The following is a 56,516-nucleotide window of genomic DNA, read 5'->3' as shown; positions in this document are numbered from 1 at the left end:
CGCAGGAGTAGTCGAACTCGATGCCCTGGCCGATGCGGTTGGGGCCCGAGCCGAGGATGATCACGGCAGGCTTCCCGCGGGGCGCGACCTCGGTCTCCTCGTCGTACGAGGAGTAGAAGTACGGGGTGTTGGCGGCGAATTCGGCGGCGCAGGTGTCGACCGTCTTGTAGACCGGGCGGACGCCGAGCGCGTGCCGGACCTCGCGGACGACGTCCTCGCGCAGTCCGCGGATGCCGGCGATCTGGGTGTCGGAGAAGCCGTTGCGCTTGGCCTCGGCCAGCAGTTCGGGAGCGAGGCGGTCGGCGGCGGCGAGCTCGTCCGCGGTCTCCTTGATGAGGAAGAGCTGGTCGACGAACCACGGGTCGATCTTGGTGGCGTCGAAGACCTCCTCCTGGGTGGCCCCGGCGCGGATGGCCTCCATGACGGTGTTGATCCGGCCGTCGGTGGGGATCCGGGAGGTGGCCAGCAGCTCCGCCTTGTCGGCGGGCTCGCCGGTGAAGGAGAACTGCGAGCCCTTCTTCTCCAGCGAGCGCAGCGCCTTCTGCAGCGCCTCGGGGAAGTTGCGGCCGATGGCCATGGCCTCGCCGACCGACTTCATGGTGGTGGTGAGGGTCGCGTCGGCGGCCGGGAACTTCTCGAAGGCGAAGCGCGGCACCTTGACGACGACGTAGTCGAGAGTCGGCTCGAAGGAGGCCGGGGTCTTCTCGGTGATGTCGTTGGGGATCTCGTCGAGGGTGTAGCCGACGGCGAGCCGGGCGGCGATCTTGGCGATCGGGAAGCCGGTGGCCTTGGACGCCAGCGCCGAGGAGCGGGAGACGCGGGGGTTCATCTCGATGACGATGACCCGGCCGTCCTCGGGATTGACCGCGAACTGGATGTTGCAGCCGCCAGTGTCGACGCCGACCTCGCGGATCACGGCGATGCCGATGTCGCGGAGGATCTGGTACTCGCGGTCGGTGAGGGTCATCGCCGGGGCGACGGTGATGGAGTCGCCGGTGTGCACACCCATGGGGTCGAAGTTCTCGATGGAGCACACGACCACGACGTTGTCGTGTCTGTCGCGCATCAGCTCCAGCTCGTACTCCTTCCAGCCGAGGATGGACTCCTCCAGAAGCACCTCGGTGGTCGGCGAGAGGGTCAGGCCCTGGCCGGCGATGCGGCGCAGCTCGTCCTCGTCGTGGGCGAAGCCGGAGCCGGCGCCGCCCATGGTGAAGGAGGGGCGGACGACGACCGGGTAGCCGCCAAGTTCGTCGACGCCCGCCAGGACGTCGTCCATGGAGTGGCAGATGACGGAGCGGGCGGACTCGCCGTGGCCGATCTTGGCCTTGACGGCCCGGACGACCTCCTTGAACAGGTCGCGGTCCTCGCCCTTGTTGATCGCCTCGACGTTGGCGCCGATCAGCTCGACGCCGTACTTGTCAAGGGTGCCGTTGCTGTGGAGGGAGATCGCGGTGTTGAGCGCGGTCTGGCCGCCCAGGGTGGGGAGGAGGGCGTCGGGACGCTCCTTGGCGATGATCTTCTCGACGTACTCCGGGGTGATCGGCTCGACGTACGTGGCGTCGGCGATCTCCGGGTCGGTCATGATCGTGGCCGGGTTGGAGTTGACCAGGATGACCCGCAGGCCCTCGGACCTGAGGACGCGGCAGGCCTGGGTGCCGGAGTAGTCGAACTCGGCGGCCTGGCCGATGACGATCGGGCCGGAGCCGATGACCAGGACGGACTGGATATCGGTGCGCTTAGGCACGCTGGCCCTCCATGAGCTCTACGCCGTGCTTGTCTTGTTCGTCTCGCATGAGCTCGACGAAACGGTCGAACAGGTAGGCCGCGTCGTGCGGGCCGGCTGCGGCTTCGGGGTGGTACTGGACGCTGAAGGCGGGGGTGTCGAGCAGCCGCAGACCCTCGACCACGTTGTCGTTGAGGCAGACGTGGGAGACCTCGACCCGGCCGTAGGGCGTGTCGGAGACGGCGTCGAGCGGCGCGTCGACCGCGAAGCCGTGGTTGTGCGCGGTGACCTCGACCTTGCCGGTGGTGCGGTCCTGCACCGGCTGGTTGATGCCGCGGTGGCCGTACTTCAGCTTGTACGTGCCGAAGCCGACGGCCCGGCCGAGCAGCTGGTTGCCGAAGCAGATCCCGAACAGCGGGGTGCGGCGCTCCAGGACGCCCTGGATGACGGTGAGGTCGGCGGTGGCCGGGTCGCCGGGGCCGTTGGAGAGGAACACGCCGTCCGGCTGGACCGCGTAGACGTCGTCGAGGGTGGCCGTGGCGGGCAGGACGTGGACCTCGATGCCGCGCTCGGCCATGCGGTGCGGGGTCATGCCCTTGATGCCCAGGTCGAGGGCGGCGACGGTGAACTTCTTCTCGCCGATCGCCGGGACGACGTACGTCTCGCTCGTGGCGACCTCGGCGGAGAGGTTCGCGCCCTTCATCTGGGGGCTGGCCTGCACCTTGGCGAGCAGTGTCGCCTCGTCGGCGATCGCCTCGCCGGAGAAGATGCCGACGCGCATGGCGCCGCGCTCACGCAGGTGGCGGGTGAGGGCGCGGGTGTCGATGCCGCTGATCCCGACGATCCCCTGCTTGACCAGCTCCTCGTCCAGGGTGCGGACGGAGCGCCAGTTGGACGGGACACGGGCGGGGTCGCGGACGACGTAGCCGGCGACCCAGATCCGGGAGGACTCGGGGTCCTCGTCGTTGACGCCGGTGTTGCCGATGTGCGGGGCGGTCATGACAACCACTTGGCGGTGGTAGGAGGGGTCGGTCAGGGTCTCCTGGTAGCCGCTCATGCCGGTGGAGAACACGGCCTCGCCGAAGGTCTCCCCCACGGCCCCGTAGGCGCGGCCGCGGAAGCTGCGGCCGTCCTCCAGGACGAGTACGGCGGAGACCCTGCGGGCCCGCTGGGTGGAGGTGGTCATCGTGCGCCTTCCTGGTCGTGCGAAATCGTGTTGATGGCCTCGACCCAGGCGTCGTGCTCGGCTGCCTGGTCGGAGCGGAATCCGGAGTCGATCAGCTTGTCCCCGTGCGCCCAGGTGACCACCAGCAGGCCGCCCTCGGTGAGGACCTTGCCGGCGATGCCCTTGTCGAGCCGGGCCTCGCGCAGCTGCGCCGCCGGTACGAAGAAGTCGGTGGCCCCGGGGCGTACGACGGTCAGTCCCGCGTCCGTGAGCGTCAGCTCGGCACGGCTGCGGGTGCCCAGGCCGTGGGCGACGATCCGGTCGAGCCACTGCCCGGCGGTGGTCGAGCCGTGGTAGCGGCCGGACATGGTGAGCTTCGGCTCTCCCCCAGCCTGGCGGCTGGGAGGTGCCGCCAGGGCGTCGGGCGCGGTGGGCAGCTCGGGCAGGTCGCTCTGCAGGGTGGCGCGCCACTTCCAGCCCTCACGCATCAGCCAGTAGACCAGCGCGACGAAGAGCAGCAGTCCGACCACCCAGCCGGCGCGGTCGGCCCAGTCGGTGACCTGCGCGGACTGCTTCGGGTCGGCGATGAGTACCAGAGGTGTCACGTGAGCTTCCCGTCCATGACCGTCGCCTTGCCCCGCAGGAAGGTGGCGATCACCTGGCCCGGCAGCTCGATGCCCTCGTACGGGGTGTTGCGGCTGCGGGAGGCGAAGCCCGCGGGATTCACCACACCACGGTATGCCGGATCGACCAGCGTGAGGTTGGCGGGCTCACCAGCCGAGACGGGCCGTCCGTGGCTCCCCCTGGCTCCGCCGGGGGCACCCCCAGCGAGGCGGCCGATGACCGCCGGGCGGAAGGACATCCGGTCGGCGACGCCGGCCCAGTCCAGCAGCCCGGTCTCGACCATCGTGTGCTGGACGACGGCCAGCGCGGTCTCCAGGCCCACCATGCCCATCGCCGCGGCCGCCCACTCGCAGTCCTTGTCCTCGTGCGGGTGCGGGGCGTGGTCGGTGGCGACGCAGTCGATGGTGCCGTCGGCCAGGGCCTCGCGCAGGGCCATGACGTCGGCCTCGGTGCGCAGCGGCGGGTTGACCTTGTAGACGGGGTTGTACGAGCGGACCAGTTCGTCGGTGAGAAGCAGGTGGTGCGGGGTGACCTCGGCGGTGACGTCCCAGCCCTTGGACTTGGCCCACCGTACGATCTCGACCGAGCCGGCGGTGGAGAGGTGGCAGATGTGCACCCGGGAGCCGACGTGGGCGGCCAGCAGCACATCGCGGGCGATGATCGACTCCTCCGCGACGGCCGGCCAGCCGGTGAGGCCCAGCTCCCCGGAGACGGTGCCCTCGTTCATCTGGGCGCCCTCGGTCAGCCGCGGCTCCTGGGCGTGCTGGGCGACGACACCGTCGAAGGCCTTCACGTACTCCAGCGCCCGGCGCATGATCACGGCGTCGTCCACGCACTTGCCGTCGTCCGAGAAGACCCGCACACCCGCCGCCGAGTCGGCCATGGCGCCCAGCTCGGCGAGCTGCTTGCCCTCCAGGCCGACCGTGACCGCGCCGACCGGCTGCACGTCGCAGTAGCCGTGCTCCTTGCCGAGCCGCCAGACCTGCTCCACGACGCCGGCGGTGTCGGCGACGGGGAAGGTGTTGGCCATGGCGTGCACGGCCGTGTAGCCGCCGACGGCGGCCGCGCGGGTGCCGGTGAGGACGGTCTCGGAGTCCTCGCGGCCGGGCTCGCGCAGGTGGGTGTGGAGGTCGACCAGGCCGGGGAGCAGGATCTTGCCGTCCGCCTCGACGACGGTGGCGTCACCGGCTTCGAGCCCTGTGCCCACGGCGGCGATGGTCCCGCCGTCGATCAGTACGTCCTGAGGCTCGCCGCCGAGGATCCTCGCGCCGCGAATAAGGGTCTTGCTCATGCTTACTGGTTCTCCTCGGTGCGGGCGTGCGTGACGGCAGGGCCGGTGACGGCAGGGGCAGCGCCGCCGAGCAGCAGGTACAGGACGGCCATACGGATGCTGACACCGTTCTTGACCTGCTCGACGGCGGTGCAGCGCGGCGAGTCGGCGACCTCGGCGGTGATCTCCATGCCCCGGTTCATCGGCCCGGGGTGCATGACGATGGCGTGCTCCGGCAGGCAGGCCATGCGCGTGCCGTCCAGGCCGTAGCGGCGGGCGTATTCGCGCTCGGTGGGGAAGAAGGCGGCGTTCATGCGCTCGCGCTGGACGCGGAGCATCATCACGGCGTCGGACTTGGCCAGCACCGCGTTCAGGTCGTACGAGATCTCGCAGGGCCAGTTCTCGACGCCGATCGGCAGCAGGGTGGGCGGGGCCACGAGGGTCACCTCGGCGCCCAGCGTGTTGAGCAGCAGCACGTTGGAGCGGGCGACCCGGCTGTGCAGGATGTCGCCGACGACCGTGATCCGGCGGCCGGCCAGGTCGCGGCCGGTACCGGACAGGTGGCGGCGCATGGTGAAGGCGTCCAGCAGGGCCTGGGTGGGGTGTTCGTGGGTGCCATCGCCCGCGTTGACGACCGAGCCGTTGATCCAGCCGGAGTTGGCCAGGCGGTGCGGGGCGCCGGAGGTGTGGTGGCGGATGACGACGGCGTCGGCGCCCATCGCCTCCAGGGTCAGGGCGGTGTCCTTCAAGGATTCGCCCTTGGAGACCGAGGAGCCCTTGGCGGAGAAGTTGATGACGTCGGCGGACAGCCGCTTGGCGGCCGCCTCGAAGGAGATGCGGGTTCGGGTCGAGTCCTCGAAGAAGAGGTTGACGACCGTGCGGCCGCGCAGCGTCGGCAGTTTCTTGATGGGCCGGTCGGCGACGCGGGCCATTTCCTCGGCGGTGTCGAGGACCAGGATGGCGTCGTCGCGGGTGAGGTCCGCGGCCGAGATGAGGTGGCGCTTCATCGGGTTCGCTCCGTGGAAGGGATGTACAGGAAGCGGAGGGCACGCGGGAAGCCCGGAACAGTCCCCGGGCTCCCGCGAACGGCGCTACTGGTCGCGGGTGCCCAGCAGGACGGTGTCGCGGCCGTCCTCCTCGGTCAGCTGGACCTTCACGGTCTCGCGCAGCGAGGTGGGGATGTTCTTGCCGACGTAGTCGGCGCGGATGGGCAGCTCGCGGTGGCCGCGGTCGACCAGGACCGCCAGCTGTACGGCGCGCGGCCGCCCGATGTCGTTGAGAGCGTCCAGGGCGGCCCGGATCGTACGGCCCGAGAAGAGCACGTCGTCGACGAGGACGACCAGCCGGCCGTCCACCCCGTCGCCCGGAATGTCGGTGCGGGCGAGGGCGCGCGCCGGGCCGAGCCGCAGGTCGTCGCGGTACATGGTGATATCGAGGGAGCCGACCAGCACCTTGCGGCCGGTGATCTCGGCGAGCTTGTCGGCGAGCCGGCGGGCGAGGAAGACGCCACGCGTCGGGATACCGAGGAGCACCACGTCGTCGGCGCCCTTGGCGCGTTCGACGATCTCGTGGGCGATGCGGGTCAGGACCCGCTCGATGTCCGGTGCCTCCAGGACGGGGCGAGCCGGAGCTGAGCTGTTTTCGCTGTTTTCGGCCATCAGAAATGGACCTCCTTCCCCGCCTCACGGGACGGGCCTTAAAGGACGCCAGAGTTACGATGTCACCGTAGCAGGTGGCCGGGCATGATCTCGCAGAGTCGGTCCACAGGGTACGCGAAACGCCGTAATCACGTCATATCGAACGCCAAGGTGGTACCGGTGTGGCCCATTCGGCTTGACGGATTCCAATTACGCTGCGTAACCTCACAGTGAGTTACTGAGTTTTCGTCCGGGGAGCCTTATGTCCAGCGATTACGCCAAACAGCTCGGAGCCAAGCTCCGTGCCATCCGCACGCAGCAGGGACTCTCCCTCCACGGCGTCGAGGAGAAGTCCCAGGGCCGCTGGAAGGCCGTGGTCGTCGGCTCGTACGAGCGCGGCGACCGTGCGGTGACCGTGCAGCGCCTTGCCGAGCTCGCCGATTTCTACGGCGTGCCGGTGCAGGAGCTGCTGCCCGGGTCCGCGCCCGGCGGGGCTGCCGAGCCGCCGCCGAAGCTTGTGCTCGACCTTGAGCGGCTCTCCCAGGTGCCGTCCGACAAGGCCGGCCCGCTCCAGCGCTACGCCGCCACCATCCAGAGCCAGCGTGGTGACTACAACGGCAAGGTGCTCTCGATCCGCCAGGACGACCTCCGCACCCTCGCCGTCATCTACGACCAGTCCCCTTCGGTCCTCACCGACCAGCTCATCAGCTGGGGCGTCCTGGACGCGGACGCGCGCCGCGCCGTCCAGCAGGAGGAGGGCTGACGCCCTCGGTTCAGCAGAAACGTTCGCCCGGGTGTGCGGCGTCCAAACGGACGCCGGACACCCGGGCGCCTTTTTGGCCAGAAGGCGTCCGCAGGGCGAGCGGGCCCGCGGCGGAAAAAGGCCGAGGCCCGGAACGCGATGCGTTCCGGGCCTCGGTGCCGCGGCGAAGCCGTAAGCGCTAGTCGCGCCGCAGGCCGGGCTTGAGGTCCTTGAGCCGAGCCAGCAGGCCGTTCACGAAGGCCGGCGACTCCTCCGTGGAGAACTCCTTGGCGAGCTGCACGGCCTCGTCCAGGACGACAGCGTCGGGGACGTCGTCCTCCCAGATCAGCTCGTACGCGCCGAGGCGCAGGACGTTGCGGTCAACGACCGGCATGCGGTCGAGGGTCCAGCCGACGGCATACGTGGCAAGCAGCTCGTCGATGCGCTCGGCGTGAGCCGCGTAGCCCTCGATGAGCTGCATGGTGTACTCGCTGACCGGCGGTTGCCGGTCGTCGGTCCGGGCGAGCCGTATCCAGTCCGCCATGGCGATCTTGGGGCCGACACCCCGCTGCTCCGCCTCGAAGAGGATCTGGAAGGCCCGCTTGCGGGCCTTGTTGCGGGCAGCCACGGTTAGTTGTTCACCCGGCCGAGGTAGTCACCCGTGCGGGTGTCGACCTTGATCTTCTCACCCGTGGTGATGAAGAGCGGCACGCCGACCTCGTAACCGGTCTCCAGGCGCGCGGGCTTGGTGCCGCCAGTGGAGCGGTCGCCCTGGACGCCGGGCTCGGTGTACTCGATGACGAGTTCGACAGCGGCCGGGAGTTCGATGTAGAGCGGCGAGCCCTCGTACATCGCGACGACGGCCTCGAAGCCCTCGAGGAGGTAGTTGGCGGCGTCGCCGACCACCTCGGGAGAGACGTAGATCTGGTCGTACGTGTCCATGTCCATGAACACGAAGCTCTCGCCGTCCTTGTAGGAGAACTGCATGCCGCGCTTGTCGACGTTGGCCGTCTCGACCTTCACACCGGCGTTGAAGGTCTTGTCGACGACCTTGCCGGAGAGCACGTTCTTGAGCTTCGTACGGACGAAGGCGGGGCCCTTGCCGGGCTTGACGTGCTGGAACTCGACTACGGACCAGAGCTGGCCTCCGTCGAGCTTGAGCACGAGGCCGTTCTTGAGGTCGTTCGTGGATGCCACGGTTGCGGAATCTCCTGGACTGCTGCTGCGGAGACCAAATGTGCGCGCCCACTAAAGGGCGAGCAGCTCCTTGGTCGTGATGGTGAGTAGCTCGGGCCCGCCGTCCGCCTGAGGACGTACGACGAGTGTGTCGTCGATGCGGACACCGCCTCGGCCCGGAAGGTGGACCCCCGGTTCGACGGTGACCGGCACGCAAGCGTCCAGTTTACCCATGGCCGCGGGCGACAGCCGAGGGTCCTCGCCGATCTCCAGGCCGACGCCGTGCCCGGTGCTCTCCCCCAGCGCTTCCGCGTACCCGGCGGAGGCCACCAGTTGGCGGGCGGCACGGTCGACATCGCGGCAGGCCACACCCGGTGCGAGGGCCTCGCGGCCGGCTCGCTGGGCGGCGAAGACCAGCTCGTACAGGTCGATCTGCCAGTCGGCGGGAGTCGTCCCGATGACGAAGGTACGGCCGACCTCGCACCGGTATCCGCGGTAGTTGGCGCCCAGACAGACGGTGAGGAAGTCGCCCTCCTCGACCCGCCGGTCGGTCGGGAGGTGGTTCGCGGCGCCGGAGTGGGGCCCGGTCCCGACGTACGTGGGGAAGGCGGGGCCGTCGGCGCCGTGGTCGACCAGGCGGCGCTCCAGTTCCAGGGCGAGGTGCCGTTCGGTGCGGCCGACCAGGATGGATTCCAGCAGTTCGCCGAGGGCCTGGTCGGCGATCTCGGCGGAGATCCGCAGGGCCGAGATCTCCTGCTCGTCCTTGACCAGGCGCAGCTGCTCCACAGCCCCGCCCAGGTCGGCCAGCCGGATGCCGGGCACGACGGAGGCGATGGCGCGGTGCCGGGCGACCGTCAGGTGGTGCTCCTCGACGGCCAGCGCCTCGGCCTTGCGCTCCTGGGCGAGACCGGCTGCGGCCACGACCGGGTCGCCGTCCGGCGCGGGCAGCACCACGGCCCGTACGTCCTCCGGCACCTGGCCCTCGGCGAGGTCGCCGGACGGCCGGCGGCGGTGGACCAGGACGTCCTGCGAGCCGGGACCGACCAGCAGGACGGCGTCGGCGGGGGCGCAGCCGGTCAGGTAACGGACGTTGGCCGGGCGCGAGACCAGGGCCGCTTCCGCCCCGGCCGCGGCGCAGCGGTCACGAAGACGTTCCCGGCGGACAGCGTGCACCTCGGACATGTGGCGAGCGTACGTCGGGGCCCGGCGGACGGCCTCTTGAGAGGGTCCGGCAGTGCGCTCGCCGGGCCCCACGTGCGCCTACCAGGCCGGGGGCCCCTGGAGGCTGCGGGCCACGACGCTGTCGAGCGCGGTCGCGGCAGCGGGGACGTCGAGCTGGGAGTTGTCGATGATGGGCAGCCCGGAGCCGTACCAGCCGGCCATGCGGCCGTGGATGCGGGCGACCTCGTCATCGGACAGGCGGCGGTTGCCCGAGCGCTGCGCGTTGCGGGCCAGGACCACGTCCAGGCCGGGGAGGAGGACGACGGGCAGCAGCCCGGGGCCCACGTGCCGCTTCCAGCCGCCGAGGCCGACCACGGGCCGGTCGGGGAAGACGGCGTCGTCGATGATGCAGGAGATGCCGTTGGCCAGGAAATTGCGGGCCGAGAACCCGCAGGTGCGGCGGGCGAGTCGATACTGCGCCTCGGAGTGCTCGTTCCAGCCCGACTGGGGGTCCGCGAACCCCGACCGCACCCATTCACGTACGTCGTCCAGGCTGATGTGCGCCGTCGGTACGCCGCGGTGGTCCGCCCAGTGGCGGGCGATGGTCGTCTTGCCCGCGCCCGCCGCGCCGATCAGCAGGACCGCCACGGGTGCGTGTGGCTGCGCCTGCGGCTGTGCCTGCGGCAGCTGGACCGCGGCACCTGGCGGCAGGGGGAAGTGCCCGGTGGTGCCGGAGGGCTGCGGCGGCCCCACAGCGTGCTGCATGTCGGCCCACTCCGTCTCGTACGGCTTTGCTTACACGACCGGCGGATTCAGCGCCGTTCGCTACCGAACGGTACCGTCCCGGGGCCCAGTTGTGTGAACGGCCCGGCCCGCCCGCCCCTCCCCGCTAGGCTTCCGGGGTTCCGCCCCGGGCCCCGGCCCGGGGCCCACCGGGTTGTGGGAGCACGTTCCGCAAGGCGAGCGGAGCGAGATGGGGGCACTCCCCCAGCCTTCGGCCGGGGGTACCCCCACCCAGCGTCTAGCTGGGGGAGCTGGCACAACCCGGCCACGGACCCGCGCCCAACAATGCACCTGTCCGGGGTCCAGGGGCAGCGCCCCTGGTTTCGGGAAGGGGCGGGGTGGGGGAACCAGCCCCCCGGGCCGGCCTCAGGGCGCCGAGCCGGCCCCGCCCACCCACCGTCGTGGTGCGTACCCGTTGCCGGGTGCGGCCGGGTTGGGCCAGCCTCCCCCAAAGCTTCCTTTGAGTGGGGGAGGACGGCCTACCCCCAACCCAGCTACTTGGCGACCTCGGCGTAAGCCGCAATCAGCACGGCCGGGTCCGGGCCTTCCAGGACCGTGGGCTTGGCGAGGCCGTCGAGGACGATGAAGCGGAGGCGGTCGCCGCGGGACTTCTTGTCGACCTTCATGGTTTCGAGGAGCTTGGGCCACTGGTCGTAGCGGTAGCTGAGGGGGAGGCCGACGGACTCGAGGACGGCGCGGTGGCGGTCGGCGGTGGCGTCGTCCAAGCGGCCGGCGAGGCGGCCGAGTTCGGCGGCGAAGACCATGCCGATGGAGACGGCGGCGCCGTGGCGCCAGTTGTAGCGCTCGTTCTTCTCGATGGCGTGGGCCAGCGTGTGACCGTAGTTGAGGATCTCGCGGAGCCCCGACTCCTTGAGGTCGGAGGAGACCACCTCGGCCTTGACCCGGATCGCGCGCTCCAGCAGTTCCTGGGTGTGGGCACCTTCGGGGCTGCGGGCGGCGACGGGGTCGGACTCGATGAGGTCGAGGATCGTCGGGTCGGCGATGAAGCCGGCCTTGATGATCTCGGCGAGACCGCTGACGTAGTCATTGACCGGCAGCGAGTCGAGCGCGGCCAGGTCGCACAGCACGCCGGCGGGCGGGTGGAAGGCGCCGACGAGGTTCTTGCCCTCGGCGGTGTTGATGCCGGTCTTGCCGCCGACCGCCGCGTCGACCATGCCGAGCACGGTGGTCGGTACGGCGATCCAGCGCACACCGCGCAGCCAGGTCGCGGCGACGAAGCCGGCCAGGTCCGTGGTCGCGCCGCCGCCGACGCCGACGATGATGTCGGTGCGGGTGAAGCCCGTCTGGCCGAGGGCCTTCCAGCAGTAGGCGGCGACCTCGACGGTCTTGGACTCCTCGGCGTTCGGGAGCTGGATCGCGATGGCCTCGTAGCCCTGCTCCGCGAGGTCCTCGCGCAGTGCCTCGCCGGTAGCGGCCAGCGCCTCGGGGTGCAGCACGGCGACCCTTTGAATACCACCGCGGCGCGCAGCGCCTCCGTTGAGGGTGGTGGTGGGCAACGGGCGGGCGTCGGTGCCGATCAGGCCGGGCAGTTCGCCGAGCAACTGCCGGCCGACGAGCACCTCGTACGGTGCGGTGCCCGCGCTGCCGGCGACCTGGATGCGGGTGGGGGCGGCGGTCATACGGGCTTCAACTCCAGGGCGTCCAGGACGACTTCGGCGACTTCCTCGGCGGTGCGGCCTTCGGTGCTGACGACGGCGCGGGCCACCTCGGTGTAGAGCGGGCGACGGGCCTCCATCAACTCGCGCCATTTCTGGCGGGGGTTGACGGCCAGCAGCGGGCGGGCGGTGTCCAGGCCGACGCGCTTGACCGCCTCGGCGACGCCCATGTCGAGGAAGACCACCGGCAGCCCGGTGAGCAGCTTGCGGGTGTCGTCGCTGAGGATGGCGCCGCCGCCGAGCGCCAGGACGCCGTCGTGCTCGGCCAGAGCCGCGCGCACCGCCTCGGCCTCGAGGGCGCGGAAGTGCGTCTCACCCTCGTCGACGAAGATCTCGGCGATGGGCCGGCCCTGGGCGGCGACGATGTCGGCGTCGGTGTCCCGGCAGACCATGCCGAGGTGGGCAGCCACCAGCTCACCGACCGTGGTCTTGCCGACGCCCATGGGTCCGACCAGGACCACCGCGGGCGCGCTCATCGGATGACCAGATTGTCGAGGTAGCCCTGGACGTTGCGGCGGGTCTCGGGGACGCTGTCGCCGCCGAACTTCTCGGCCACCGCGTCGGCCAGCACCAGCGCGACCATCGCCTCGGCGACGATCCCGGCGGCCGGCACCGCGCACACGTCCGAGCGCTGGTGGTGGGCCTGGGCCACCTCGCCGGTGGTCACGTCGATCGTGGCCAGCGCGCGCGGCACGGTCGCGATCGGCTTCATGGCGGCCCGTACACGCAGCAGCTCGCCGGTGGTCAGGCCACCCTCGGTGCCGCCTGAGCGGCCGGTGGTGCGGCGGATGCCGTCGGCGGTCGGGACGATCTCGTCATGTGCCTTGGAGCCCGGCACCCGGGCGAGGCCGAAGCCGTCGCCGACCTCAACGCCCTTGATGGCCTGGATGCCCATCAGCGCGGCGGCCAGTCGTGCGTCCAGCCGGCGGTCCCAGTGCACGTGCGAGCCGAGGCCCACCGGCACGCCGTACGCGAGCACCTCCACCACGCCGCCGAGGGTGTCGCCGTCCTTGTGGGCCTGGTCGATCTCGGCGACCATCCGCTTGCCGGCGTCGGCGTCCAGGCAGCGCACCGGGTCGGCGTCGAGCTGCTCGACGTCCGCCGGGGTCGGGTAAACGCCGTACGGGGCCTTGGCCGCCGCCAGCTCCACGACATGGGAGACGATCTCGATGCCGGTGGTCTCCTTGAGGTACGAGCGGGCCACCGCGCCCAGCGCGACGCGGGCGGCGGTCTCACGGGCGCTGGCGCGCTCCAGGATCGGCCGGGCCTCGTCGAAGCCGTACTTCTGCATGCCCGCCAGGTCGGCGTGGCCGGGGCGGGGCCGGGTCAGCGGGGCGTTGCGGGCCAGGCCGGCGAGGATCTCGGGGTCGACGGGGTCGGCCGCCATGACCTGCTCCCACTTGGGCCACTCGGTGTTGCCGACCATGACCGCGACCGGGCTGCCGAGCGACAGGCCGTGCCGTACACCCCCCAGGAAGGTGACCTCGTCCCGCTCGAACTTCATCCGGGCACCGCGGCCATAGCCCAGCCGCCGCCGCGCCAGCGCGTCCGCCACCATGTCCGTGGTGATCGGCACGCCGGCGGGAAGTCCCTCCAGCGTCGCCACGAGTGCGGGGCCGTGCGACTCCCCCGCGGTCAGCCAGCGCAACCTGCTCAACGGTGCTCCTCAAGTACTGCGCGTACGAAAGTGCGGCCAGCGCCCCTCTTCGTACGACTGCGGCTCGGGGCGAAAGCTGCCATTCGATCCTCCCACGTTTCCCAACGTAGTTTGCGCCGGTCCACGGTGCGGACGCACTCAGCGGCCGCGCAGCGCTGCCTCACCCGCCGCGCGCATCGCGGCGAGCGGGGCGGGCTTGAGCCCGGTCATCTGCTCGACCTGCAGCATCGCCTGGTGCACCAGGAGGTCGAGCCCGCCGACGACCGCGCCGCCGCGCGCTGACCAGGCGGCGGCAAGCGGCGTGGGCCACGGGTTGTAGAGCACGTCGAAGAGCGTGCCCGGGGCCTCGGGCACGGCGCCGGCCAGCGCGTCGGCAGCCCCCGCAGGGGTCGTGGCGATCACCAGCGGAGCGTGGAGCGCCTCGGCGGCGTCCTCCCAGGCGGCGGTGCGGACTGCGACGCCCAGCCGCTCACCCCACTGGCGCATCTCGGCGGCACGGTCGGGGCTGCGTACGTACGCGGTGACCTCGCCGGTGCAGATGGCCGAGAGGGCGGCCAGGGCGGAGGATGCGGTGGCGCCGGCGCCGAGGACGGCGGCCGATTCGACGCGGTCGACGCCGCGCTCGCGCAGGGCGGCGACCATGCCGGGGATGTCGGTGTTGTCGCCGAGGCGGCGGCCGTCGTCGGTGAGGACCACCGTGTTGACGGCCTCGACGGAGGCCGCCGTTTCGGTGATCTCGTCGAGGAGTGGGATCACCGCGCGCTTCAGCGGCATGGTGAGCGAGAGACCGGCCCACCGCTGCCGTTCGGCCTCCAGCTCCTTGAGGAAACCCGGCAAGGCCTCCTCATCCACCTCGAAGCGGTCGTACGACCAGCCGGTCAGGCCCAGCTCGGCATAGGCGGCGCGGTGCAGCACCGGGGAGAGCGAGTGGCCGATGGGCGAGCCGAGCACTGCTGCTCTGCGGGCGCTGGGCATACGGGTTCAGGGCTCCTGCGGCGGTCTGGTTACTGGCACGATCCGGAGGTCGAGTTCAGGGTCTGGCCATGGTATTCGCAGTACACCTTGACGTTCTTGAGGTGGTCGGCCCAGGTCACGGCGAAGCGGGTGTCGCCGGGCTTGACCGTCACCCAGTACACCCAGTCGCCCTTGGTCGGGTTCAGGACGGCCTCTATGGCGTCGGCGCCCGGGTTGGCGATGGGCGTCGGAGGCAGGCCGGTGTTGGTGTAGGTGTTGAAGCCACCGGCGTTCGAGGCGAGTTCGGCGCTGGTCAGATTGGTCTTGTCCAGGTGGTACTGCAGCGTCGAGTCGAGCTCCAGCTTGTGGTTGGTGCGGGTGGTGTTGAGCCGGTTGTAAAGGGCGCGGGCGGCCTTGCCCATGTCCGCCTTCTGGTCGACCTCGGCCTGCAGGATGCTCGCCTCGATTATCACGTCGTAGGCGCTGGTGAGGTTGACGTTCTTGCCCGCGGCGGCGAGGTCGAGCTTGGTGTACTCGGTCTTGGCGTTCTGGACCATCTGCTTGAGCAGGGCGACGGGCGTGATCTTGCTGCCGATCGAGTAGCGCGCCGGGTAGAGGAAGCCCTCGGGGTTGTCGCCGGCGTACGAGGGCAGGCCGAGCGAGCCGACGTTGTCCTGGGCGGCCTTCTCGGTGGTGCCGGAGCTGACCTTGAGCTTGGCGTCGATCAGCCCGTAGATCTTGGTGGCGCGCAGGCCCTCGGGGATGATCAGCACGTTCTGGGAGCTGGGGTCGAGCATCATCGTGACGGCCGACTTGGCGGACATCTGCCCGCGTAGCACGTAGACGCCGGCCTGGATGAGCTGGCCCTTGGGGTCGGCGCTGACCGCCGTTGTGAAGGCCTCGACGCTCTTGACCACGTCGGCCTTCTTGAGGATGTTGCCGATCGCGACCCCGTTCGCTCCCTTGGGGATCTCGACCTGGACCTCGCCCTTGCCGGAGCCGGAGTAGTCCGGGGCCGGGCCGAAGTGCTGCTGGTAGTACTGGTAGCCGTACCAGGTCGCGCCCGCGCCACCGCCGCCGAGGACGAGCAGCACGACGAGGCACGCGCAGCCGCTGCGGCGCTTCTTGCCGCCCTTGGTCTTGCCCTTGCCGCCGCGTGTGCGACGGCCGTCGCGCGGGTCGTCGTCCTCGTCGTCATCGTCGCCGCCGGTGAAGAAGGCGTGGGTCTCCTCGGCGGGGATCGCCTCGGGGTCCCAGTCCGCGGGCGGCGGGGGGCTGGTGCGCAGCGGCTGCTGCTGGGGCTGCGGCTGCTGCTGTTGTTGGGGCTGCTGTTGCTGGTCGTACTGCTGCTGCCCGTAGTGCTGCTGCTGTTGGGGCTGCTGGGGGTGTTGCGGCTGCTGCCCCTGGTACTGCGGGGGCTGGGGCGGCGGGTAGCCGCCCTGGCCGTAGTAGTCGGCCTGCTGGCCGCCGTTGGCGTAGGGGTCGCCGTATGGGTCGCCCGGGTTCCCGCCGTACGCGGCCGGGGCGCCGCCCCAAGTGTCGTACTGCTGCTGCGGCTGCTGGTGCTGCTGCGGCTGCTGGTGCTGCTGCGGCTGCTGGTAGCCCTGCTGGTCGTACTGGGGCTGCTGGCCCGTCGCGTATGGGTCCCAGCCGCCCTGCTGCTGCCGGTACTGGGGCTGCTGCTGGTGCTGCTGGTTGCTGTCCCACTGGTCACCGAAGAGAGGATCTTCGGGGTGCCACGGTTCGGAGCCGGGGCTCCGGCCATAGTCAGTCATCGATCCCCTAGCCTCGCGTGGTGGCAGCCGGTCGGCAGCCCCGCTTGTGGAAGGGCTGTGCAGCGCGGAACGTTACCGTACCGCGATCAGATAAACGGTTCGACGCTCTCGCCCGGAGCTTTACCAGACACCCGTTCGGTCTCAAGTGCGCTCTGCAGGATGACGACGGCAGCCGCTTGATCCACCACGGCCCGGCCCTTCTTGGCCTTGACGCCCGAAGCGCGCAGTCCATGGGTGGCGGTGACGGTGGTCATCCGCTCGTCGACCAGCCGCACCGGGACCGGTGTGATGATTTTCGCCACATCCTGCGCGAAGGCCCTGACCTTGGCCGCGGCGGGTCCCTCGCTACCGCTGAGGGAGCGAGGGAGCCCGACGACGACCTCGATCGGCTCGTACTCGGCGACGATCTCGCTGAGCCGGCGCTTGGCCGCCGGGACGTCGCGCCCCGGCACGGTCTCGACCGGGGTGGCGAGGACCCCGTCGGGGTCGCACGAGGCGACCCCGATCCGGGCGTCCCCGACGTCGATCGCGAGGCGCCGGCCCCTGCGCATCAGGCCTTCTCAGCGACGAGACGCTGGACGGCGCCGATGGCCTCCCCGACGGCGGCCGGGTTCTGGCCACCGCCCTGGGCCACGTCGTCCTTGCCGCCACCGCCGCCGCCGAGGGTCTTGGCGGCGGTACGGACCAGCTCGCCGGCCTTGATGCCGCGTTCGCGGGCGGCCTCGTTGGTGGCGACGACGGTCAGCGGGCGGCCGTTCGTCACGGTGAACAGGGCCACGACGGCCGGGCGGCCGCCGGTGATGCGCTGCCGTACGTCCAGGACCAGCTTGCGCAGGTCGTCGCCGCCGGTGCCCTCCGGGACCGTACCGGTCACCAGGGCGACGCCCTTGACGTCCTGGGCGCCGGCGGCGAGCCCGGCGGCGGCCTGGAGCACCTTGTCGGCGCGGAAGCGCTCGATCTCCTTCTCGGCGTCCTTGAGCTTGGCCAGGACGCCGGAGATCTTGTCGGGCAGCTCCTCGGGGCGGCCCTTCACCAGGTCCGTGAGCTGGGAGACGATCGTGTGCTCGCGGGCCAGGAAGTTGTAGGCGTCCACCCCGACCAGGGCCTCGACGCGGCGCACGCCGGAGCCGATCGAGGACTCGCCAAGCAGCTTGACCAGGCCGAGCTGGGCGGTGTTGCCGACGTGCGTGCCGCCGCACAGCTCCTTGGAGTAGTCGCCGATGGTGACGACGCGCACCCGGTCGCCGTACTTCTCGCCGAACTCGGCGATGGCGCCCTGCTTCTTGGCCTCGGCGATCGGCAGGACCTCGGCGGTCACGTCGAGTTCGCGGGCGAGCACCTCGTTGATCTTCTGCTCGACGTCGGTGAGCACCGTGCCGGGGACGGCGGTCGGCGAGCCGAAGTCGAAGCGGAAGCGGCCCGGGGAGTTCTCCGAACCGGCCTGGGCGGCGGTCGGGCCGAGGGCGTCGCGCAGCGCCTGGTGGGTGAGGTGGGTGGCGCTGTGGGCGCGGGCGATGGACCGGCGGCGTACGAGGTCGATCTGGGCCAGGGCGCCCGAGCCGACGGTGACCTCGCCGACCTGGACGACGCCCTTGTGCACGGTGACACCCGGCACCGGCTGCTGGACGTCGCGGACCTCGATGACGGCGCCGGTGTCGATCCGGATCCGGCCGGTGTCGGCGAGCTGGCCGCCGCCCTCGGCGTAGAAGGGGGTGCGGTCGAGGATGACCTCGACCTCGTCGCCCTCGTTGGCGGCCGGGGACGGCACGCCGTCGACCAGCAGGCCGACGACGGTGGCCTCGCCCTCATTGTGGGTGTAGCCGGTGAACTCGGTGGTGCCGGCGGCGTCGGCGACGGCCCGGTAGGCGGAGAGGTCGGCGTGGCCGCTCTTCTTGACCATGGCGTCGGCCTTGGCGCGGTCCCGCTGCTCCTTCATGAGCCGGCGGAAGCCCTCCTCGTCCACCGACAGGCCCTGCTCGAAGGCCATTTCGAGGGTGAGGTCGATCGGGAAGCCCCAGGTGTCGTGGAGCAGGAAGGCCTTGTCACCGGGAAGCACCTTGCCGCCGGAGGCCTTGGTCTCGCTGACGGCGGTGTCGAGGATGTTGGTGCCGGCCTTGAGCGTCTTGAGGAAGGCGGCCTCCTCGGCCAGGGCGACGGTCTCGATGCGCTTGCGGTCCTCGATCAGCTCCGGGTACTGCTGGCCCATCGAGTTGATGACGACGTCCACCAGGTCGGCGACGACCGGCTGGTTGGCGCCGAGCAGACGCATGTTGCGGATGGCACGGCGCATGATGCGACGCAGCACGTAGCCGCGGCCCTCGTTGCCGGGGCTGACGCCGTCGCCGATGAGCATGACGGACGTACGCATGTGGTCCGCGACCACGCGCAGCGACACGTCGGAGGCGTGGGCGGCGCCGTAGGCGACCCCACTCAGCTCGGTCGCCTTGTCGATGACGACGCGCAGGTTGTCGGTCTCGTACATGTTCTGTACGCCCTGCAGGATCATGGCGAGGCGTTCGAGACCGAGGCCGGTGTCGATGTTCTTGGCGGGCAGGTCGCCGAGGATCGGGAAGTCCTCCTTGCCGGTGCCCTCGCCGCGCTCGTACTGCATGAAGACCAGGTTCCAGATCTCCACGTACCGCTCGTCGTTGACCGCCGGCCCGCCCTCTTCGCCGAACTCGGGGCCGCGGTCGTAGTTGATCTCGGAGCACGGGCCGCAGGGGCCGGGGACGCCCATGGACCAGAAGTTGGGGCCCATGCCGAGGCGCTGGATGCGCTCGGCGGGGACGCCGATCTTCTCGCGCCAGATCTGCTCGGCCTCGTCGTCGTCCTCGTAGACGGTGATCCAGAGCTTCTCGGGTTCAAGGCCGAAGCCGCCGTCCGCCACGGAGCTGGTGAGCAGCTCCCAGGCGTAGGTGATGGCGCCTTCCTTGAAGTAGTCGCCGAAGGAGAAGTTGCCGCACATCTGGAAGAACGTGCCGTGCCGGGTGGTCTTGCCGACCTCTTCGATGTCGGGGGTGCGCACGCACTTCTGCACGCTCGTGGCGCGCTTGAAGGGGGGTTTGACCTCACCGAGGAAGTACGGCTTGAAGGGGACCATGCCCGCCGGGACCAGCAGCAGCGTGGGGTCGTCGGCGATGAGGGACGCCGAAGGCACAACGGTGTGCCCGCGCTCCTCGAAGAAGCGCAGCCAGCGGCGGCGGATTTCAGCCGACTCCATCAGTGATCGTCCTTCCGGTTGTACGCGATCGCCGGGCGCTGCCCGGGGAGATCGAGATCAGGGGCCGTACGGCCCAGTGCGTCGTTGAGCTGGTCCTCGCGCTCGGCCATGCCGGCGCGTACGTCCTGCGCGAAGGTGCGCAGCCGGTCCCCCGCTTCGAGCGCCTTGTCGGCCGCCTTGGCGGCCAGGCTCTCGGGGCTGAGGCTGCGGATCTTGCGGTGGACCTTGGTGGTGGCCCAGACACCGGTTGCAGCGCCGGCGGTGAACCAGAAAGCGCGGCGGAACATGCAGGTCAGCCCCTCGACTTACGGTCACGGGCGGACGGCAGGGTCCGGCCGACGACCACGGTGTGCTTCTTCGCCGCGCCCTTGGCCCCGCCGGCCTGGAGGCCGAACGCGCGCCTGACGGCGTAGCCGAAGGCGGCCACCTTGACCAGCGGGCCGCCGAAGGTGGAGGCGACGGTGGTGGAGAGCGCGGACGCGTTGGCGGTGACTTCGGCGACGTCCGACGTGATGGTGTCCACCCGGTCCAGCTGGGTGTGCGCGGAGCGCACCGCGGCCGACGCCTCGCCGAGCAGCGGCACGGCCTGCTCGGTGACGTCCGCGACGAGCCGCGTCGCCTGCCGCAGCGTCTGCGCCAGCCTGACCAGGACCACGGCCAGGAAGGACACCAGGATCGCCCAGAAGACGGCCACGATGAGGCCGGCCACCTCTCCACCGGACACGAAGCTGCTCCTTGGAAGTTGCACGGCGGTTGATTCCGCATCGGTACTCGGGAATCGACAATGGAGAACCGATAACAGATACCGACCTTATCGCGCCGGACCCCGGCCCCCGTACCGCATTACCGGCGGGGCGGACGGCCGGATCGACGACGGGGGTTGACGCCCTGGCTGTACGTTCCGCACACCCGTCAGTACGCTCCGTGACCAATGCGGCCCCATCCGACCCCAGGCAACCTCCCCGCGGAGCTGAACCACTTCGTGGGGCGCCGGCGTGACCTGTCGGAGGTCGCCGCCCTGCTGGGCCGGGCCAGACTGGTCACGCTGAGCGGGGTCGGCGGGGTCGGCAAGAGCCGGCTCGCGGTGCGGGCGGCCGTGGAGGCCGCCTCGGGCGACCGATTCCCCGACGGGGCCTGGCTGGTGAAGCTGGCGCGCGTACGGGACCCCGGGCTGGTGGAGCACTCGGTGGCCGAGGCGCTGGGGCTGACCGACCACACCACCCGGCTGCCGCTGGCCGCGCTGGCCGCCCACCTGGCCGACCGGGAGCTGCGGCTGGTGCTGGACTGCTGCGAGCGACAGGTGGAGGCCACCGCCCGGCTGACCGAGGCGCTGCTGCGGCGGGCGCCGGGGTTGCGGGTGCTGGCTACCTCCCGGCAGCCGCTGGGCGTGGCGGGGGAACACGTACTGCCCCTCGATCCGCTGGCGGATGGCGCGGTGGAGCTCTTCGCGGACCGGGCGGCGGCCGCGCTGCCCGGCTTCGCGGTGGACGAGGCCAACCGGTCCGAGGTGGCGGAGCCGTGCCGCCGTCTGGACGGCCTCCCGCTGGCCCTGGAGCTGGCGGCGGGCCGGATGCGGGCGCTGCCGCTGGAGCAGATCCTGGAGCGGCTCGACGACCGCTTCGCGCTGCTGACCCGGACCCGGGTGCTGCGCGGCCCGGTACGCGAGACGGCCCGCCGTCTCCGGGGAGACGGCGGGCCGGTCGTACGCGCTGAATCGACCGGAGCGGCCGAAACGCTGGATCAGCGGGCGTAGTACTCGACGACGAGCTGCTCGTCGCAGATCACGGGGACCTCGCGACGGTTCGGCAGACGGTCCAGGCGGAAGGCCAGCGCCTGCAGGTTGACCTGCAGGTACTTGGCGACCTCGCCCTCGCCGGCCCAGCCACCCTCACGGGCGACCTGGAACGGCGTCTTGTTGCGGGAGCGCTCGCGGACCTGGACGACGTCGTCCGGCTTCACGCGGAAGGACGGCTTGTCGACCTTCTGGCCGTTGACCTCGATGTGGCCGTGCACGACCTGCTGGCGGGCCTGGTAGATGGTGCGGGCCAGCCCGGCGCGCAGGACGAGGGCGTCCAGGCGGCGCTCCAGCTCGACGACCAGGGCCTCACCGGTCTTGCCTTCGGCCTTCTTGGCGCGGTCGTAGGCGCGGGCCATCTGGCGCTCGGAGATGTCGTACTGAGCGCGGAGGCGCTGCTTCTCGAGCAGACGGACCTTGTAGTCGCTGTTCTGCTTGCGGCCGCGACCGTGCTCGCCCGGCGGGTAGGGGCGGGCCTCGAAGTACTTGACAGCCTTCGGGGTGAGCGCGATACCGAGCGCCCTGGACTTCTTGACCTTGGGACGCGACTGGTTAGGCACGTTCTCCAGACCTCCGTGTAAGTTAGGTTAGGGTTACCTTAACTGAGGAGATCGCATGTCTCGCCCTGGGAACACCAAGCGCATCACAGACAACGCCAACGCTCTTTCCAACAGCGTTGGACCCGACGCCGTTGGTGAAACCCAAGGCGAAGGGATGACGGAGGTCCGATCAGCCCATGGTCAGCCGCGTCCCAGCGGGCATGAAACCGCTCGACTGCCGTCAGCAGCCGAACGCACACGAACTCTCGTACAGAGTACAGCGTCGGCGGTACTGGTCATTCCCGGCCTCGACGGGGTGCGGCAGGACGAGATCACCCCTGGTGAGCGGACCACCGGCACCGACGGCGACGTCTTCCTGCTGTTTCCGGCGGATTCGCCCGCGGTTCGGGCCGCCACACACGCCGAGGCCGACGAGCTGCCCGCTGTGCTGGAGATCACCGACGTCGCCCCGGTGGCGGTGCCGAACCGGATCCGGGGCCGCGCCCGGGTCGCCGGGTGGCTCACCTGCGCGCGGGAGCTGCCCGCCAGGCCCGGCAGCGTATGGCTGCGCCTGGAGATCGGCGAGGTGTCGGTGGACGACCTGTGGGGCGCGGAGCCGGTCGCCCCGGAGGACTTCGTCGCGGCGGCGGCCGACCCGCTGGTCGACCACGAGGCCGAGCTTCTGCAGCACCTGGCGTCCTCGCACGCCGACCAGCTCGACTGGCTGTGCGCATTGGCGAGCGGCGCCTGCGAGATCGTGCCGGAGCGCGCGGTGCCGCTGGCGCTCGACCGCTTCGGGCTGCGGGTGCGCTTCACCGGGAACGGCGGTGCCTTCGACGCCCGCTTCGAATTCCGGTCGCCGGTGCGAGGCCCGAGGAGCTGCACCGGGCGATGCGCTCCCTCTTCGAGGCGGCGTACGGCGTGGCGCGCCCGGAGCCGTCCTAGTCGCTTGCGAGCCGCTCGCGGACCCGCTCGACCACGTCGGCGTACCGCGCCTCGGCGCCGTGCCTGGTTGGCTCGTAGTACCGCGCGCCGTGGATGGCGTCCGGGGCGTACTGCTGCGCGGCGATGCCGCCCGGCACGTCGTGCGGATAGACGTAGCCCTGGGCGTGGCCCAGCTTGGCGGCGCCCTTGTAGTGCCCGTCGCGCAGATGGGGCGGTACGGGGCCGGCCTTGCCCGCCCGGACGTCAGCGAGGGCGGCGCCGATGGCCAGGGTCGCGGCGTTGGACTTGGGTGCCAGGGCGAGCGCGATGGTGGCGTGGCTGAGGGTGAGGGCGGCCTCGGGGAAGCCGATGAGCGCGACGGCCTGGGCGGCGGCGACGGCGGTGGGCAGCGCGGTGGGGTCGGCCAGGCCGATGTCCTCGCTGGCGGAGATCATCAGGCGCCGGGCGATGAAGCGCGGGTCCTCGCCGGCCTCGATCATGCGGGCCAGGTAGTGCAGGGCGGCGTCCACGTCAGAGCCTCGGATCGACTTGATCAGGGCGCTGGCCACGTCGTAGTGCTGGTCGCCGTCGCGGTCGTACTTCACGGCGGCCCGGTCGACGGTCTCCTCCAGCGTGGCGAGGCTGACCGAGTCCTCGCCCTTCGCCATAGCAGCGCCCGCGCCTGCCTCCAGCGCGGTGAGCGCCCGCCGCGCGTCGCCGCCCGCTATCCGCAGCAGATGCGCCTCGGCGTCCTCGGCCAGTGTGACCGCGCCGCCGAGACCACGCTCGTCGGTGAGCGCGCGGCGCAGCAGACCCCGCAGGTCCTCGTCGGTGAGCGGCTCAAGGGTAAGCAGCAGCGAGCGGGACAGCAGCGGCGAGATCACCGAGAAGTACGGATTCTCGGTGGTGGCGGCGATGAGGGTGACCCAGCGGTTCTCCACGGCGGGCAGCAACGTGTCCTGCTGCGCCTTGCTGAAGCGGTGGATCTCGTCGAGGAACAGCACGGTGTCGCGGCCGTACATCCCGGACTGCTGCTTGGCGCTCTCGATGACCGCGCGGACCTCCTTGACGCCCGCGGTGATCGCCGACAGCTCCACGAAGCGCTTCTCGGTGGCCTGGCTGACGACATACGCCAGCGTGGTCTTCCCCGTCCCCGGCGGGCCCCACAGGATCACCGACGACGGGCCCGCCGGTCCCCCGGCGCCCTCGCCCACGAGCCGGCGCAGCGGCGATCCCGGCCGCAACAGGTGTCCCTGCCCGACCACCTCGTCCAGGGTGCGCGGGCGCATACGTACGGCCAGGGGACTGCCGCCCGGCTCACGAGCCTGGCGGTCCTCGGCGGCTGCGGTGAACAGGTCGGGCTCCACGACATCGAAGCCTATGTCACCGCACTGACAACGCCGTCCCGGCTCAGAGGAGCGTGCTCCAGTACGACCACCAGCGGGTCAGGATCAGCATGATGATGATCCCGTACCAGAGCACCGGGATCACCCAGTGGAACTCCAGCACCATCGACCGCGCCCCGGCGGGGACCTTGATCACGCCGTGCTTGATGTTGTGTACGGCGGTGTACCAGAACAGGGCGATGGTGACGGCCCAGGCCAGCGAGCACCAGAGGCACAGGGAGCCGATGCTGTACAGCGACTGGTACTGCAGCCAGGTCACGAAGCCGACACCGAACACGGTGCCGGCCTGCAGGCCGAGCCAGTACCAGCGGCGGTAGCGGGCGCCGGCGAACAGGCCCATGCCGATGGCGACGACGATCGGGTAGGCGACCATGCCGATCATCGGGTTGGGGAACCCGAAGACGTGCGACTGCTCGCTCTTCATGATGTTGCCGCACGAGATGATCGGGTTCAGGCTGCAGCCGGGCACGAAGTTCGGGTCCTCGAGCAGCTTGAACTTGTCGATCACGATGACCCACGAGGCCAGCAGGCCGAGCGCCCCGCAAACCACGAGCAGCCAGCTGAAGGCCTTGCCCGCACCGATCCGCCCGTCCGGTTCCTGCCGCTCGTCGCCGGTACGAGCCTCATCAAGCGCTGGTGCCACCATGTCGCCGTTTCCCTAGGTCCGTCGTGTGCCGCTCGGGCCGATCCGCACTGCCCAACGCTAGCGGCCCGGCGGAAGTGCCGGGCGCATCGCGCTGTTTTTTGAGGCGGGCTTTCAGGCCCTTTTCTCCAGCAGAGTCGTGACGACCTCGGCCAGAGGGACCGGGTTCTGCTCGCCGCTCTCCAGATCCTTGAGCTGGACGACGCCCTCGGCGAGGTCCCGCTCACCGGCGACGATCGCGTACCGGGCGCCGGAGCGGTTGGCGGACTTCATGGCGTTCTTCAGGCCCTTGCCGCCGTACGCGAAGTCGGTGGCGACCCCGGCCCTGCGCAGCTCGGTGACCGTGGTGAACAGCACCTGGCGCGCCTCCTCGCCGAGCGGCACGGCGAACACCTCGGTGGTCGGGGGCAGTTCGAGCTCGATGCCCTCGGCCTCCAGCGCCAGCACCGTACGGTCCACGCCGAGCGCCCAGCCGACGGACGGCAGGGCGGGGCCGCCGATCATCTCGGACAGGCCGTCGTAGCGGCCGCCGCCCCCGACCGCGGACTGCGAACCGAGGCCGTCGTGGACGAACTCGAAGGTGGTGCGGGTGTAGTAGTCCAGGCCGCGCACCAGCTTCACGTCGTCCTCGAAGGCGACCCCGGCCGCCGTCAGCAGCTCCCGCACTTCCTCGTGGTACGCCTTGCAGGCGTCGCAGAGGTAGTCGCGCAGCACGGGCGCGCCGGTCAGCTGCTTCTGGACGTCGGGGCGCTTGTCGTCGAGGACCCGCAGGGGGTTGATGTCGACGCGGCGGCGCGTGTCCTCGTCCAGGTCAAGGCCGCGCAGGAAGTCCTGGAGCGCGGTCCGGTAGACGGGGCGGCATTCCTTGTCGCCCAGCGAGTTCAGCAGGATGCGGAATTCGCGCAGGCCGAGGGAGCGGTAGGCCTGGTCGGCGAGGATGATCAGCTCGGCGTCCAGTAGCGGGTCCTCGGCGCCGATCGCCTCGGCGCCCACCTGTGAGAAGTGCCGGTAGCGGCCCTTCTGCGGGCGCTCGTAGCGGTAGTACGAGCCGGAGTACCAGAGCTTGACCGGCAGGTTTCCCGTCTTGTGCAGGTTGGCCTCCAGCGCGGCGCGCAGGACGGAGGCCGTGCCCTCGGGACGCAGGGCGAGCTCGTCGCCGCCCTTGGTGGTGAGGGTGTACATCTCCTTGGTCACGATGTCGGTGGACTCACCGACGCCGCGCGCGAAGAGCTCGACGTTCTCGAAGCCGGGTGTCTCGACGTAGCCGTAGCCGGAGTTCCGCAGCGGCGCGGCGATGGCCTCGCGCACCGCCAGGAACTTCGCGGAGTCGGGCGGAAGCAGGTCGTACGTGCCCTTGGGTGCGTTGAAAGTGCTCACGGAAGGTCTCTCGTCACAATCCTCGTCGCGGAGCCTCGCCGGCCACGTCCCGCAGGTACGGGTTGGCGGCGCGCTCGCGGCCGATGGTGGTCTGGGGGCCGTGGCCGGACAGCACCACGGTCGAGTCGTCGAGCGGCAGGCACACGCGGGCCAGCGATTCGAGCAGCTCGGCCGTGTCGCCGCCGGGCAGGTCGGTACGTCCGACGGAGCCGGCGAACAGCAGGTCGCCCGAGAAGAACACCGACGGGATGTCGACGGTCTGCGGCAGCCTGAAGGTCACCGACCCCCTGGTATGGCCGGGCGCGTGCGCGACGGTCAGGTCCAGCCCCGCCAGCTCCACCCTGCTGCCGTCGGTCAGTTCCCTGAGGTCGTCCGGTTCGCCGACGGTCAGCTCGCCCATCAGCTGCTGGCCGATCGTGCGTCCCAGGGCCTTCTCCGGGTCGCTGAGCATGTAGCGGTCCTCGGGATGTATCCAGGCCGGCACATCGTGGGCCCCGCAGACCGGGACGACCGACGCCACGTGGTCGATGTGGCCGTGGGTGAGGATCACGGCGACAGGCTTGAGCCGGTGTTTGGCGAGGGTCTCATCGACGCCCTGGGCCGCCTGGTGGCCCGGGTCGATGATGACGCACTCCTCACCGGCGGCGGGGGCGACCACATAGCAATTGGTCCCCCAGGCCCCGGCCGGGAACCCGGCAATAAGCACGTTCGTCCTTCTGTCGTCCACGGGAGATCTACGCAGTCCAGCAGTGCACGAGCCTACCGGCGCCGCCACGGCCGTCGCGAACCAGTAACGTCACTGGACGACGGGACGCGGGAACGCGAAGATCTCCGGAACGCGGAATCACGTTCGGAATACCGGCAATCGGGAGAAGGCGCAGTGGTCACGAAGGATCAGCGGCGGCGGCAGCTCGCCCGCGAGAAGTTCGAGCGGCAGCAGCAGCGGCGGGTCGCGGAGCGGTCCAAGTACCGGCGGCGCAATGCCGTGATCGCCGCGGTGGTCGCGGTCGTCGTCGCGGCGGGCGGTGCCTCCTGGGCCATGGGCCTCGGGAGCGGTACGAAGGACGACGCCGCGGCGTCGGCGTCCACCTCCCCCTCCGCGAGCACGGCCAGCAAGGCTCCCGACCCCTGCGCGAAGGCGGCTGCCGGCAGCGTCGCCACCAAGACGTGGAAGCAGGAGCCGGCGGTCACGATCGACAAGACGGCGAAGTACGTCTTCGACCTGCAGACCACCTGCGGTGACATCGCCTTGAACCTGGACGCGGCGAACGCCCCGCACACGGTGAACTCGTTCAAATTCCTTGCCGACAACGGCTACTTCGACCACACCAAGTGCCACCGCCTGACGACCTCGGGCATCTACGTGCTGCAGTGCGGCGACCCGACCGGGCAGGGCTCCGGTGGCCCCGGCTACACGATCCCGGACGAGAACCTCAAGGCGAAGTCCATCTCCAAGGGCACGTACCCGGCGGGCACCGTCGCGATGGCCAACACCGGCAGCGCGCACACCGGCGGCAGCCAGTTCTTCCTTGTCTACAAGGACAGCACGCTACCCGCGAGCTACACCCCGTTCGGCACGATCAGCAGTTCGGGCATGACGGTCCTGAACAAGATCGCCGCCGCGGGTGCGGCGGGCGGCACCGGCGACGGCGCCCCCAACGCCACCGTCGTGATCAACAAGGCGACCGTCACCAAGTCCTGACCGCAGTGGCGCCCCGGCCCCGACCGTTCGTGAATTTCGCCTGTGCGGGATACGGACAGCCGGGGTACCGGTCGCCTATGTTGGCGGTTGTATAGGGTGCGTGCGCCGGCTCTGAGGAGTTTCAGCGGCGCACCGGACCTGCCATGGCGTGGCCCTGGCAGGATGAAACTGTGGAAGATGCCCGGGGTCCCATCCGACAGCCGGGCATCAGGTGAGGAGGCTGCCGTGAGCAGCGACCCGTGGGGCCGCGTCGACGAGACGGGGACCGTGTACGTGCGTACGGCCGAGGGCGAGCGGGAGGTCGGTTCGTGGCAGGCAGGCTCTCCCGAGGAGGCGCTGGCCTACTTCGAGCGCAAGTACGAAGGCCTCGTCGTTGAGATCGGCCTCCTCGAGCGCCGGGTGCGTACCACCGATCTCGCCCCGAAGGACGCGCTGACCGCCATCGAGCACCTGCGTGCCTCGGTGGACGGCGCACACGCGGTGGGCGACCTGGAGGCGCTGTCCAAGCGGCTCGACGCGCTGGTCGGCCTGGTGGACTCCCGCCGCGAGGAGCGCAAGGCCGCCAAGGCCAAGCAGACCGACGAGGCCAAGCACTCCAAGGAGCAGCTGGTCGTCGAGGCCGAGCAGCTCGCGGAGAGCGAGCAGTGGCGGTCGGCCGGTGAGCGGCTGCGCGCGCTGGTGGACACCTGGAAGGGCCTGCCGCGTCTGGACCGCAAGACCGACGACGAGCTGTGGCACCGCTTCAGCCACGCCCGCTCGGTCTTCTCCAAGCGCCGCAAGGCGCACTTCGCCTCGCTGGACGCCCAGCGCGAGGAGGCGCGGCGCACCAAGGAGAAGCTGGTCGAGGAGGCGCAGTCGCTGTCCGGCTCCACCGACTGGGGCCCGACCGCCGCCCGCTACCGTGAGCTGATGAACGACTGGAAGGCCGCCGGGCGCGCACAGCGCGAGGCCGAGGACGATTTGTGGAACCGTTTCCGCGGTGCGCAGGACGTCTTCTTCGCGGCGCGCTCCGAGGTCTTCGCCGAGCGGGACGTGGAGCAGCGGGAGAATATGGCCGGCAAGGAGGAGCTGGCCATCGAGGCCGAGAAGCTTCTTCCGGTGTCCGATCTCAAGGGCGCCCGCGCGGCGTTCCGGACGATCAACGAGCGCTGGGAGGCCATCGGCCACGTCCCGCGCGACGCCCGGCCGAAGATCGAGGCCCGGATGCACGCGGTCGAGCGGGCGATCCAGGAGGCCGAGGAGACCGAGTGGCGCCGTACGAACCCGGAGGCCCGCGCACGGGCTGCCGGGCTCACCGGGCAGCTCCAGGCGGCCGTGGACAAGCTGGCCGGGCAGGTCGAGGCGGCTCGTGCCGCGGGCAACACCGCGAAGGCGGACAAGCTCGCCCGGGAGCTCGAGGGGCGCCAGGCGCTGCTTGACCAGGCTCTGAAGGGGCTGCAGGAGTTCGGCGGCTGAAGCCGGAAGTAGCAAAAGCGGCCCCCGGCACGGCTTCGTGCCGGGGGCCGCTTTCTTGCGTCGTTTTCTTCGTACGTCGCTACGTCGCTACTTCGCCCGGGCCGAGGTCACCCGGTACACGTCGTAGACGCCCTCCACACCGCGTACGGCCTTGAGGACGTGGCCGAGGTGCTTGGGATCGCCCATCTCGAAGGTGAAGCGGGAGGTGGCGACCCGGTCGCGGGAGGTCTGGACGGCGGCCGAGAGGATGTTGACGTGCTGGTCGGACAGGACGCGGGTGACGTCGGACAGCAGACGGGAGCGGTCCAGGGCCTCGACCTGGATGGCGACCAGGAAGACCGAGGACTGGGTGGGCGCCCATTCGACGTCGATGATCCGCTCGGGCTGCTGCGACAGCGAGTCGACGTTGACGCAGTCCGCGCGGTGCACGGAGACCCCGGCGCCGCGGGTGACAAAGCCGACGATGGGGTCGCCCGGGACGGGGGTACAGCACCGGGAGAGCTTGACCCAGACGTCCTTCTCGCCCTTGACGATGACGCCCGGGTCGGCGTTGCGCCGCTTGGTGCGGCTGCGCGAGGGGGTGGTGACCTCGGCGATGTCCTCGGTCGCGCCCTCTTCCCCGCCCAGGGCCTCGACGAGCTTCTGCACGACGGACTGCGCGGTGATGTGCCCCTCGCCGATCGCCGCGTACAGCGCGGAGATGTCGGGGTAGCGCATCTCGTGCGCGAGCGTGACGAGCGAGTCGCCGGTCAGCACCCGCTGGATCGGCAGGTTCTGCTTGCGCATGGCCCGCGCGATGGCTTCCTTGCCCTGCTCGACGGCCTCCTCGCGGCGCTCCTTGGAGAACCAGGCGCGGATCTTGTTGCGGGCCCGCGGCGACTTGACGAAGCCGAGCCAGTCGCGGGACGGCCCGGCGCCGGCGGCCTTGGAGGTGAAGACCTCGACCGTGTCGCCGTTGTCGAGCGTGGACTCCAGCGGTACGAGACGGCCGTTGACGCGGGCGCCTATGGTGCGGTGGCCGACCTCGGTGTGGACGGCGTACGCGAAGTCGACGGGCGTGGCCCCCGCCGGAAGCGCTATGACGTCACCCTTGGGGGTGAAGACGAAGACCTCGTTCTGCGAGAGGTCGAAGCGCAGCGACTCCAGGAACTCGCCCGGGTCCTCGGTCTCCTTCTGCCAGTCCAGCAGCTGGCGCAGCCACGCCATGTCGTTGATGGCGTCGCCCTCGCCGCGCCTGGGCGTGTCGGTGCGGACCTTGGAGGTGCCGGCGACGGCCTCCTGCTTGTACTTCCAGTGCGCGGCGATGCCGTACTCGGCGCGGCGGTGCATGTCGAAGGTGCGGATCTGCAGCTCGACCGGCTTGCCGCTGGGCCCGATGACGGTGGTGTGCAGCGACTGGTACATGTTGAACTTGGGCATCGCGATGTAGTCCTTGAACCGGCCGGGGACCGGATTCCACCGCGCGTGGATGGTGCCCAGCGCCGCGTAGCAGTCGCGGACGGTGTCGACCAGTACGCGAATTCCCACCAGGTCGTAGATCTCTGCGAAGTCGCGGCCTCGCACGATCATCTTCTGGTAAACGCTGTAGTAGTGCTTCGGCCGTCCGGTGACGGTCGCCTTGATGCGGGCGGCGCGCAGGTCCTGCTGGACCTGGTCGGTGACCACGGCAAGGTATTCGTCGCGCTTGGGGGCGCGCTCGGCGACCAGGCGGACGATCTCGTCGTACATCTTGGGGTAGAGGATCGCGAAGGCGAGGTCCTCCAGCTCCCACTTGATGGTGTTCATGCCCAGCCGGTGGGCCAGCGGGGCGTAGATCTCCAGCGTCTCGCGGGCCTTCTTCTCCTGCTTCTCCCGCTTGAGGTAACGCATGGTGCGCATGTTGTGCAGGCGGTCTGCGAGCTTGATGACCAGGACGCGCGGGTCCTTGGCCATGGCGACGACCATCTTGCGCACGGTCTCGGCCTGGGCGGCCTCGCCGAACTTGACCTTGTCCAGCTTGGTGACGCCGTCCACCAGCAGGGCGACCTGGTCGCCGAAGTCTCGGCGCAGCGCGTCGAGGCCGTACTCGGTGTCCTCGACGGTGTCGTGCAGCAGGCCCGCCATCAGTGTGGCCGGGTCCATGCCGAGCTCGGCCAGGATGGTGGTGACGGCGAGCGGGTGGGTGATGTACGGGTCGCCGCTCTTGCGCTTCTGGCCGCGGTGCCAGCGCTCGGCGACCTGGTAGGCCCGCTCGATCTGGCGCAGCTCGGCGCTGTCGCCCTTGGGGTCGTTACTGCGGACTATCCGCAGCAGGGGCTCCAGGACCGGGTTGTACGGGCTGGAGCGCTGGACGCCGAGGCGGGCGAGGCGGGCGCGGACACGGTTGGAGGGGGCCGCGGCGGGGCGTGCCGGAGTGACACTGCCGGGGGTGCGTACGGGCCGGGCAGCGGGCGCGGGCGGGTCGGCGGGGGCCGGAGACGCGGCGGGCGCTGCAGGTGCGACAGTGTCCGCGGCGGTGACTGGCTGGGCCGGCTGGGCCTCGTCGTGCAAGGGCACTCCTCAAGGGGGTCCGAGACACCATGGTACTGATCCGGTGGCCATCATCGCGTCCTGTCCCCCGTCTGTCCCCCGCGCAACGGCTGTCCCAACGGAAAGAGGCGGGTCCGTGGTGGACCCGCCTCTCCTTCCGCTGCCTGCCTCAGATGGAGATCAGTGCCTCCAGCGGGGCCCCGTCGAGGGCCGGCGCCAGTCGCGCCCGCCCGCCGAGGAAGCCCAGCTCCAGCAGCACCGCGACCCCCGCGACCTGGGCGCCGCTGCGGCGGACCAGTTCGAGGGACGCCTCGGCGGTGCCGCCGGTGGCGAGCACGTCGTCGATGACCAGCACCCGGTCGCCGGCGGTGAAGGCGTCCTGGTGCACCTCGATCTCGGCGGTGCCGTACTCCAGCTCGTACGCCCGCCCGAGGGTCGCCCCGGGCAGCTTTCCGGCCTTGCGTACGGGTACGAAGCCGAGGCCCGCCCGGGCAGCGGCGGGGGCGGCGAGGATGAATCCGCGCGCCTCCAGACCGACGACCTTGTCCGCGCCGTGCCGCGCGGCGAGCGCGGCCAGGGCGTCCACCAGCGCGTTGAACGCGATGGGGTCGGCGAGCAGCGGGGTGATGTCCTTGAACATCACGCCCGGCGTCGGGTAGTCGGGCACATCCCGGATGCGGCTGAGCAGCAGGCTGCGCAGTTCGTCCGGGGCTGCGTCCGTCGTGGTCATCTCAGTTTCCTTGCTGTGTTGCTTCGTGCCTCAGCGGCGCTTGCCGGAGGGGCGGTTCTTGCTGCGGCTGCGCGAGGCGGGCTGGTTCCGCTGCCCGCTGACAGCCCCGGCGGCCGCGGGGTGCGCGCCCTCCGCCTCTTCGTCGTCGTCCGCCTGGTCGGCGTCCTGCGGCTCGTCGGTAGCCGTCTCGGCCTTGCGGGCGTCGGCGGCACGCTTGGCGAGGACGCGCTTCTTGAGCGCCTTGATCTCCGGGTCGCGCTCCTTGAGGTCCGCGACCAGCGGGGTGGCGATGAAGATCGAGGAGTAAGCACCGGCCGCGAGGCCGACGAACAGCGACAGGGCGATGTCGTTGAGCATGCCCGCGCCGAGCAGGCCGCCACCGACGAACAGCAGCGCAGCGACCGGCAGCAAGGCCACGACCGTGGTGTTGATGGAACGCACCAGGGTCTGGTTGAGGCTGCGGTTGGCGAGCTCGCTGTACGTGAAGCGGTTCTGCTTGGTGATGTCCTTGGTGGTCTCCTTGAGACCGTCGAAGACGACGACGGTGTCGTAGAGGGAGTAACCGAGGACGGTCAGCAGACCGATGACGGTGCCGGGGCTGACCTCGAAGCCGACGATGGCGTACACGCCGACGGTGATCGTGAGGTCGTGGATGAGGGCGATCACCGCCGCGACGGCCTTGCGCCACTCGAAGGCGATCGCGAGGTAGATCGTCACCAGGATCATGAAGATCACCAGGCCCTCGATGGCCTTGTTGGAGATCTCCTGGCCCCAGCTCGGGCCGACAACCTGCTCGTTGATGTCCTGCGACTTCAGACCCAGATCCGTGGCGATCTTCGACTGGATCTGCGCGGCCTCAGCGGTGCCGACGTCGCTGATCTGGATACGGAGGCTGCCCGTGCCCAGCTTCTGCACGACGGCGGTGCTGGAGCCCGTGTCGCCGGCGATCTTGTTCTGGACCTCGCTGACCGACAGCGAGGACTTCGGCGTGGTGAAGACCGCGCCGCCGGAGAACTCGATGCTGAGCTTGAGTCCGTTCACCACGAGGCCGATGACCGCAACGAGGGTGATCAGGATCGAAACGCCGTACCAGAGCCGGCGCTTGCCCACGAAGTCGTAGGCGACCTCGCCCCGGTGCAGGCGGTGCCCGAGATTACCGAGCCGGGACATCAGGCCTCCTTGACTTCGGATCGTGCTGCCGGACGGCGGACGCGGCGCAGCGGGGGCTGGACCCCCAGCGCGCGCGGGTCGAGCCCGGACCAGGGGTGGCCGCTCGCGTAGAACTTCCTGCGAGCCAGGATCGTCATCAGCGGCTTGGTGAACAGGAACACCACGGCGACGTCGAGCAGCGTGGTCAGGCCGAGGGTGAAGGCGAAGCCCTGCACCTTGCTGACCGAGACGACGAACAGCACGGCCGCAGACAGGAAGGACACGAAGTCCGACACGAGGATCGTGCGCCGGGCGCGCGGCCAGCCACGGGCCACGGCGGGCTGCAGCGAGCGGCCCTCGCGCAGCTCGTCACGGATGCGTTCGAAGAACACGATGAAGGAGTCTGCGGTGATACCGATGGCCACGATGGCGCCGCAGACCGCCGGCAGGTTCAGCGCGAAGCCGATGGCCGGACCGAGCAGAGCCATGATCGTGTACGTCAGGGCCGCCGAGACCACGAGGCTGAGGACGGCGACAAAGCTCAGGCCGCGGTAGTACGCCAGCAGGTAGAGCACGACGAGAGCGAGACCCACCGCGCCGGCGATGAGGCCACCGTGCAACTGCTCACCGCCGACCGCCGGGGAGACGGTGGTGACGTCGGACTTGTCGAAGGTCAACGGCAGGGAGCCGTACGACAGGACGTTGGACAAGTCCTCGGCGCTCGTCTGGGTGAAGCTGCCGTAGATCTCGGCGCTGCCGCTGAGCGTGGTGGTCACCGAGGGGGCGGAGACGACCTCGTTGTCCAGCGTGATGGCGAACCGGTTGTTCGGGTCGGTCTGCTGGGACAGCTGCGAGGTGATCTTCGAGAAATCCTTGGAGCCGGTGCCGTCGAAGGACAGGGTGACGATCCAGCCGTTGCCCTGCTGGGTGTCATAGCCGGAGCTTGCCTTACTGACGTTCTTCCCGTCGACCGCGGAGACGCCGAGGATGTACTTCTCCGTGCCGTCCTGGCTGCACGCGACGATCTTGTCGGTCGGCTTGGCGTTCAGGTTGAGGTTCGCGCGCTCCTTGGCGTTGGAGCAGTCCAGCGCGGTGAACTTCGTTGCCAGGTCGTTCGGGATCGAGGTGTCCAGCGTGCCCGTGCTCGCGGTGGCGCTGGCGCTCGGCGAGGGGGAAGCCGGGGGCGTGGCGGAGGCGGAAGCGGAGGCCGTGGCCGAGGCCGCCTTCAGGCCGTCGGTGACGGCGCGGCCCTGCTTGGTGGAGCTCGCGGAGGGCGCGGCGGAGGCCGACGACGTGGACTTGGCGGACGGCGAGGCCGAAGCGGACGGCGAGGCCGAGCCCGAGGCACTGGCGGAGGGTGACGCCGAAGCGGAGGCCGAGGTGTTGGCCGCCATGGCGAGCACCGGCCGGAAGTAGAGCTGGGCGGTGGTGCCGACCTGCTCCTCGGCCTGCTTGGAGTTCGTGCCCTTGGGGATGTTGACGATGATGTTGTTGCTGCCCTGGGTCTGAACCTCGGCTTCCGAGACACCAAGACCATTGACCCGGCGGTTGATGATGTCCACCGCGGTGTTCATGTTGGTCTTGTTGATCGCATTGGGCTGGTTGCTCTTGGCCGTCAGCGTGATGCTCGTACCACCGGCGAGGTCGATGCCCAGCCGTGGCGTGGTGTGACCGGAGAGGAACATCCCCCCGGTCAGCGCCACCATGGCCAGCAGGATCGCTGCCAGAGCCCGCCCGGGGTACCCCTGACTCCCCGAGGACCTGCGGCCCTTCTTGGGTGCTGCCACCTTCTCGTTTCTCCCTGTCCAACCGCCCCTGAGCCTGCGCGCACGGCAGGGGCGGCAACGAAGTGTCGTGCGGACGTGAATCGGACCCAAGTGCTACTTGGAGTCGGTTCCGTCCGTCTTCGGGCCGTCCTCCGGGTGCTCGTCATCCGCGGACTTGCTGAGGTCGATGCGGTCGTCCCCCTCGGCCTCGGTCCCGGCCTCGGCCTCCGTCTCGTGAGGCTCGTCAGCCTCGCCGGCCTCGGCCGGCTCTATGCCATGCACGACGCGGTTGTACTCAGCCTGGTCCAGGACCGCGCCGATCGCGTTCTTGGCGAAGTGCGCGTGAACACCGTCCGCGAGCTGCAGGAGGACCGTGTCGTCGTGGACCTCCTTCACCACGGCGTACATACCGCCGATCGTGCGGACGCCGGTGCCCGGCTCCAGCTTGTTGCGCATGTCGGCGGCCTGGCGCTGCTTGTTCTTCGCGGACCGGGTCATGAGGAACATGGCGCCGAACATGACGACGATCAGGAAGAGAAACTGAATACTCACGGTCTGGACGATCCTTCACGCGGCCGCGGGTGAACCGGCCTGGTATACGGGGATGTGGGTGCCGCTCCGGTAGGAACGACGTCGGCGGAGTCTAAGCGCTGGCTCGCCGGTGGAACAACGCCCAGCATGGCACTGCGGTTCCGGCGACGGCGAGTCCCCCCGCCGTCAAGGGCCGAACAGCCCCTGTTGCCCGGGCCCTCCGCCCTGCTGGGGGGGTACAAGGCCCAGGTGCGACCAGGCCGCGGGGGTAGCGATCCGGCCACGGGGAGTGCGGGCGAGCAGTCCCTCGCGCACCAGGAAGGGCTCGGCCACCTCCTCCACCGTCTCGCGCTCCTCCCCCACCGCCACCGCCAGTGTCGACAACCCCACGGGCCCCCCGCCGAACAGCTTGAGCAGGGCGTGCAGCACCGCGCGGTCAAGCCGGTCCAGGCCGCGGGCATCCACCTCATAGATCTTGAGGGCCTGGGAGGCGATCTCCTGGGTGATGATGCCGTCGGCCTTGACCTGGGCGTAGTCCCGTACGCGGCGCAGCAGGCGGTTGGCGATACGGGGGGTGCCGCGGGAGCGGCCGGCGATCTCGGCGGCGCCGTCCGGCTGGATGTCGACGTCGAGGAGGCGGGCGGAGCGGTGGATGACGCGCTCCAGCTCGGCGGGAGCGTAGAACTCCATGTGCCCGGTGAATCCGAAGCGGTCCCGGAGCGGGGGCGGCAGCAGTCCGGCCCTGGTGGTGGCGCCGACCAGGGTGAACGGCGGAAGTTCGAGCGGGATGGCGGTGGCGCCGGGGCCCTTGCCGACGATGACGTCGACCCGGAAGTCCTCCATGGCCATGTAGAGCATCTCCTCGGCCGGCCGGGACATCCGGTGGATCTCGTCGAGAAAGAGCACCTCGCCCTCGGCGAGTGAGGACAGGATGGCGGCGAGGTCGCCGGCGTGCTGGATGGCGGGGCCGGACGTGATCCGGATGGGGGCGCCCATCTCGGCTGCGATGATCATGGAGAGGGTGGTCTTGCCGAGGCCGGGCGCGCCGGAGAGCAGGACGTGGTCGGCGGTGGCACCGCGCGCCCGGGCGGCCTTGAGGACGAGGTCGAGCTGTTCCCTGACCCGCTCCTGGCCGACGAACTCGCCCAGGTCCTTCGGCCGCAGGGCCGCATCGACGGCCTGGTCCTCGCCGTCGGCGGCTGCCGCCACGATGCGGTCGGTGTCGTCCCAGTTCACTTGGCTTTGCCTTACGGTCAGCGGGCGCGGTTCAGAGTCTGCAGGGCTGCCCGGAGCAGGGCGCCGACATTGGGCTCGGCGGCAGCCTCGGCCTGCGGGGTCACGGCGGCCACGGCGTCCTCGGCCTCACGGGGTGCGTAGCCGAGGCCGATAAGGGCGGCGTGCAGCTGCTCGGCCCACGACGCGGGGCCGGCGGCCGTCGCCGGGCGGGCGGCGGAGGGGCCGACGGGGGCGCCGAGCCGGTCCTTCAGCTCGATCAGCAGCTTCTGGGCACCCTTCTTGCCGATGCCGGGGACGGAGATGAGCGCTTTCTCGTCGCCGGTGGCCACGGCCATGCGAAGCCCGTCCGGGCTGTGGACGGCGAGCATCGCCTGCGCGAGCCGGGGGCCGACACCGCTGGCGGTCTGCAGCAGCTCGAAGACCTGCCGCTCGTCGTCGTCCGCGAAGCCGTAGAGGGTGAGCGAGTCCTCCCGTACGACCAGCGAGGTGGCGAGCTTCGCGGGCTCGCCGATCCGCAACGTGGCCAGTGTGTTCGGGGCGCACTGGACGGCCATGCCGATGCCGCCGACCTCGATGACGGCGGTGTCGGGGGCGAGGGCGGCGACGGGGCCGCTGACGAAGGCGATCACCTGCTGTGCTCCTTGATGATCTGCTGAAGGCGGTTGGTGGTGGTGCCGCGCCAGATGTGGCAGATGGCGAGGGCCAGCGCGTCGGCCGCGTCGGCCGGTTTGGGGGGCGCGTCGAGCCGGAGCAGCCGGGTCACCATGGCGCCGACCTGGGCCTTCTCGGCGCGGCCGCTGCCGGTGACAGCGGCCTTGACCTCGCTTGGGGTGTGCAGATGCACCGGCAGCCCGCGGCGCGCCGCGCACAGCATCGCCACGGCGCTGGCCTGGGCGGTGCCCATGACCGTCCGGACATTGTGCTGGCTGAACACCCGCTCCACGGCGACGGATTCGGGCCGGTACTCCTCCAGCCAGGCCTCTATGCCCTGCTCGATCAGGACCAGCCGCTCCCCGATCTGCGCGTCGGCCGGAGTCCGTACGACCCCGACTCCCGCCATTCGCAAGGGTCTTCCCGGCGCGCCGTCGACCACCCCGATGCCACACCGGGTCAACCCCGGGTCCACGCCGAGCACACGCACGGTCACCCCTTTTCTCGCCCTCGAATACATGTGTCCCCGCAGGCTATCGGGTGCCACCGACAATGACGGCAGGCCGGTTGAGGTGTGTCCCATCGGCCCACCCCGTGCCGCGCTACGCAGCAGCAACCTGCGGTTAGCCGCAAAAAGGGGCGGCGGGCCGGTGGGTATGTATCCCCACCGGCCCGCCGTTTCGGTCCTGCCGAGCGCGCGTCAGGCGTCGACCTTCTCCATGACCTCGTCGCTCACGTCGAAGTTGGCGAAGACGTTCTGCACGTCGTCGCTGTCCTCCAGCGCGTCGATCATCTTGAAGATCTTGCGCGCACCCTCCTCGTCGAGCTCCACCTGCATGGTGGGGAGGAAGTTGGCGTCGGCCGAGTCGTAGTCGATGCCCGCCTCCTGGAGCGCGGAGCGCACCGGGACCAGGTCGGTCGCCTCGCTGATCACCTCGTAGGACTCACCGAGGTCGTTGACCTCCTCCGCGCCCGCGTCGAGGACCGCGCCGAGCACGTCGTCCTCGGAGAGCTCGCCCTTGGGGACGATGACGACGCCCTTGCGGTTGAAGAGGTACGACACCGAGCCCGGGTCGGCCATCGAACCACCGTTGCGGGTCATGGCGACCCGGACGTCGGAGGCGGCGCGGTTGCGGTTGTCGGTGAGGCACTCGATGAGCACCGCGACACCGTTGGGGCCGTAGCCCTCGTACATGATCGTCTGGTAGTCGGCGCCGCCGGCCTCGAGGCCCGCACCGCGCTTGACCGCGCTGTCGATGTTCTTGTTCGGGACCGAGCTCTTCTTGGCCTTCTGGATGGCGTCGAAGAGGGTCGGGTTACCGTCCGGGTCGGCACCGCCGGTCCGGGCCGCGACCTCGATGTTCTTGATCAGCTTCGCGAAGAGCTTGCCGCGCTTGGCATCGATCACGGCCTTCTTGTGCTTCGTCGTAGCCCATTTAGAGTGGCCGGACATCCGCCGTCTCCTTCACGTCACCAATTGCTTAACGAACGGTTGCGATCCTACCGGGATCGCATCAGCGTGCGGCGCGCACCATGTCGGTGAACAGCCGGTGCACCCGGTGGTCGCCCGTCAGCTCCGGGTGGAAGGACGTGGCGAGCAGACAGCCCTGGCGTACGGCGACGACCGTACCGTCGTCGAGCCGGGCCAGGGTCTCGACCTCGCTGCCGGTGGACTCGACCCAGGGCGCGCGGATGAAGACACCCTCGACCGGACCGCCCTCGACGCCGGTGACCTCGACAGCCGCCTCGAAGGACTCGTTCTGCCGCCCGAAGGCGTTGCGGCGCACGATCATGTCGATGCCGCCGATGGTCTCCTGGTCGGCGCGGCCGTCCAGGATCTTGTCCGCCAGCATGATCATGCCTGCACAGGAGCCGTACGCGGGCATGCCGCCGCGTATGCGCTCCCGGAGCGGCTCCAGCAGGCCGAAGATCACCGCAAGCTTGGACATGGTGGTGGACTCGCCGCCGGGGATCACCAGGCCGTCGACCTCGGCCAGTTCCTCCGCGCGGCGCACCGGCTGCGCCTGCGCGCCGGCCCCGGCGAGGGCGGCGAGATGCTCGCGTACGTCGCCCTGGAGGGCGAGGACGCCGATGGTTGGGGGTGCCCCCGCCGAAGGCAGGGGGAGAGTGCTGCTGGACACGGGGTGCGGACCTCTCCGATGTGTTCTACGGCGGATGGGCAGGCCGTCGCGGCCTGCCCATCAATGGTGCGTCTGCCGGTGGTTACCAGCCGCGGTTGGCGTACCGCTCGGTCTCGGGCAGGGTGTCGCAGTTGATGCCGACCATGGCCTCGCCGAGGTTACGGGACGCGTCCGCGATGATCTTCGGGTCGTCGTAGAAGGTGGTGGCCTTCACGATCGCGGCGGCGCGCTTGGCCGGGTCGCCGGACTTGAAGATGCCGGAGCCGACGAAGACGCCCTCGGCGCCGAGCTGACGCATCAGCGCGGCGTCGGCGGGGGTGGCCACGCCACCGGCGGAGAACAGCACGACCGGGAGCTTGCCGAGCTCGGCGACCTCCTTGACGATCTCGTACGGGGCGCGCAGCTCCTTGGCGGCGGCGTACAGCTCGTTGTTGTCGTAGCCGCGGAGCCGGGCGATCTCGTTCTTGATCTGGCGGAGGTGGCGGACCGCCTCGACGACGTTGCCGGTGCCGGCCTCGCCCTTGGAGCGGATCATGGCGGCGCCCTCGGCGATGCGGCGCAGGGCCTCGCCCAGGTTGGTGGCACCGCAGACGAAGGGGGTGGTGAAGGCCCACTTGTCGCTGTGGTTGACCTCGTCGGCGGGGGTGAGTACCTCGGACTCGTCGATGTAGTCCACGCCGAGTGCCTGGAGGACCTGGGCCTCGACGAAGTGGCCGATGCGGGACTTGGCCATGACCGGGATCGAGACGGCGTCGATGATCTCTTCGATCATGTTCGGGTCCGACATGCGCGCCACGCCGCCGTCCTTGCGGATGTCGGCGGGGACCCGCTCCAGGGCCATGACGGCGACGGCGCCCGCGTCCTCGGCGATCTTCGCCTGTTCGGCGTTGACGACGTCCATGATCACGCCGCCCTTGAGCTGCTCGGCCATGCCGCGCTTGACGCGGGCGGTGCCGGTCTCGGGAGTCTGGGTGCTGCTGAAGGACGTGCTGGACACGGGGACCTCACTGGAAACTGAGTAGTGGCTCGCAGTCGCTACTGCTCCTGCACTCTCATCCTCGCCCTTACGAAGTGGACCGGAAAAGGGCCAATCCGTCGTCAGTGGCCTGAACCGTCCGCGGTGAGCAGGGCCGGCGGCTCGTCGTCCATCTCGAACGTCGCCGGCGACGGCGCATGCCCGGCGAGCCGGAACCAGCGGACCGCGAGGTGCCGGCGCAGGGCGCGGGCCGCGCGCACGGAGTCGTTGTGAAAGCGGCGCGCCATGGGCACCCGGCGCACGGCATGCGTCAACTCCCGCTCCGCCTCCGCCCCGCCTGGGGCCTCCCGTACGGCCTCCACCGCGTCCGGCTCCGCGAACACCGCCCGCAGCGCCTGGCTCAGCTCGCTCTCCGCCACCTCGCGCTGCTCGACCTCGGCCTGGCGCGCGGCGTGCGCGGCCTCGTACAGCACGATGCTCGCGGCCGGGTCCAGTACGCCTGCCGTCGCCAGCTCCTGCGCCACGGAGGCGCGGCGCAGCAGCTGCGCGTCCAGCGCGGCGCGGGCCGCGTCGATGCGGGCGTGCAGGCGGTCCAGGCGGCCGGCCGTCCAGCTCAGGTACAGGCCGACGGCGATGATCGCTACCGCGACCCAAATGATGGTGGTGGTCACGGGCGGCAAGGCTACCGCCGTGCGGTGGTGCGGCTTCGCCTGCGGCGGGCATTTCCCCCGCCCCGCCCCTTCCCGAAACCGGGCTCTCCCCCAAACCTTCGTTTGGGTGGGGGTCCTCCCCCAGCCTGGCGGCTGGGTGGGGGTCCTCCCCCTGGCTTCGCCGGGGGCACCCCCACCGGCCGAAGGCTGGGGGAGAGTGCCCCCGGCGAAGCCAGGGGGAAGGCTGGTGGGGGTCCCCCCGGACGGAGTCTGGGGGAGAGTGCCCCCAGGTCCTCAAACGCCGGACGGGCTGATTTTGCCCACCGGGTTGGGCCAGCCCTTCCCGCCTCAGGCGAGCGGGCGGCGGCGTCGGAAATCAGTCGCGGGCCAGGCCGAACCGCGCGCGGAGGCTGATGCGTTCGTCCTCGGCGACGTGGGCGGCGCCGGCGGTGACGGTCTCGTAGACGGAGAGGATGTCCGCGGCAACGGTGGACCAGTCGAAGCGGCGGACGTGGCGGCTGCCGAGCTCGCGGAGTTCGGAGAGGCGGGCGGGGTCGGCGAGGAGGCGGAGGGCGGAGGTGGCGAGGGCGTCGGCGTCCTCGACGGGGAAGAGGTCGCCTGCGGAGCCGCCGTCGAGGACCTGGCGGAAGGCGTCGAGGTCGCTGGCGAGGACGGCCGCGCCGGCGGACATGGCCTCGACGAGGATGATGCCGAAGGATTCGCCGCCGGTGTTGGGGGCGACATAGAGGTCGACGCTGCGCAGGAGGCGGGCCTTGTCGTGGTCGCTGACCATGCCGAGGAACTGGACGCGGTCGCGCATGGCTGCGGGGAGGTCCTCGACGGCCTCGTCCTCGTCACCGCGGCCGGCGACGAGGAGCCGGACGCCGGGCCGCCCGGCGAGGATCTTCGGCAGGGCGCGCATCAGCGTGGGCAGGCCCTTGCGGGGCTCGTCGATGCGGCCGATGAAGCCGATCGTGTCACCCTGCCAGTCCGGGTTGGGCTCGGCGTCGGCGAAGAAGCCGATGTCGACGCCGTTCGGGATGACGACGGCGTCGCCGCCCAGGTGCTCGACGAGCGTGCGGCGGGCGTACTCGCTCACGGCGATGCGGGCGCTGATCTTCTCCAGGGCGGGCTGGAGGATCGGGTACGCGGCGATCATGGCCCGGGAGCGGGGGTTGGAGGTGTGGAAGGTCGCGACGATGGGCCCCTGGGCCGCCCAGCAGGCCAGCAGGCCGAGCGAGGGCGACATGGGCTCGTGGATGTGGATGACCTCGAAGGCACCCTCGTGCAGCCAGCGGCGGACCCGGGCGGCGGACAGGAAGCCGAAGTTGAGGCGGGCGACCGAGCCGTTGTACGGGACGGGGACGGCGCGGCCGGCGGAGACGACGTAGGGCGGCAGCGGGGTCTCGTCGTCGGCTGGGGCGAGGACGGAGACCTCGTGGCCGAGCTTGATCAGATGCTCGGCGAGGTCGCGGACGTGGAACTGGACGCCACCTGGGACGTCCCACGAGTACGGGCAGACGATCCCGATCCTCAAGGCTTCTCCGTTCCGGAGCGATCAGAGTCGAGGTCGGCGAGCCAGAGCCGCTGGAGCATGTGCCAGTCCTCGGGGTGCTCGGCGATGCGCGCGGCGAAGACGTCGGCCAGGGCCTGGGTCATGACGGAGGTCTTCTCCGTACGGGAGCCGTGCTCGGGCACCTCGATGGGCGCGTGGACCTGGCCCCGCATGACGGGCGAGTCGTCGTACCAGAGGGTGACCGGCAGCAGCAGGGCGCCGGTCTGCTGGGCCAGCAGGGCGGAGCCGGCCGGCATGCGGGTGGCGGAGCCGAAGAAGTCGACCTCGACACCGGAGGAGGACAGGTCGCGGTCGGCGACCAGGCACACCAGGCCGCCGGCCCGCAGGCGCCGGGCGAGGGTGCCGAAGGCCTCGCCGCCGTTGTGCGGCAGGACCTCCATGCCGAGGCTCTCGCGGTAGGCGACGAAGCGGTCGTAGAGGGTCTCGGGCTTGAGGCGCTCGGCGACGGTGGTGAAGGGGGTTTCCAGCTTGGTGGTGACCCAGGCGCCGGCCAGGTCCCAGTTGCCCATGTGCGGGAGGGCGAGTATGACTCCGCGGCCGCTGGCGAGGCCGTCGGTGAGGTAGTGGATGTCCTTGGGTTCGAAGCCGTCGCGGACCCGTTCCTGGCTCCAGGCCGGGAGCCGGAAGGACTCCATCCAGTAGCGCAGGTACGAGCGCATGCCGGCCCGGGACAGCTCGCGCAGCCGCTCCTCGTCGACGTCCGGCACGATCCGGCGCAGGTTCGACTCCAGCCGGGCCACGCCCTTGCCGCGCCGCCGCCAGGCCAGGTCGGCGATGTCCCGCCCGAGGCGGTTCGCCACCGGCTCCGGGAGGCGCTTGACGGCGCCCCAGCCGGCTCCGTACAGGGCATCGGTCAGCCGCTCCTTCACGCCGCCCCGCTCCCTTCCGGCTTCCGGGCCGCCGCCGCGTCGGCCTCGAAGGCCTCGCGGCGTACGGTGACGACGCGCTGGCCGAGGGTGACCAGGCTGCCGACGGCCACGATCCACAGGGCGATGGGCAGCAGGTACTGGATGCCGGGGACGCCGAACTTGTGCAACCCGGACAGACCGCAGGCGACCAGCGAGATGACCAGCCGCTCGGCGCGCTCGACCAGGCCGTTGACGTTGACCGGCAGGCCGATACTCTCGCCGCGCGCCTTGGTGTACGACACGACCTGGCCGCTGGCCAGGCAGAAGATGGTCACCGCGCACAGGACGAGGTCGTTGCCACCGCCCGCGTACCAGAGTGCCAGGCCGCCGAAGATCGCGGCGTCGGCGACCCGGTCGAGGGTGGAGTCGAGGAAGGCGCCCCAGCGGCTCGAGACGCCGGCCTGGCGGGCCATGTTGCCGTCCACCAGGTCGGAGAAGACGAACAGGGTGATCACCACCGTGCCCCAGAAGAACTCGCCCCTGGGGTAGAAGACCAGCGCGCCCGCCATCACGCCGCCGGTGCCGATCAGGGTCACGGCGTCGGGGCTCACGCCCAGGCGCAGCAGAAATGCGGCGAACGGCGTGAGAACACGCGTGAAGAAAGCACGCGCGTACTTGTTCAGCATGGCCTTCCCGGAGGTCGGTGGATTGCTGCGGCGGCCCCGTCGGCCACCGGCTGGCCCATCGTAGCCAGCCGCGCTGCGCCAAATGCGTGCGGCTGCCGCCCTTCCGGTATTTCCCCGCGCACGTACGACGTATGGACGCACCGTGACGGGCGTGGGAAGGTCGAATTACCGCGGGCGTCGAAGAGGCCGCCCTGAGCGGTCTCCCGTGGCGTCCCGAGAAGTGCCCGTACGAGCGCGAGCTCGTGCGCGACCGGGAGGCGAGGCACACATGGGCGACAGGAACCAGACAAATACAGGAGCCGCCGGAAGGGCACCGGCGGCCGGCCAGGCCCGACGGCCCGACGACATTCGGAACGTGGTGCTGGTCGGCCACAGCGGTTCGGGAAAAACAACACTGGTCGAGGCCCTGGCCCTGGCCACCGGTGCGGTGAACCGCGCCGGGCATGTGGCCGACGGGACCACGGTCTCCGACCACGACGAGATCGAACACCGCCAGCAACGCTCGGTACAGCTGTCACTCGTACCCTTGGAGTGGGGCGGTATCAAGGTCAATATCCTCGACACTCCCGGATACGCCGACTTCGTCGGGGAACTCAGAGCCGGTCTGCGGGCAGCGGACGCGGCCCTTTTCGTCGTCTCGGCGGCGGAGGGCCCGGAGACGCTGTCCGGGGCGACCCGCATGGTGTGGGACGAGTGCGCGGCGGTCGGCATGCCGCGCGCGGTCGTCATCACACACCTGGAGTCGGCGCGGGCCGACTTCGACGACATGACGGAGGCCTGCCGCGAGGTCCTCGGCGGCGACTCCCCGGAGACCGTGCTCCCGCTCTACGTGCCGCTGCACGGCGAGGAGAGCCCGGACGGCCATGCGCCGGTCACCGGACTGACCGGGCTGCTGACCCGGCGGGTCTTCGACTACTCCTCCGGCGAGCGCGCCGAGAGCGACCCGGACGCCGACCAGCTGGCGCGGATCGACGAGGCCCGTAACCGGCTCATCGAGGGGATCATCGCCGAGAGCGAGGACGAGACCCTCATGGAGCGCTACCTCGGCGGTGAGGAGCTGGACCTCAAGACCCTCATCCAGGACCTCGAACGGGCCGTGGCGAGGGGCTCGTTCCACCCGGTGCTCGCCGCCGCCCCGGCCGCCGAGGGCTGCAAGCAGGGCATCGGAACCGTGGAGCTGCTGGAGCTGATCACCGGTGGCTTCCCGACCCCCCTGGAGCGCGAGGTGCCGCCCGTCACCACCCCGCAGGGCAAGCCGCGCGCGTCGCTGACCTGCGACCCGGACGGGCCGCTCGCGGCGGAGGTGGTCAAGACCTCCTCCGACCCGTACGTCGGCCGGATCAGCCTGGTGCGGGTGTTCTCCGGCACGCTGCGGCCGGACGAGACGGTGCATGTGTCCGGGCACGGCCTGGAGGACCGGGGTCACGAGGACCACGACGTCGACGAGCGGATCGGCGCGCTGTCCTCGCCCTTCGGCAAGCAGCAGCGCAACGTGCCGCACGCGATCGCCGGCGACCTGGTCTGCGTCGCCAAACTCAGCCGCGCCGAGACCGGCGACACGCTGTCCGCCAAGGACGACCCGCTGCTGATGGAGCCCTGGGTGATGCCCGAGCCGTTGTTGCCGGTCGCCATCGAGGCGCACAGCAAGGCGGACGAGGACAAGCTGTCGGTCGGCCTGTCCCGGCTGGTCGCCGAGGACCCGACCATGCGGCTGGAGCAGAACCCCGACACGCGCCAGGTGGTGCTGTGGTGCCTGGGCGAGGCCCATGTCGACGTGGCCCTGGAGCGGCTGCGCAGCCGTTACGGGGTCCAGGTCGACGGCGTGCCGCACAAGGTGTCGCTCCGGGAGACCTTCGGCGACCGGACCGCGGCGCGCGGCCGGCACGTCAAGCAGTCCGGCGGCCACGGCCAGTACGCCATCTGCGAGATCGAGGTCGAGCCGTTGCCGGTCGGCTCGGGCATCGAGTTCGTCGACAAGGTCGTCGGCGGCGCGGTGCCCCGGCAGTTCATCCCCTCGGTGGAGAAGGGTATCCGCACCCAGGCCGCCCGGGGGGTCGCGCTCGGCTTCCCGGTGGTCGACATCCGGGTCACCCTCACCGACGGCAAGGCGCACTCGGTGGACTCCTCCGACGCCGCCTTCCAGACGGCGGGCGCGCTCGCCCTGCGGGAGGCGGCGACCGAGGCCCGTATCCACCTCCTCGAACCGGTCGACGAGATCAAGGTGCTGGTCTCCGACGAGTACGTGGGCCCAGTGATGAGCGATCTGTCCGGGCGCCGGGGCCGGGTCCTGGGCACCGAGCCCGCCGGGCCGGGACGCACGCTCGTACGGGCCGAGGTGCCGGAGATCGAGATCAGCCGCTACGCCGTGGACCTGCGGTCGCTGTCCCACGGCACCGGGCGCTACAGCCGCGAGTACACCCGGCACGAGCCGATGCCGCCGCAGCTCGCGACGAAGCTGCTCCAGCAGGAGGCGGCCGGCAAGTAGCGGGTGGGCGCGTTCCGTTGGTGGCCCGGCGCGTGAACAGGCCTGATGCGCCGGTCCGCTGACGCGCCGCGTCCGGCGCATATACGCTGTGTGGGCAGATCAGAAGGTGTGCCTGGTCCGCCGACGGGGAATGGGCCGGGCGGGCAACTCGCCTGTCGGCGTGCATGGATGGGGGCGGTAGTGGCTGGTCTCTCAGGGTTCGCCAGTTCGGAGTTCGACTTTCTGAGCCCCGGGGCGCAGGTCCCGCTCACCGGCACCGACGGGCAGACCGCCGCGACACAGGCGCTCGCGTCGGCCGCGTACCGCGACGAGAGGGACCACACGGTCGAGAAGTTCGTCGCGCTGGACGCGGACAAACCGGAGGCCGACCGGATACCGGCCACGCCCACCGAGTTCAAGAAGGGCAAGCTCTCCCTCCTGGAACCACGGCTCGGAGAGGCCTTCGCCCGCGCGGTCCAGGTACGGATGCTGGGCGGCGACCGCAAAGAGCTCATCCAGTCCTTCGGCGCCGAGCCCCAGACCGTCGTCGAGCACTGCCTCGCCGCCAACCGCATACGCCAGGAACGCGACTCCAGACTCACCCTGGTGACCGCCCTCTTCGGGCTGCTCTTCCTGCCCGGCGTCCTCATCTGGTTCGGGGCCTTCCAACTGCGCAGCACCATCGAGAAGGCCCGCGAGAAGAGCGGCGAGAAGGGCACGACCGCCGGGGTGCTCGGCGGGATCGTGCTGCTGGTCGTCGGTTTCCTCGCGGTGCTGTTCGTGGTCAACCCGCCGCTGAGCGGCTTCTGGCAGCAGTATCTGCGGGTGATGATGCTCGCCCCGGTGCTGGGCTGGTACTGGGCGAAGCGGATCTGCGAGCGTACGGCCCTGGACCTGCGGGACCGCTGGGCGGGCCTGGTGTCGGGCTCCGGCGTCGGCGCCAAGATCCCCGAGGCGGTGCCCCGCAACCCCAACGAGACCCGGGCCGAGCAGCTGCGGCAGAACCTGGCCAAGCTCTCCCAGGAGCAGCAGAGCAACATCGTCTTCTACGCCGGGCCCAAGGGACTCCTCGGGATGGGCGCCCGCTGGGCCACCTGGAGCCTGGCCGAGGAGCTGGTGCCGCGCGCCGGCATCGCCGAGATCCACGGCTTCCGCAGCTGGGACGTGATCAAGGCGATCCACGGCCGGCTGCGCGAGCTGGAGCGCGGCCCGCTGCACACCGGCGGGTTCTCGAAGCTGTCGATACGGCACTGGGTCGTCGGCGCGATAGGCCCCGGGGCGAAGAAGGTCGCCCGGCCGACCGGCGCCGAGATCGAGGGCTTCACCGTCAAGGACTTCGAGATCCAGCGGATCTGCAACGAGCAGCAGATCGGTGCGGGCAACCGCCACTACCTGGGCGTCCAGCTCATCCTCAACGGCGGCCAGTTGGTGATCACCTTCATGGTCACCGTCACCGTCCTGGCGAGCACCCTGCGGGTGGAAGTGACCGGGCACGCGCTGGGTCCGGTGCACTCCCTGTTCACCACCGCGCCGGAGCCCTCCGAGAAGGAGGTCGCCAAGTCCATCAGGTTCTGGGAGACCAAGAAGGTCCCGCTACCGCTACTCAAGAGCGACGACGTCGTACGGCTCGCCGCCCGCGCCCCGCTCACCTGGTATCCGCCGCTGCTGGACTTCCTCGGCGGCAAGCTGGTCCTCCCCGAGCCCTTCGGGCTGCGCCACACCTGGGCCGACAAGCCCTGGAAGCACCGCTTCATGGCCGACGACGCGCTGCGCGCCGCCACGCCCGTGCTGCGCGCGGTGCACAGCGCCGCTATCCAGGTGCTGGAGGACCACGGCGTCGACACCGAGAAGTTCACCGGCCGCTCGACGCTGCTCAGCAACCTCGTCCAGGGCGCCGACCCGATCCGGGCCGACGTCTACGACGCGTAAGGCACTCTGCGTCTTCAGCTCGCCGGCCAGGCGTCGGCGAGCATCTCGCGGGTGTCCGCGAGCAGCTGCGGCAGCACCTTGGTGTGGGCGGTGACCGGCATGAAGTTCGTGTCCCCGCCCCACCGGGGCACGACATGCTGGTGCAGGTGAGCGGCGATCCCGGCGCCGGCCACCGTGCCCTGGTTCATGCCGATGTTGAACCCGTGCGCCCCGGACGCAGCCCGCAGCGCGGTCATCGCCCGCTTGGTGAACTCCGCGAGCTCGACGGTCTCCGCCTGGTCCAGGTCCGTGTAGTCGGCGACATGGCGGTACGGGACCACCATCAGGTGGCCGCCGTTGTACGGGTAGAGGTTCAGCACCGCGTACACCGTCTCCCCGCGCGCTATGACCAGGCCGTCCTCGTCGCTCTTGGCCGGGATCGCGCAGAACGGGCAGCCGTCTTCGGCGCCCGGGCCGGTGGGCTTGTTCTCGCCCTGGATGTACGCCATCCGGTGGGGCGTCCACAGGCGCTGAAACGCGTCCTGAGTCCCCACGCCGATCTGCTGCTCCGGCTCACTCGTCATGCGGGCCAGCATATGACTTCCGGCGGACGATGAAGGGCCCCGGGGTTGCTCCCCCGGGGCCCTTCATCATGCCCTTACGGCGCTCAGACCTGCACGCGGTCCTCGACGGCCTTGGCGATCTCGGTGAGAGCGTCCTCGACCGGGATTCCGTTCTTCTGCGAGCCGTCGCGGTAGCGGAAGGAGACCGCGCCGTTGGCGATGTCCTCGTCTCCGGCGATCACCATGTACGGGACCTTGCTCTTCTGCGCGTTGCGGATCTTCTTCTGCATACGGTCCGAGGAGGCGTCGACCTCGAAGCGCAGCCCCTTCGCCTTGGCCTTGGCGGCGAACTCCTGCAGGTACGGCACGTGCGCGTCGCCGATCGGGATGCCGACCGCCTGCACCGGGGCCAGCCACGCCGGGAAGGCACCCGCGTAGTGCTCCAGGAGGACCGCGAAGAACCGCTCGATGGAGCCGAACAGGGCGCGGTGGATCATGACCGGGCGCTGCTTGGTGCCGTCGGAGGCGGTGTACTCGAGGTCGAAGCGGTCGGGCAGGTTGAAGTCGACCTGGATGGTCGACATCTGCCAGGTGCGGCCGATGGCGTCCTTGGTCTGGACGGAGATCTTCGGGCCGTAGAAGGCGGCGCCGCCCGGGTCCATGACCAGATCGAGGCCCTGCTTCTCGGCGGCCTTGCGGAGGGTCTCGGTCGCCTCTTCCCAGTTCTCGTCCGAGCCGATGAACTTCTCCGGGTCCTTGGTGGACAGCTCGAGGTAGAAGTCCTCCAGGCCGTAGTCGCGCAGCAGGTTCAGCACGAAGGTGAGGAGGCCGTCGAGCTCCTCGGCCATCTGCTCCTTGGTGCAGTAGATGTGCGCGTCGTCCTGGGTGAAGCCGCGGGCGCGGGTCAGGCCGTGCACGACGCCCGACTTCTCGTACCGGTAGACGGTGCCGAACTCGAAGAGCCGCAGGGGCAGTTCACGGTAGGACCGGCCCCGGGCGTCGAAGATCAGGTTGTGCATGGGGCAGTTCATGGGCTTGAGGTAGTAGTCCACGCCCTCGTCGAGCTGCATGGGCGGGTACATGCCGTCGGCGTACCAGTCCAGGTGGCCGGACTTCTCGAAGAGCTTCCCCTTGGTGGCGTGCGGGGTGTAGACGAACTCGTACCCCGCCTCCTCGTGGCGCTTGCGCGAGTAGTCCTCCATGGTGCGGCGGATGATGCCGCCACGCGGGTGGAAGACGGCCAGGCCTGAGCCGATGTCCTCCGGGATGGAGAACAGGTCCAGCTCGGAGCCCAGCTTGCGGTGGTCGCGCTTCTCGGCCTCGGCGAGGAAGTCCAGGTGGGCCTTGAGCTCGTCCTTGGACGGCCACGCGGTGCCGTAGATGCGCTGCAGCATCGGGTTCTTCTCGCTGCCGCGCCAGTAGGCGGCGGCGTTGCGCATCAGCTTGAAGGCCGGGATGTTGCGGGTGGTGGGCAGGTGGGGACCCCGGCAGAGGTCCTTCCAGCACAGCTCGCCCGTCTTCGGGTCGAGGTTGTCGTAGATGGTCAGCTCGCCCGCGCCGACCTCGGCGGAGGCGCCTTCGGCGGCATCGCCGGCGGAGCCCTTGAGACCGATCAGCTCCAGCTTGTACGGCTCGGAAGCGAGCTCCTCGCGGGCGTCCTCGTCGGTGACGACGCGGCGGAAGAAGCGCTGGCCGCGCTTGATGATCTCCTGCATCTTCTTCTCGATGCTCTTGAGGTCATCGGGGTGGAAGGGCTTCTCGACGTCGAAGTCGTAGTAGAAGCCGTCCTTGACCGGCGGGCCGATGCCGAGCTTGGCCTGCGGGAAGAGCTCCTGCACGGCCTGGGCCATCACATGCGCGGTGGAGTGGCGCAGGATGTTGAGGCCGTCCTCGCTGCTGATCAGGACGGGCTCGACCTCGTCGCCGTCCGCGACCTGGTACGCGAGGTCCTTCAGCTGACCGCCGACGCGGACGGCGACGATGCTGCGGTCGCCGCCGAACAGCTCCCCGGCAGTCGTCCCCGGCGTGACCACCCGCTCTTCCCGCTCATCGGAATCGCGTTTGATGATCACACGGACGTCTGACACCGGTTCTCTCCTGACGTATGTCCCACTGGCTCCGCAGCTGATGCTGCACCGGTGAATCGTACCGAGCCGGGCCCGTGCACCGCGAAGCGATAAGCGGTGGCACTGATGCGGACGGGACACCAGTACCGCTCAGAGGTACCTGAGAAGTTCCTGTGCCAGGCTGGCCGCGCTCTCTGCCCTGGCAGGCCCGCTGCCCGGGCATGATCCCCCCCAAATCATCGTGGAGAAGGACTCTTGAGTCTCACCGTCATCAATGGACTTCCTGCGCACGTGCTGTTCGTGCACTTCGTGATCGTGTTCGTGCCTCTGCTCGCGCTGGCGCTCGTCGTCTGCGCGGCCTGGCCCAGAAGTGCCCGGAAACTCGGCGTGCTGCTGCCGGTTCTGGGGTTTGTGACCCTCGCGAGCGTCCCCCTGGCCACCCACGCCGGCGAATGGCTGGAGTCCCACACCGGCACCGACCCGCTGATCCAGAAGCACGCCGAGCTGGGCGACGGCATGCTGCCCTGGGCTGTCGGTCTCTTCCTGCTGTCGGCCCTCGTGTGCTGGGCGACCCGCCGGGCGGCTGCCACCGAGGGCGGTCAGACGCGGACCTGGGTCACCTCGTCGCTGGTCAGGTACGCCGTGCTGGGCGCCTGCCTCGTGGTCTCGGTGGGCGCGGTAATCGACGTGTACCGGATCGGGGACTCGGGCGCGAAGGCCGCATGGCATGACAACTACTCCCAGAGCGCTGTGCAGCACGGCTGACCCCCGGGCGAGGACGCGTGCGACGGCTTCAGCCGCCGCACGCGTCCTCGAAGGTCTCGATTCCTCCCTGGAGGGATTTGAGCAGGCGGTCGCGCTCGGCCTCGTCGACATGGACGGGCGTCACCGCGCTGGGCTGGATGATGCGGCGGAAACCGCTGCGGGCTTCGAGGCGGCCGGTGACGCGGACGGGCAGACCGACCAGGTGGGCGTGGGCGGCGATGCGGTACGCGTCCTGGTCGAGGCGGACACGGACCTGGCGGACGTCGGCCCCGGCCAGGACCCGCAGCCGGATGGTGCCACCGCCGGAGGGGCGGGGACGGCGCAGCCGGACGACGGTGCCGGTGACATTGACGTGTACGGAGGGCTCCTCGCTCACGTAACGGACACTGGCGGCCTCCAGGGCCGGGAGGTCGCCAGGCGAGAACTCGACGGGCTCCGGCCGCGCCGCGAAGCCCGCCGGTGGGCCGGAGGCAGGCGACCAGGCGAGGGCCACGGCCACACCCTCGGCGCCTCGCACCAGCCGGACCAGAGACTCGGTGAGTTCATGGCAGACGCCGAGGCCCACGGCGGAGTCGAAGGCCTCCATGCCACCGGTGGTGCGCTGGTAGTCCACCGCGTCCCGGGTGGCCTGCAACGCGCGTAGCAGGGTCGTGACGACCGCCCGGCCGTCGGGGGCGGGCACGTACGCGGTGAGCAGGTGGCCGCCGGGCGAGGGCCCGACGAGGACCTGCTCCAGGAACGCCGTGGCGAAACGCCCGTGCCGCTCGCCGAAGTAGCCGGCGGGGCCGCGCTCGGCGCGGGCGGCGGCCATGAGCATGGCGCGGGCGGCCGAGCGCAGCTGCCCGGCAGCGGGCCAGGGCACGGCGTCGGCGACCCGGGGCATGTCGCGGATCCAGCGGATCTCGTCCCCGGGCACGGACAGGGCGGTGAGCACCTCGCGGGCCGAGGGCGCGCCGCTGCGGGCCAGCGCGGTCAGGGCCTCGCCGAGGAGGTCGGCGTAGTCCGCGTGCCGGCCGTTGTTCTGGGACGCGGGCACCAGGAGGCTGGTGCCGGCGTCCCCGGGTGGGGTCCAGCGGGTGTAGCGGCCGTGGGCGTCGCCGCGCCGCTGCCAGCCGTGCCGGGCGAGCAGCGTGGTGAGGACGGCGGGGTCGACTCTTTCGGGGTCGGGCAGCTCGAAGTCCTCGGCAGAGCGGTCCAGCCGGTCCATCATGGCCTCCCTCCCGCCCCGACCCGCGTCATGATCTCGCAGAGGGCGCGGTCGTCGAAGATCCGCGCGGTGGGTATCCGCACGGTGGTCCTGCGCCGGCCGGTCACCGGGTGGCCGGCCAGGTTGATCCAGTAGCAGCAGTGCCGCAGCTCCAGGCGGTCGTGGCTGGCTCGCAGCCACTCCTCCGGCGTACGCGGCACGAGCATCACTACCAGGATCTTGTGCACCGACACCGGGGTGCGAGCCAGCTTCACCAGGTGCTCGTTGTCGAGCGTGAAGGCGAAGGTGGGGCCCGCGGGGTGCGGGGCGACCTGGTACGTGCACTTGAGCTGGACCTTTATGGTGACCTCGTCATCGACCGCGTGGCCCGCGCCACGGGCGCTGTGGCTGATGTGCCAGTCGATGCCGTAGTCGGGGAAGGGCTGGGCGAGCGAGCAACCCGCCGCGGCAGCGACCGCGTGCAGATAACCCACCTGCAGGGTCTCCATGCAGCTGGTGGTGGCGAGCGCCCCGCGCAGCGGTGCGGTCCGCTCGGGCAGCAGCCCACCCGATTCGGGCTGCGCGATCGCCATCGCTCTCCGTGCCCTTCCGACCGTCATTCGTCGGTCCTGCTGGTCTTCCCCCGTCTCCTGTATTCATCCCCACCAGCGACGTTTGGGAAACAGTTACGGTTCAGTGACGGCCTGTCACGGGTAGGTACTGTGAAGGGCGGTGGTCGCGCCGACCGCCCGGCGCTTTCTAACCCTTCCTCAATTCCCTTCGCTCGTACGGGAGTACGTCATGCCGCAGCCGCGCTGGTACGACGGACCGCTCGCTGCCTTCGACACCGAGACCACCGGCGTGGACGTGGAGGCCGACCGCATCGTCTCCGCCGCCCTGGTGCTCCAGGGCTCCCCCGGCAGCCAATTCCACGCCAGGAACTGGCTGGTGAACCCCGGCATTCCCGTCCTGGACGGCGCACGCGCCGTACACGGCCTGACCGACGACCACTTGCGGCGCTTCGGCAGCCGGCCGGGGCCCGTCGTCGAGGAGTTGGCCCGGGCGCTGGCCCGGCAGTCGGCTGCCGGGGTGCCTCTGGTCGTGATGAACGCGCCCTTCGATCTCACACTGCTGGACCGCGAATTGCGCCGCCACCGGGGCACCGAGCTGGCCCGCTACATGGCGCATACGCCGCTCTGCGTCCTCGACCCACGCGTCCTCGACAAGTACCTCGACCGCTACCGCAAGGGCCGCCGCACCCTCACCGACCTCTGTGCTCACTACGGCGTGCCGCTCACCGACGCCCACGACGCCGCCGCCGACGCGGCCGCCTCCCTGCACCTGGTCCGCGAAGTGGGGCGCCGCTTCGAGGCGCGCATAGGCGACATGGCGCCCGGCGAGCTCCACGCCCGCCAGGCCGTCTGGCACGCCGGCCAGGCCCGCGGCCTCCAGGCCTGGTTCTCCCGCAACGGCACCGGCGAGCGCGTGGACCCGGCATGGCCGCTCCGCCCCGAGCCGCTGCCCCGAGCGGTGCCGGCCGAGCCGGCGGCGTGAGCGCGTACGCGTACGCCAATGCAGAGGGGCCGGTCCGTCGGTGACGGACCGGCCCCTCTGTAATGGTGGGCGATACTGGGATCGAACCAGTGACCCCTTCGGTGTGAACGAAGTGCTCTCCCGCTGAGCTAATCGCCCGGGACGACCAGAACAATACAGGGCACGTGACTCCTCCCCTCGTAAACAAGGGGGCTTCTCACTCGACTCCAAGGAGTTTCATGACGGCCAAGTCCTGACCGCTGCCGAGGCAGATGCGAAGCATACTACGCCGCTTCACGGCTCCGGCACTCAGGATGCGTTTCCCGCCCGGCCTGAAGGCCGGGATTCCCACGCAAGGAGAGAGATGGCAGTGCGTTCAAACGGCATTCGGGGCGGTGGCGAGGCGGGCGCGGAGGCCGCGGCGGCCCTGGCGCATCATCAGGGCGTGGTTGGCGCGGAAGAGGGGGCGGCAGGGGAGGGCGAGGCGGCGCATCAGGGGCTTGTTGACGACCACGTCCTCCTCGAAAACGAGGTGTGTGCCGGCGCCGCCGTCGGCGCCGTTCTGGAGCATCGTCCAGCGGACCCAGCCTTCCAGGTCGCCGTACATGGCCACTTCGAGGACCCGGGCCTGCGGGTCCTGGCGGATGGCGTGGGCAGTGACGAAGAGGTCGTACGGCAGCGCCGAGCGGAAGCGCAGCGTGCCGGTGGTCTCCCCGGTGCGGCGGACCTCGCGCACCTGGGGCCACCAGGTGGGGTATTCGTCGGGGCGTTCCAGAACGCGGTAGACGGCGTCGGGGCCGGCCTCGACGTCCCACGAACTGCGGAAGCGATAGTGGCACCAGTCCATGGGGCAAGTGTGCGTACTCAGGGCGGATCTGAGTAGCGCACCCCATGCGGCGTGTTGTGGGCCGCAGCACACTCCGGGCATGGACACAACGCAGCCACCGCCGCCGCCCGAGCGCTGCCCCGCCTGCGGCTGGTACCTGCCGGGTACGGGGCCGCCGGCGTTCGCGGTGTGCCCACGCTGCGCGCTGCCGCTCGCGGGTGAGCTGGTGGCCGAGGTTCGCGGGATCGACACCGCGCTGGCCGGGCTGGACGCCGAGCGCGGGCGGCTGCTCGTGCGGCGGGCGCAGCTGCTGGCGGCGGCGCGGCCGGTGCCGGTCCCGATGCCGGTGGCCA

General features: G+C 70.5%; 53 protein-coding genes, 1 tRNA gene and 1 pseudogene (1 of these 55 running past the window's edge). 10 read left to right on the top strand and 45 right to left on the bottom strand.

Translation table 11 applies throughout. From position 1 onward, the window contains the following. The 6 genes from carB to pyrR form a co-directional block, all read right to left on the bottom strand. On the bottom strand, window positions 1–1,744 hold the 5' portion of the coding sequence (gene carB, locus EFK10_RS25765; RefSeq protein WP_127358053.1) for a carbamoyl-phosphate synthase large subunit. The gene continues 1,568 nt to the left of window position 1, outside the view; the window shows 1,744 of its 3,312 coding nt (coding positions 1–1,744); it begins with the start codon at window positions 1,742–1,744; the stop codon falls past the left edge of the window. Next, window positions 1,737–2,909, bottom strand: coding sequence for a glutamine-hydrolyzing carbamoyl-phosphate synthase small subunit (gene carA / locus EFK10_RS25760; protein ID WP_127358052.1), 1,173 nt, complete (start codon window positions 2,907–2,909; stop codon window positions 1,737–1,739). Before carA ends, carB begins: the two co-directional genes overlap by 8 nt. Then, entirely contained in the window at window positions 2,906–3,493 is a 588-nt protein-coding gene (locus EFK10_RS25755; protein WP_127358051.1) for a PH-like domain-containing protein, read from the bottom strand. Before EFK10_RS25755 ends, carA begins: the two co-directional genes overlap by 4 nt. Continuing rightward, on the bottom strand, window positions 3,490–4,803 hold the full coding sequence (locus EFK10_RS25750; protein WP_127358050.1) for a dihydroorotase: 1,314 nt from the start codon (window positions 4,801–4,803) through the stop codon (window positions 3,490–3,492). Before EFK10_RS25750 ends, EFK10_RS25755 begins: the two co-directional genes overlap by 4 nt. Before the next feature lie 2 nt (window positions 4,804–4,805). Then, window positions 4,806–5,789 carry an aspartate carbamoyltransferase catalytic subunit gene (locus tag EFK10_RS25745; protein ID WP_127358049.1) on the bottom strand — a complete coding sequence of 328 codons (984 nt, stop codon included), beginning with the start codon at window positions 5,787–5,789 and terminating at the stop codon, window positions 4,806–4,808. A gap of 84 nt (window positions 5,790–5,873) precedes the next feature. Next, the gene (gene pyrR / locus EFK10_RS25740; RefSeq protein WP_127358048.1) at window positions 5,874–6,440 is read right to left on the bottom strand and encodes a bifunctional pyr operon transcriptional regulator/uracil phosphoribosyltransferase PyrR; all 567 of its coding nucleotides are present in this window, start codon (window positions 6,438–6,440) and stop codon (window positions 5,874–5,876) included. 241 nt (window positions 6,441–6,681) lie between these two features. Between pyrR and bldD the strand changes: the two genes are divergently transcribed. After that, on the top strand, window positions 6,682–7,182 hold the full coding sequence (bldD, locus tag EFK10_RS25735) for a transcriptional regulator BldD (protein WP_127358047.1): 501 nt from the start codon (window positions 6,682–6,684) through the stop codon (window positions 7,180–7,182). 178 nt (window positions 7,183–7,360) lie between these two features. Here bldD and nusB read toward each other — a convergent pair whose 3' ends face one another. The 13 genes from nusB to EFK10_RS25670 form a co-directional block, all read right to left on the bottom strand. Then, window positions 7,361–7,789 carry a transcription antitermination factor NusB gene (gene nusB, locus EFK10_RS25730; protein ID WP_127358046.1) on the bottom strand — a complete coding sequence of 143 codons (429 nt, stop codon included), beginning with the start codon at window positions 7,787–7,789 and terminating at the stop codon, window positions 7,361–7,363. 2 nt (window positions 7,790–7,791) lie between these two features. Beyond that, window positions 7,792–8,358, bottom strand: coding sequence for an elongation factor P (efp, locus tag EFK10_RS25725; protein ID WP_127358045.1), 567 nt, complete (start codon window positions 8,356–8,358; stop codon window positions 7,792–7,794). A 51-nt stretch (window positions 8,359–8,409) separates the two neighbouring features. Then, complete coding sequence (locus EFK10_RS25720; protein ID WP_127358044.1) at window positions 8,410–9,519, bottom strand: aminopeptidase P family protein; 1,110 nt, start codon at window positions 9,517–9,519, stop codon at window positions 8,410–8,412. A gap of 78 nt (window positions 9,520–9,597) precedes the next feature. Further along, window positions 9,598–10,263 (bottom strand): AAA family ATPase, encoded by a 666-nt coding sequence (locus EFK10_RS25715; RefSeq protein ID WP_127358043.1) that lies wholly within the window; start codon window positions 10,261–10,263, stop codon window positions 9,598–9,600. A 512-nt stretch (window positions 10,264–10,775) separates the two neighbouring features. Next, a complete protein-coding gene (gene aroB / locus EFK10_RS25710; RefSeq protein ID WP_127358042.1) occupies window positions 10,776–11,921 on the bottom strand; it encodes a 3-dehydroquinate synthase in 1,146 nt (381 codons plus the stop codon). Continuing rightward, window positions 11,918–12,433 (bottom strand): shikimate kinase, encoded by a 516-nt coding sequence (locus EFK10_RS25705; RefSeq protein WP_127358041.1) that lies wholly within the window; start codon window positions 12,431–12,433, stop codon window positions 11,918–11,920. The genes aroB and EFK10_RS25705 overlap by 4 nt, the downstream gene beginning before the upstream one ends. Then, window positions 12,430–13,614 (bottom strand): chorismate synthase, encoded by a 1,185-nt coding sequence (aroC, locus tag EFK10_RS25700; protein ID WP_127358040.1) that lies wholly within the window; start codon window positions 13,612–13,614, stop codon window positions 12,430–12,432. The genes EFK10_RS25705 and aroC overlap by 4 nt, the downstream gene beginning before the upstream one ends. A 138-nt stretch (window positions 13,615–13,752) precedes the next feature. After that, window positions 13,753–14,589 (bottom strand): shikimate dehydrogenase, encoded by an 837-nt coding sequence (locus EFK10_RS25695; RefSeq protein ID WP_127358039.1) that lies wholly within the window; start codon window positions 14,587–14,589, stop codon window positions 13,753–13,755. 29 nt (window positions 14,590–14,618) lie between these two features. Next, complete coding sequence (gene mltG, locus EFK10_RS25690) at window positions 14,619–16,343, bottom strand: endolytic transglycosylase MltG (RefSeq protein ID WP_127358038.1); 1,725 nt, start codon at window positions 16,341–16,343, stop codon at window positions 14,619–14,621. A gap of 86 nt (window positions 16,344–16,429) precedes the next feature. Next, complete coding sequence (gene ruvX, locus EFK10_RS25685) at window positions 16,430–16,894, bottom strand: Holliday junction resolvase RuvX (RefSeq protein ID WP_127358037.1); 465 nt, start codon at window positions 16,892–16,894, stop codon at window positions 16,430–16,432. Continuing rightward, window positions 16,894–19,563, bottom strand: a complete 2,670-nt coding sequence (gene alaS, locus EFK10_RS25680) for an alanine--tRNA ligase (RefSeq protein WP_127358036.1) — start codon at window positions 19,561–19,563, stop codon at window positions 16,894–16,896. The genes ruvX and alaS overlap by 1 nt, the downstream gene beginning before the upstream one ends. Continuing rightward, window positions 19,563–19,850 carry a DUF6167 family protein gene (locus EFK10_RS25675; protein ID WP_127358035.1) on the bottom strand — a complete coding sequence of 96 codons (288 nt, stop codon included), beginning with the start codon at window positions 19,848–19,850 and terminating at the stop codon, window positions 19,563–19,565. Before EFK10_RS25675 ends, alaS begins: the two co-directional genes overlap by 1 nt. 5 nt (window positions 19,851–19,855) lie before the next feature. Further along, window positions 19,856–20,287 (bottom strand): DUF948 domain-containing protein, encoded by a 432-nt coding sequence (locus tag EFK10_RS25670; protein WP_127358034.1) that lies wholly within the window; start codon window positions 20,285–20,287, stop codon window positions 19,856–19,858. Window positions 20,288–20,494: 207 nt separating this feature from the next. Between EFK10_RS25670 and EFK10_RS25665 the strand changes: the two genes are divergently transcribed. Further along, window positions 20,495–21,316 carry an ATP-binding protein gene (locus tag EFK10_RS25665; RefSeq protein ID WP_206305585.1) on the top strand — a complete coding sequence of 274 codons (822 nt, stop codon included), beginning with the start codon at window positions 20,495–20,497 and terminating at the stop codon, window positions 21,314–21,316. Here EFK10_RS25665 and rpsD read toward each other — a convergent pair. After that, window positions 21,304–21,918, bottom strand: a complete 615-nt coding sequence (gene rpsD, locus EFK10_RS25660) for a 30S ribosomal protein S4 (protein WP_127358033.1) — start codon at window positions 21,916–21,918, stop codon at window positions 21,304–21,306. The genes EFK10_RS25665 and rpsD overlap by 13 nt on opposite strands. Window positions 21,919–22,132: 214 nt before the next feature. Here rpsD and EFK10_RS50865 point away from each other — a divergent pair. Then, window positions 22,133–22,842: pseudogene (locus EFK10_RS50865) on the top strand (DUF2470 domain-containing protein). On the opposite strand, the gene EFK10_RS25650 reads toward EFK10_RS50865, so the two are convergent. From EFK10_RS25650 to EFK10_RS25635, 4 genes are all read right to left on the bottom strand, one after another. Further along, window positions 22,839–24,188, bottom strand: coding sequence for a replication-associated recombination protein A (locus EFK10_RS25650; protein WP_127358032.1), 1,350 nt, complete (start codon window positions 24,186–24,188; stop codon window positions 22,839–22,841). The pseudogene EFK10_RS50865 and the gene EFK10_RS25650 overlap by 4 nt on opposite strands. 43 nt (window positions 24,189–24,231) lie before the next feature. Then, window positions 24,232–24,873 carry a vitamin K epoxide reductase family protein gene (locus EFK10_RS25645; protein WP_127358031.1) on the bottom strand — a complete coding sequence of 214 codons (642 nt, stop codon included), beginning with the start codon at window positions 24,871–24,873 and terminating at the stop codon, window positions 24,232–24,234. Between the two features lie 111 nt (window positions 24,874–24,984). After that, complete coding sequence (gene hisS / locus EFK10_RS25640; protein ID WP_127358030.1) at window positions 24,985–26,247, bottom strand: histidine--tRNA ligase; 1,263 nt, start codon at window positions 26,245–26,247, stop codon at window positions 24,985–24,987. A 13-nt stretch (window positions 26,248–26,260) separates the two neighbouring features. Then, window positions 26,261–26,953 (bottom strand): MBL fold metallo-hydrolase, encoded by a 693-nt coding sequence (locus EFK10_RS25635; RefSeq protein ID WP_127358029.1) that lies wholly within the window; start codon window positions 26,951–26,953, stop codon window positions 26,261–26,263. A 174-nt stretch (window positions 26,954–27,127) separates the two neighbouring features. Here EFK10_RS25635 and EFK10_RS25630 point away from each other — a divergent pair, with 174 nt between their 5' ends. Continuing rightward, on the top strand, window positions 27,128–27,949 hold the full coding sequence (locus EFK10_RS25630) for a peptidylprolyl isomerase (protein ID WP_127358028.1): 822 nt from the start codon (window positions 27,128–27,130) through the stop codon (window positions 27,947–27,949). 225 nt (window positions 27,950–28,174) lie between these two features. Next, the gene (locus tag EFK10_RS25625; RefSeq protein WP_127358027.1) at window positions 28,175–29,404 is read left to right on the top strand and encodes a DUF349 domain-containing protein; all 1,230 of its coding nucleotides are present in this window, start codon (window positions 28,175–28,177) and stop codon (window positions 29,402–29,404) included. Window positions 29,405–29,491: 87 nt separating this feature from the next. Here EFK10_RS25625 and EFK10_RS25620 read toward each other — a convergent pair whose 3' ends face one another. The 15 genes from EFK10_RS25620 to pgsA all read right to left on the bottom strand — a co-directional run bounded on the left by EFK10_RS25620 (window position 29,492) and on the right by pgsA (window position 44,852). Then, a complete protein-coding gene (locus EFK10_RS25620; RefSeq protein ID WP_127358026.1) occupies window positions 29,492–31,933 on the bottom strand; it encodes a RelA/SpoT family protein in 2,442 nt (813 codons plus the stop codon). A 148-nt stretch (window positions 31,934–32,081) separates the two neighbouring features. Beyond that, entirely contained in the window at window positions 32,082–32,642 is a 561-nt protein-coding gene (locus tag EFK10_RS25615) for an adenine phosphoribosyltransferase (RefSeq protein WP_127358025.1), read from the bottom strand. A gap of 30 nt (window positions 32,643–32,672) precedes the next feature. After that, complete coding sequence (gene secF, locus EFK10_RS25610) at window positions 32,673–33,812, bottom strand: protein translocase subunit SecF (RefSeq protein WP_127358024.1); 1,140 nt, start codon at window positions 33,810–33,812, stop codon at window positions 32,673–32,675. Next, on the bottom strand, window positions 33,812–35,578 hold the full coding sequence (gene secD, locus EFK10_RS25605) for a protein translocase subunit SecD (protein WP_127358023.1): 1,767 nt from the start codon (window positions 35,576–35,578) through the stop codon (window positions 33,812–33,814). Before secD ends, secF begins: the two co-directional genes overlap by 1 nt. A gap of 93 nt (window positions 35,579–35,671) precedes the next feature. After that, window positions 35,672–36,076, bottom strand: a complete 405-nt coding sequence (gene yajC / locus EFK10_RS25600) for a preprotein translocase subunit YajC (RefSeq protein WP_127358065.1) — start codon at window positions 36,074–36,076, stop codon at window positions 35,672–35,674. Between the two features lie 198 nt (window positions 36,077–36,274). Then, window positions 36,275–37,324: a Holliday junction branch migration DNA helicase RuvB gene (gene ruvB / locus EFK10_RS25595; RefSeq protein ID WP_127358022.1), complete on the bottom strand. Its 1,050-nt coding sequence runs from the start codon at window positions 37,322–37,324 to the stop codon at window positions 36,275–36,277. A 17-nt stretch (window positions 37,325–37,341) separates the two neighbouring features. After that, window positions 37,342–37,953, bottom strand: a complete 612-nt coding sequence (gene ruvA, locus EFK10_RS25590; RefSeq protein ID WP_127358021.1) for a Holliday junction branch migration protein RuvA — start codon at window positions 37,951–37,953, stop codon at window positions 37,342–37,344. Beyond that, window positions 37,950–38,465 carry a crossover junction endodeoxyribonuclease RuvC gene (ruvC, locus tag EFK10_RS25585; protein WP_127358020.1) on the bottom strand — a complete coding sequence of 172 codons (516 nt, stop codon included), beginning with the start codon at window positions 38,463–38,465 and terminating at the stop codon, window positions 37,950–37,952. The genes ruvA and ruvC overlap by 4 nt, the downstream gene beginning before the upstream one ends. Before the next feature lie 210 nt (window positions 38,466–38,675). Then, window positions 38,676–39,428, bottom strand: a complete 753-nt coding sequence (locus tag EFK10_RS25580) for a YebC/PmpR family DNA-binding transcriptional regulator (protein WP_127358019.1) — start codon at window positions 39,426–39,428, stop codon at window positions 38,676–38,678. Between the two features lie 61 nt (window positions 39,429–39,489). Continuing rightward, complete coding sequence (pdxT, locus tag EFK10_RS25575; RefSeq protein ID WP_127358018.1) at window positions 39,490–40,116, bottom strand: pyridoxal 5'-phosphate synthase glutaminase subunit PdxT; 627 nt, start codon at window positions 40,114–40,116, stop codon at window positions 39,490–39,492. 82 nt (window positions 40,117–40,198) lie between these two features. Continuing rightward, window positions 40,199–41,113 carry a pyridoxal 5'-phosphate synthase lyase subunit PdxS gene (gene pdxS / locus EFK10_RS25570; RefSeq protein ID WP_127358017.1) on the bottom strand — a complete coding sequence of 305 codons (915 nt, stop codon included), beginning with the start codon at window positions 41,111–41,113 and terminating at the stop codon, window positions 40,199–40,201. A gap of 101 nt (window positions 41,114–41,214) precedes the next feature. Then, window positions 41,215–41,772 carry a LemA family protein gene (locus tag EFK10_RS25565; protein ID WP_127358016.1) on the bottom strand — a complete coding sequence of 186 codons (558 nt, stop codon included), beginning with the start codon at window positions 41,770–41,772 and terminating at the stop codon, window positions 41,215–41,217. Between the two features lie 346 nt (window positions 41,773–42,118). Then, window positions 42,119–43,279: a glycosyltransferase family 4 protein gene (locus tag EFK10_RS25560; protein WP_127358015.1), complete on the bottom strand. Its 1,161-nt coding sequence runs from the start codon at window positions 43,277–43,279 to the stop codon at window positions 42,119–42,121. Then, window positions 43,276–44,187 carry a phosphatidylinositol mannoside acyltransferase gene (locus tag EFK10_RS25555; protein WP_127358014.1) on the bottom strand — a complete coding sequence of 304 codons (912 nt, stop codon included), beginning with the start codon at window positions 44,185–44,187 and terminating at the stop codon, window positions 43,276–43,278. The genes EFK10_RS25560 and EFK10_RS25555 overlap by 4 nt, the downstream gene beginning before the upstream one ends. After that, window positions 44,184–44,852: a phosphatidylinositol phosphate synthase gene (gene pgsA, locus EFK10_RS25550; protein ID WP_127358013.1), complete on the bottom strand. Its 669-nt coding sequence runs from the start codon at window positions 44,850–44,852 to the stop codon at window positions 44,184–44,186. Before pgsA ends, EFK10_RS25555 begins: the two co-directional genes overlap by 4 nt. A gap of 268 nt (window positions 44,853–45,120) precedes the next feature. Here pgsA and EFK10_RS25545 point away from each other — a divergent pair, with 268 nt between their 5' ends. After that, complete coding sequence (locus EFK10_RS25545; RefSeq protein ID WP_127358012.1) at window positions 45,121–47,337, top strand: elongation factor G-like protein EF-G2; 2,217 nt, start codon at window positions 45,121–45,123, stop codon at window positions 47,335–47,337. Between the two features lie 168 nt (window positions 47,338–47,505). Then, a complete protein-coding gene (locus EFK10_RS25540) occupies window positions 47,506–49,245 on the top strand; it encodes a hypothetical protein (protein ID WP_127358011.1) in 1,740 nt (579 codons plus the stop codon). Window positions 49,246–49,259: 14 nt separating this feature from the next. Here EFK10_RS25540 and EFK10_RS25535 read toward each other — a convergent pair whose 3' ends face one another. Beyond that, a complete protein-coding gene (locus EFK10_RS25535) occupies window positions 49,260–49,820 on the bottom strand; it encodes an HIT family protein (RefSeq protein ID WP_127358010.1) in 561 nt (186 codons plus the stop codon). A gap of 71 nt (window positions 49,821–49,891) precedes the next feature. Continuing rightward, window positions 49,892–51,874 carry a threonine--tRNA ligase gene (thrS, locus tag EFK10_RS25530; RefSeq protein WP_127358009.1) on the bottom strand — a complete coding sequence of 661 codons (1,983 nt, stop codon included), beginning with the start codon at window positions 51,872–51,874 and terminating at the stop codon, window positions 49,892–49,894. A 234-nt stretch (window positions 51,875–52,108) separates the two neighbouring features. On the opposite strand from thrS, the gene EFK10_RS25525 reads away from it, so the two are divergent. Beyond that, a complete protein-coding gene (locus EFK10_RS25525; protein WP_127358008.1) occupies window positions 52,109–52,618 on the top strand; it encodes a DUF2231 domain-containing protein in 510 nt (169 codons plus the stop codon). A gap of 28 nt (window positions 52,619–52,646) precedes the next feature. Here EFK10_RS25525 and EFK10_RS25520 read toward each other — a convergent pair whose 3' ends face one another. Beyond that, window positions 52,647–53,828: a hypothetical protein gene (locus EFK10_RS25520; protein ID WP_240677458.1), complete on the bottom strand. Its 1,182-nt coding sequence runs from the start codon at window positions 53,826–53,828 to the stop codon at window positions 52,647–52,649. Further along, window positions 53,825–54,397, bottom strand: coding sequence for a DUF4365 domain-containing protein (locus EFK10_RS25515; protein WP_127358007.1), 573 nt, complete (start codon window positions 54,395–54,397; stop codon window positions 53,825–53,827). The genes EFK10_RS25520 and EFK10_RS25515 overlap by 4 nt, the downstream gene beginning before the upstream one ends. A 208-nt stretch (window positions 54,398–54,605) precedes the next feature. On the opposite strand from EFK10_RS25515, the gene EFK10_RS25510 reads away from it, so the two are divergent. Beyond that, window positions 54,606–55,358: an exonuclease domain-containing protein gene (locus EFK10_RS25510; protein ID WP_127358006.1), complete on the top strand. Its 753-nt coding sequence runs from the start codon at window positions 54,606–54,608 to the stop codon at window positions 55,356–55,358. A 63-nt stretch (window positions 55,359–55,421) separates the two neighbouring features. On the opposite strand, the gene EFK10_RS25505 is transcribed toward EFK10_RS25510, so the two are convergent. Both EFK10_RS25505 and EFK10_RS25500 read right to left on the bottom strand, forming a co-directional pair. Further along, window positions 55,422–55,496 (bottom strand) — tRNA-Val (locus EFK10_RS25505). Window positions 55,497–55,713: 217 nt separating this feature from the next. Next, window positions 55,714–56,184, bottom strand: coding sequence for an SRPBCC family protein (locus tag EFK10_RS25500; RefSeq protein WP_127358005.1), 471 nt, complete (start codon window positions 56,182–56,184; stop codon window positions 55,714–55,716). 79 nt (window positions 56,185–56,263) lie between these two features. Between EFK10_RS25500 and EFK10_RS47765 the strand changes: the two genes are divergently transcribed. Continuing rightward, a partial coding sequence (locus tag EFK10_RS47765; RefSeq protein ID WP_206305583.1) for a hypothetical protein occupies window positions 56,264–56,516 on the top strand: 253 nt, incomplete at its 3' end.

It is taken from the genome of Streptomyces soli, from assembly GCF_003999195.1.
Taxonomy (GTDB): domain Bacteria; phylum Actinomycetota; class Actinomycetes; order Streptomycetales; family Streptomycetaceae; genus Actinacidiphila; species Actinacidiphila soli.
This window is presented reverse-complemented; position numbering and strand designations above follow the sequence as displayed.

Excerpts from the sequence above, each read along its gene's own strand:
- EFK10_RS25695 (WP_127358039.1), bottom strand. The coding sequence starts at position 14,589 with ATGCCCAGCGCCCGCAGAGCAGCAGTGCTCGGCTCGCCCATCGGCCAC.
- EFK10_RS25580 (WP_127358019.1), bottom strand. The coding sequence starts at position 39,428 with ATGTCCGGCCACTCTAAATGGGCTACGACGAAGCACAAGAAGGCCGTG.
- EFK10_RS25745 (WP_127358049.1), bottom strand. The coding sequence starts at position 5,789 with ATGAAGCGCCACCTCATCTCGGCCGCGGACCTCACCCGCGACGACGCC.
- EFK10_RS25645 (WP_127358031.1), bottom strand. The coding sequence starts at position 24,873 with ATGGTGGCACCAGCGCTTGATGAGGCTCGTACCGGCGACGAGCGGCAG.
- secF (WP_127358024.1), bottom strand. The coding sequence starts at position 33,812 with ATGTCCCGGCTCGGTAATCTCGGGCACCGCCTGCACCGGGGCGAGGTC.
- EFK10_RS25705 (WP_127358041.1), bottom strand. The coding sequence starts at position 12,433 with ATGAGCGCGCCCGCGGTGGTCCTGGTCGGACCCATGGGCGTCGGCAAG.
- EFK10_RS25750 (WP_127358050.1), bottom strand. The coding sequence starts at position 4,803 with ATGAGCAAGACCCTTATTCGCGGCGCGAGGATCCTCGGCGGCGAGCCT.
- pgsA (WP_127358013.1), bottom strand. The coding sequence starts at position 44,852 with ATGCTGAACAAGTACGCGCGTGCTTTCTTCACGCGTGTTCTCACGCCG.
- EFK10_RS25515 (WP_127358007.1), bottom strand. The coding sequence starts at position 54,397 with ATGGCGATCGCGCAGCCCGAATCGGGTGGGCTGCTGCCCGAGCGGACC.
- EFK10_RS25675 (WP_127358035.1), bottom strand. The coding sequence starts at position 19,850 with ATGTTCCGCCGCGCTTTCTGGTTCACCGCCGGCGCTGCAACCGGTGTC.
- mltG (WP_127358038.1), bottom strand. The coding sequence starts at position 16,343 with ATGACTGACTATGGCCGGAGCCCCGGCTCCGAACCGTGGCACCCCGAA.
- bldD (WP_127358047.1), top strand. The coding sequence starts at position 6,682 with ATGTCCAGCGATTACGCCAAACAGCTCGGAGCCAAGCTCCGTGCCATC.
- EFK10_RS25545 (WP_127358012.1), top strand. The coding sequence starts at position 45,121 with ATGGGCGACAGGAACCAGACAAATACAGGAGCCGCCGGAAGGGCACCG.
- EFK10_RS25720 (WP_127358044.1), bottom strand. The coding sequence starts at position 9,519 with ATGTCCGAGGTGCACGCTGTCCGCCGGGAACGTCTTCGTGACCGCTGC.
- ruvX (WP_127358037.1), bottom strand. The coding sequence starts at position 16,894 with ATGCGCAGGGGCCGGCGCCTCGCGATCGACGTCGGGGACGCCCGGATC.
- aroB (WP_127358042.1), bottom strand. The coding sequence starts at position 11,921 with ATGACCGCCGCCCCCACCCGCATCCAGGTCGCCGGCAGCGCGGGCACC.
- carA (WP_127358052.1), bottom strand. The coding sequence starts at position 2,909 with ATGACCACCTCCACCCAGCGGGCCCGCAGGGTCTCCGCCGTACTCGTC.
- EFK10_RS25615 (WP_127358025.1), bottom strand. The coding sequence starts at position 32,642 with ATGACCACGACGGACGCAGCCCCGGACGAACTGCGCAGCCTGCTGCTC.
- EFK10_RS25520 (WP_240677458.1), bottom strand. The coding sequence starts at position 53,828 with ATGATGGACCGGCTGGACCGCTCTGCCGAGGACTTCGAGCTGCCCGAC.
- EFK10_RS25665 (WP_206305585.1), top strand. The coding sequence starts at position 20,495 with ATGCGGCCCCATCCGACCCCAGGCAACCTCCCCGCGGAGCTGAACCAC.
- alaS (WP_127358036.1), bottom strand. The coding sequence starts at position 19,563 with ATGGAGTCGGCTGAAATCCGCCGCCGCTGGCTGCGCTTCTTCGAGGAG.
- pyrR (WP_127358048.1), bottom strand. The coding sequence starts at position 6,440 with ATGGCCGAAAACAGCGAAAACAGCTCAGCTCCGGCTCGCCCCGTCCTG.
- yajC (WP_127358065.1), bottom strand. The coding sequence starts at position 36,076 with ATGTTCGGCGCCATGTTCCTCATGACCCGGTCCGCGAAGAACAAGCAG.
- EFK10_RS25500 (WP_127358005.1), bottom strand. The coding sequence starts at position 56,184 with ATGGACTGGTGCCACTATCGCTTCCGCAGTTCGTGGGACGTCGAGGCC.
- EFK10_RS25510 (WP_127358006.1), top strand. The coding sequence starts at position 54,606 with ATGCCGCAGCCGCGCTGGTACGACGGACCGCTCGCTGCCTTCGACACC.
- EFK10_RS25540 (WP_127358011.1), top strand. The coding sequence starts at position 47,506 with ATGGGGGCGGTAGTGGCTGGTCTCTCAGGGTTCGCCAGTTCGGAGTTC.
- EFK10_RS25535 (WP_127358010.1), bottom strand. The coding sequence starts at position 49,820 with ATGCTGGCCCGCATGACGAGTGAGCCGGAGCAGCAGATCGGCGTGGGG.
- EFK10_RS25715 (WP_127358043.1), bottom strand. The coding sequence starts at position 10,263 with ATGCAGCACGCTGTGGGGCCGCCGCAGCCCTCCGGCACCACCGGGCAC.